The following is a 50,131-nucleotide window of genomic DNA, read 5'->3' as shown; positions in this document are numbered from 1 at the left end:
ACCGGCAGTACACCTTGAGGTCGTCCCAGGTCTCGTACGTCTCCCCGCGCACGTCCATCAGGACGCCGTCGATGAGCTCGTCGCCCGGCGAAGACCGGGCCACCACAAGGGGAGATGAGGATCAGCAGCACACCCTGCAGCGGTCGTAGTGCTTGGACAGGGCCCGCGCCATGTTCAGCTGCACGCCCTTGGCGATTCGACTGCTCGCCTTCGCGGGATTCGTGCCCGCATGTCGGTCAGCGTGGCCGTTCAGGACGGCGAGGTCGGTCTCGTACGCGTTCTTCATCCGCTCGAAGCGGTCACAGGTCTTCATCGAACAGCTCCTTCAGAGGAAGAGGGGGCGGTGGCGGCACGCACGCGAGCCAGGACCGGGCCCAGGTGCTCGTTGCCGAGGGTGATTCCCCGGCGACGCATGATCGTCCTGAGCTGCGCGCGGGTGATCTGCTTGTTGTTGTCTTCACGCAGCACTTCGGGGACATGAGGAAGGACCAGCTCGACGACCTCGTCTTCGGACAGACGGCGCGGTCCAGGTTGGGGCCGCCGACCAGCCTGGACCTTGGCCCGGACCGTCCGTGGACGTGCCGGTCCGGGACGCCCTCGCCGCGGTCCGCTTCGCTCCGGACCGCTGGGGGCGCTGGTCCGGGAAGGGGATCCGCTCGGTCCGGGTTCGGGGGTGGCGTGGTCCGGGTCCGGTCCGGGTTCGGGGGTGGCGTGGTCCGGGTCCGGTCCGGGTTCCGGGGCGGCGTGGTCCGGGTCCGGTCCGGGTTCCGGGGCGGCGTGGTCGGCGTCAGCCGAGCCAGCGGCACTCCGGACCGCCGGTTCCGGTGTGCCCTCACGGTCGGCTTCGTCCGTGTCAGGGAGCGGCCGGGCGACCCGCTGGTGAATCTGCCGCATTAGCACGCCGAAGGCCAGCATCGCCCCGGTGGGTGGGACGGCGGCGACCACGTAGTCCAGGAGTGGGACCGGACCGGGGGCTGTGCCGCTGACTCCGAAGACGTTCAGGGCGATTGAGCCGACGGATCCGGTGACGGTCACGCCGACGGCCCACCAGTCCGTCACCCGGCGCAGACCGGCTCGCAGCATGAGAAGCTCCCCGGCGACGATGAACGCGTCCAACGTCGCCGGCCACGCCCACTGCCGGCTCGGCGAGTTGGCCAGCCCGTGCCGCCCTGCGACCTCGGCAAGGTGGGCGTAGGAGAGCCAGAAGCCCGCCACGGTGAGGACGGTGATCACGGTGCCGGCCGCGACCAACGCGTAGCGGTCCGCGGTCTGCTCGGTGGTCTCCTCGGTCAACAGCTCCCTTTCGGCGCGGGGTCATGGTGAGGTTGGTGGGGAGGCGGCGGGAGGTCATGCCGCCTTCTTCAGTGCCTCGATCAGGCCGTGGGTCTGGGCTTGGCTCGGCACTTGGCAGAACGTTTCCTCTGTGGCGGTGGCCGCGTCGCTGTCGCCCTCGGTGGGGGGTGTCCAGTACCGGTCGCGGTCCGCGATGGCGTGGCCGGCGTCTCGCAGCAGGTCGCGTGCGTGGTCCAGGTCGATGCCGAATGCGTATGCCAGGCGCTCCGGGGCCCATCCGCGGACGTAGGCGTGACGGGTGACGGCGTCGCGCTCGGCGGCGGTGAGGTGGACGTCCCGGCCCATGATCGCGGCGCGCACCCGCGTGTAGTCGAGGCGCTTGGCGACCTTGGCGTGCCAGGGCCGGCGCTCGGCCTCGGTCAGCCCGCCCCACATGCCCCAGCGGATGTCGTTGTCCAGTGCGTGGGTGAAGCAGTCCTGGCGTACGGGGCAGGTACCGCAGATCGTCTTGGCCTCGGCGATATCGGCGTGGGCGCGCGGGGCCGAGAAGAACAGGCGGTCGGCCTCGTCGGCCTCCAGTTCGCGGCAGGCTCCGCGGGCATGCCAGGAGATGTCGGCGATGCCGCGCAGGCTCGTGGTGGGCGTGCTGTTGGTGGTGATGTGGCGCATGGGTGGTTCTCCAGGGGGCCGCCGGGCAGGCGGGAGCGGCGCGGACGCGCCGGCTGGTGTCGGCGGGCCGGCTCGGTGCCGGGCGGCGGGAAGCGGGTGAAGCGCGGGGGCCGTCAGGCGGCGGCGCGGAAGCGGCGGTCGGGACCGTCGAGGTGGACCGGGGTGCACATGCCGGACAGGCGGGAGAGCACGCGGTCGCCGACCTTGTCACGCAGAACCGGCTGGCGGGGGTCCATCCGCGTGGTGCGGACGGGGGCCAGGTTGGTCGTGATGATCGTTGGCAGGCGGTGCTCGCTGCGCCAGTTGAGCAGGCGGAAGGTGATCTCCTCGTTCCACTCGCTGCTCTTGGCCGCGCCGAGGTCGTCCAGGAGGAGCAGTGGCGTCCGTACGATCCGCCGCAGCAGGTACTCCGGATCGAGCCCGCCCCGTGCGCGCATCGCGCCGTAGAGGTCGGCGGCGGTCGTGGCCTGCCAGCGCACTCCGCACCCGGCTGCGGTCAGGGCCCGGATCGCTCCGTACGCCTGGTGGGTCTTACCGGCACCCGTGGGCCCCCACAGCAGGAGGCTGCGGCCGTGCGTGATCTCTCGCTGGCCGGCGGAGCCGAAGTGCGGGACGAGGGGACTGGCGGCGTGACCGACGGCGCTCTCGGCGATGGCGCGCACCCACTGGGCGACGGCGGGGTGCTCGGTGTGGGCGTCCCGGTATTCGTACGGGATGCGCTCCTGGGCGGCTTCCAGCGCGGGGATCGGCTCGGGGGTGTCAGCGAGGGGCGTGGCGCTGTCGAGGGCGATGCCGCGTTCGGCGAGCTTGCGCTGCATCCAGGCCACCGTCGGGTTCTCGGCGGCCGTCTGAGGGTCGTCGAGGCGTGGGCGGGTCACAGGGCGACTCCGAAGGTACCGGTGGGCTCGGTGGGGTTCAGGTACGGCATGTACGCGGGGGAGGCGGCGGCCCAGGGGCCCGCGCCGGCGGCGGAGGACGGGCCGGCCGGGGAGGCGGGTGCCGAGTTGACCACCTCGTTCACGACGCTCGGCAGGACGCTCGGATGTAGGCCCTTGGTCCGCAGGCGGTCGAGTGCGGGACGCAGTGCGTCGGGTTCGAAGCCCTCGTCCAGCAGCTGGCGGATCTCCTTGCCAAGGTGGCCGAGGAAGGTCTTCGGCGGGCGGCGGCTGCACCCGCGGAGGTACTCCGCCATCAACCGCTTCGCCGACCACTCGCCCGCCTCGGCCGACTCCAGCAGCTGGTCCGAGGAGGATCCGGGCGCGGGCGCCTCGCGCCCCCTACGGGAAGATCCAGGATCCAAGATCCTAGATCCAGTGCGTGAGCCCTCCGTGAACGTGGCGGCGGTCACTCCCTCGCTCCGCTCACGACCGCTTTCACCTGCGGTTTTCTCGCCGCCGCCGGTGAAATGCGGCAGCGCGGGCGGAGTGGCTTCCATCACTTCGGTGGATCGGACCGCATCGCCGGGGGAATCCGGCGCAGCCGAGCGGATGAGGACTCCATGAGTGTTCATGGAGCCGTCCTCGGGCGAGGGGCCTGCCGGTGGCTCGGCGGACACCTGGGCCGCCGCGCGAACGTTGTCCGAGAGGGTCGGCGACGGGCACTGCGTTCGCCCGCACTCGCCGCACGCCTTCGCCGCGTCGTGCACGGGACAGCGGGGGAGACGGGAAGCCGAGGGGCGGTTGATCTTCTGGTGCCGGTCCCACGTCACGATGTGCAACCACGTCTTGCCGTCGCAGCCGGTGTACCGGCAGATCAAGCCGCGCTCGGCGAGCTGCTCCAGGTCATGGGCGACGTGAGCCGGAGTGTGGTCAGGCCGCAGTGCCCACAGCCGCCCGGCGACGATGGCCGGCAGGTCGCGATGTCGTCCTGCATCGTCGGCGTGGGTCAGCAGCCCGATGAAGGTCAACACCGCCGTCACGTCCACGGACGCCAAGTCCTCCGATTCGAACGCTTCCGGCTTGATGGTGCGGATACGAGCCATCAGACCTCAGCTCCGTTCCGGCGCGCAGAACGAAGGTGGGCGATGGCCGTCGCGCGGTCCGCGGTGCCAATCCCGAAGGACGGGCTTTCGCGCAGGGCCGTGCTCATGCAAAACTCTCCTTGTAGTACAGCCGCAGCCGGTGTTGCCCGTAGGAAGGGCCGGCGCGGCGATGACGGGTCGGTCTCTCCACCGTTGCCTCGGTGGAGATAGGACTCTTCGCGGTTCGGCGCCTGGGAGTTGCCTCTCCCGGGCGCCGCAGCGTTTTCAGGCTCTCTCTGTGCGGTGCTTCACGTATCCCTTCCGTCGATCGCCGGGTTGCCTCCCGGGGACGACGAACATACGTAGACCGCCCGCACAAGTCCATGCTTGGCACTAGAGGCCGTTAAAGGCCGCCTCGTTCGGAGGTAACCGGTGAATGGCTGGGCCTTCTCCCAGCGCGCACCCTTGCCGCGTCACCACCGATGCCCTCTCTCTGCCTCGCCCGGCGGGACCGTCACGCCGGGCTGACCTGCTGATGACCAGGATTTAAACCTTCCGGAAGAACCAACGTCAATGTCGGTTTCCAGCGGAGTTACGCGCGTAGAGACGCCTTGGTCTAGTCCTGTCGTGGCGCCCCAGTGAGGGGCAACTTCCCTGGCCGGTAAAGGAAATGCATCGAGGTGGGAACATCCCGTTCCGGTTGCGAGAGGCATGTGTAGGCCAGTGTGTCGGTGTGGAAGAAAAAACCGGCAATAAGTTGCCGGTTTCAGAACCGGAAATCGCCTGCCGGTTTTATGTCCGTTTCGGGGCTGAACGCCGCGATATTGCTAGTCGATCGCAACCTACGCAACCGTAGGAATGTGCCCTGGGTCACCGCGCCTCGACGGGTCGATTCCAAGCTCTCAAAATGATCTCGTATTCTGGATTGGAGGCAGGGGAGGGCCGACGCGCAGAGCGTGGTCCCTCCCTTTTGTGTTGCCTCAACTCGGGGAACGGCAAGCCCTCTACACGAGGGAAGCGACACCAGAGGAGCGAGGAGAAGCGGATGGGCGCCAGAGAGCCCCTCCCGGACCACGGGGGCACCGGGGACGAGACCGGCGAGGTCGCGCGAAGCAGCCAGGAGGCTGCATCTGCTGGCCGGGTTCCCAAGGAGGATGCGCAGGCGCCGTGGGCCGGCCAGCTCATGGGTTTCGCCGGACAGCTGAAGTCCTGGCGCAAGGTCGCCGGCCATCGGCGCGGGCGGCGTGTCACGCAGGAAGAATGTGCCACTGCAGTCGACAGGTCGGAACGCTGGTGGCGCGACCTGGAGCGCGGTGATGGCAGGAACCGCCTTGACCGTGACCAGTGCGACAAGCTGGCCGAGCTGCTGCAGCTCGACCGCGATGAGTATCACGCGCTCCTGCTCTACAACAACCTCGGGCACACGGCCACCTCGGCGGACGCCAACGGAACCGTCGACCCGCGAGTCCGCAGCGGCCTTCGACTGCTCATCGACAAGCAGATGCCGAGCCCGACCTACCTGTGCGACGCCAACTGGAACATCGTCGGTTACAACGCGGCGATGGCGGAGTGGTGGCCCTGGGTGCTCGAACCAGGCGCCAACCTCATGCGCTGGGCCCTGACGACCCAGGAGGCCCGTGCCCAGTACCACGACTGGAACCGGCACGCCACCGAGTACGTCAAGATGTTGAAGTTCGCTCTTGCCGGTAGGGGTGACTCGGCCGAGCTCATGGAGCTCATCGGTGACGTGTGCAAGGACCCTAAGGTCAGGCACATCTGGGAGACCTGCACCGACCTGACCGAGAACCGGGACGGACACATCTTCCGGATGAGCATCCCGGCCATGGGGTGGGAGCCCATCGACGTCGTCAGCCACGTCCTCTACCCGGCGGCGTTCCCTGAGTACCGCTTCGTCGTCATCACGTGGTGGGCAAAGGAGGACGGCGAGGAAGAAGCCCGCGACGTGGACACCGCCCTCGGCGCCTCGGATGCGAAGCCGCAGGTTCAGGAGCCACCGGCCCCGCCGACGGCTGCTGCCCGCCGCCGCGTCGCTCACGCCATCACCGGGCGGATCACGGTCCCCACCGCCGAAGCCGCTGCCGCGTTGGCCGGCGAGGACGCCGTGCCTCTTCCGGTTCTTAGTCGGCTCATGGGCGAGAAGTGCCAGTTGACGCTGTCGCCCTCTGCTCAGTCGGTCATCTGGGCCGTCCAGGAGGAAGACGGTGAGTGGAGCGTCTCCGAGGTCGCGGTGTACACCGCGATCGTCAAGCTCCCGCATGCCGCCACCGATCCCGAGGCGTTCCAGGAAATGAAGCTCCTGGTGCGCGCGAACCTGCCGGCGGCCCCGAAGGAGGCGTCGGACCGAATCCAAGAGCTCCTGCCGCAGTTGAAGAACAGGATCCACTTCCTGGAGCAGATCGCTCGGGACCTGCACGAACAGGACCCGAGTCTCCCGTACGTCTGGGATCCGACCGACGAGATCTGAGCGAGGCCCGTGGTGCCGCCGACGACCAGCCCCATTCAGCTGGAGCTGGCCGTCCGGCGTTCCGTGTCATGGGGCGGGGAACCGGGTCCTGGCTGAGGGGTTACAGGGAGGGCGCCTCGGCCGTGCCGATGCGGAAGACGGCGGGCCCCACGCCGTACGGACCGCCACCGCCCGCCCCGACCGCTGGCGAGTGGCACCGCCGGCTGCTCGATCGCAGGCGATCTCCGTCTTTGCCCAGACGGCTACTGGTCGTAGGTCCATGCTCGACCGGTTTGGCGGTACTCCGCGACAGGGATGGGGGCGACGCCGGCCTTCATGCGCGCGGTGTACAGCAGGCCGTCCAGGTGGTCGATCTCGTGGTGGATCAGCCGGGCGAGCCCGCGCTCGTAGACCGTGGTCACCGTCTGGCCTTCGAGGGTAGTGGTCTCCACGGTGATCCGCAGCGGCCGGGGCACGAGGCCGCGTACGTCGAAGTAGCTGAGACAGCCCTCGTACTGCTCGTCCTCGTCGAGGGAACGGTCGGTGATGCGGGGGTTCAGCAGGACGATCGGCGGAGCGGCGGGCTCGGGAGGATGGACGACGGCGGCGGCCCGGCCGATCGCGATCTGCGGCGCCGCGAGCCCCATGCCCTTGGCGAACGGGTGGACCCGGCCGATCCGGTCCATGGCGGAGAACAACTGCTCGACGGTCTGCTCGGCTGCCTGGCGTTCGGCCCGGCAGGTTGAAGGCGAGGGCCGGCTCGGTGAGGACGGGGGCTCCGCGCTGTACGACTCCGAGGTCGCGCATCTGCTCGCTGGGCCGCACCTGGCTCACCTGAACTTTCCTTGATTCATGTCACGTTCGGGCCGGGCCCGGAACCTCCATTCGAGACGGTACCGGGCGTGGAGGGCGGGTGTGGAGGTGCTCCAAGAGAAGATCCGTTTCCCGTTTTCCTCGTGCTGGACCGGTGCTGTCCTCTGCCGGAGGCGGGCAAGCCCTGACATGATCCGCGAATGATCGTCACACCGATACCCGGCGCCAGGCTGGACCTCGTGCACCAGCTTCTACGGGAAGCCCACACCCAGGCCACGAACCTGAGCAACTACAACAGCGCCGAGGAACACCTCCTGAAGTACCTGACCTGGGTGAACGAGCAGTCTCGGCTGCTCGGCTCCCAGGTGCGGGCGAAGGACATCGAGGCGCTGTTCTTCACCCCGATCTACTGGGCCCTGCTGAACGGAGCGGGCCATCTGGGCGGCCAGCTGGCGCCGAAGGTGACGAACCCGCTGATCGACCAGGAGGTACGGCAGCGGATCGCCGACCTGGAGCGGGCCGTCGAGTCCACCCGGGACACCATCCTCCAGTGGCCGGAGAAGGTGTCGACTCTGGTGCTCGACACGAGCTTCTTCATTGAGCACGAGGAGAAGCTGGAGGACGTCGACTTCTCGGAGCTCGCCGGCCAGCACGGCGGGGTTCGGATCGCCGTGCCGATGATGGTGGTCGACGAGCTGGACCAGTTGAAGGAGAGCAAGGTATCGCCGCAGGCTCGGTGGCGCGCTCGGTACGGTCTTGCCGTCCTGGACCGACTGCTGACCGACGAGACGATGCTGGGGTTCGTGGAGGTCAAGGTCCTGTCGGACCCTCCTGGGCACGTACGGCTGCCTGACGAGGACGATGAGATCGTCGACCGGGCGCTCGCGCTGAGCGTGCTGGCGGCCGGTCCGGTGAAGCTGGTGACGTACGACACCGGGATGGCGCTGCGGGCGAAGATCGCCGGCGTGCCGTACGAGAAGCTCCGCAAGGAACTCGGCACGGAGCCGGAGCAAAAGTAGCTCGGACGCAGCTGCGCCTGCCCCGCGTGCTGGCCGGGGCAGGCGCTGTCGTGTGAGCTGGTGGTCAGCCGGTGTGCCAGGTGTCGTGACGGGCGTTGTGGTTGTAGGGCTGGAAGTCGGCGGGCGTGTGGTCGAGAGGGAGGTCCTGCCTCCAGGCCGTCAGGCACTGGCTGCTGGGCTCGAAGAGAGGCTGGGGCAGTGCGTCGAGGCTCCAGAACCGCCACGAGCCGATGGTCTTCTCCAGCTCCCGGGGTGTGCCGGACCAACGGGTGACCAGCGCGGGCACCGTGAGCCGGAGAACGCCGCCCACATGGGCGAGAAGCGTGCCGAGCACCTGCACGTCGTCGGGCCTGGCGATCAGCCCGGTTTCCTCGGCGAGCTCCCGGATCACGGCCTTGACGAAGGTCTCGCCGGGCTCCACCGATCCACCGGGCACTTCCCACGTTCCGAGGCGGTGGCGTCCCAGCAGGACACCGTCAGGGCCGTGCACGACGATGCCGACCCCCAGCGCCGCGTGCGGTGCGGGCGGCGCCACTGTCCGGGGCCGGCTGCGGATTCGTTCCGGGCGGTGGGCCGCGTACAGCCGGTACGAGAGGGGCTGGTCGGCCTGTGGGGGGTTGATTGTGGTCACCGTGTCGACGACGAGGCCGTGGTCGACGAGGAGGTCTTCCCACAGGCGTGGTTCGAGGACCCACATGTGCACCCGATGCTCCGTGTCCGTGCCGGGCAGCCGCAGGATCTCGGGCCGTGCGGTGACCGACTCGGACGGCCCGCGACCGTGCGAGTTGGTGTGCAGCGCGCTGAACACCAGCCGCCCGCCGGGCTTGAGGCCGTTGGCCAGGGCGGGCAGAAGGCGGTGCGGATCCAGGAAGGGGACGCCGCTGACGGAGTAGATCAGGTCGTAGGGGTCGGCTTCCTGTAGGTGATCGACGGCGGCGTCGGCGCACACCAGGCGCAGGCGCGGGGTGTCGGGGTAGCGGGCGAGGGCCCGCTGGTGCTGGGTGGGGGAGGCGTCGACGGCGGTGACGTCGGCGCCGAGGGCGGCCAGGTGTGCGGCGTGCCGGCCGACTCCGGCTCCCAGGTCCAGGACGCGCAGGCCGGCGACCTCGCCGAGCACCTCGATGCCGGGCCCGGCCCGCGGGATGTCCCAGGCCCAGTCGCCCAGCTCAGGCAGGTCGAACGAGCGGCCGAGCTGATGACGGCCGTAGAGGGTCCAGATCTCGCCGATTTCCTTCTCGACGTCCAGCACGAAGTACTTCCTTCCGTTCAGGTGGATGATCAGGGGCGCAGGGCGAAGCAGCGCAGGACGTCGAGGTCGGCGGTGCGTACGACGGACCAGCCGGCCGCGAGCAGCTCGGCGTCCGTGGGCGAGATGCCAAGGCCGAGGAGAGCCGGGTCAGTGGTCGTGCGGCGGCCGGCGATCTCGGTGACGACCCAGAAGGTCCCGCCGGGCGCGAGCAGGCGGCGGACTCGGCCGAGGAAGCCGGCCTTGTCGTCCATCCACCGGTAGACCAGGCGGCAGGTGATGAGGGCGTAGGCCGGATCCCGCAGGGTGTCGAGGTCGCCGGTGGCGAAGTCCAGGCAGTGCCACGTCGGTGCCGGATCGGCGGTGCTGTCGTGGGAGGCGGCGAGCGCGACCGCGTTGGGCGAGCAGTCGACGCCGGTCGTGCGGTAGCCGAGCTCGTGATGGAGGTGGCGGGCGAGACAGCCGTCGCCGCTGCCGATGTCGAGGGCGGGGCGGCCTCCGCCGGGGCCGAGGTGCTCGGCCATCAGCTGCTTCTCGGTCTCGCACAGCTGTCGGTAGCGGCGGCCGTCGGCCCAGAGCGGCTCCCAGTAGTCGGGGCTCGCGGTGGATACGGCGGAGGGGGTGGGCATCAGGCTCCTTCGCTGGCGGACGGCACGGTCGCGCGGGCGGCCCGTCGCGCCCGGTTGGGGGACGGGTGAGTGGCGGGCCCAGCCCTGAAGCCCACCGTCCCGAGGGCCGGTTGGGCGGCCACGGCGTCACGGAGGAAGCTCAGCTTGGAGTGGAAGGTGTGCTCGGCCGCCCAGCCACGGGTGGCGACGTAGTTCCGGAGCCAGCCGTTGACGCGCTCCATCTCGTGGAGGACTTCGTCCTGGTCCTGGTCGAGGACGCCCCGGGTGCGCAGGTATTCCAGCTCGCACTGTGAGAGGACCACCGTGGGGTCCGCGAGCAGGGTGCAGCGGTCGAGGAAGATGCCGTAGACGTGACCGGTGCGCATCGATTCGCACTGGATGTCGTAGCGGACGCGCTGGAAGGGCGGCATGGCTCGTACCTGGAGGCCCAGTTCGCCACGAAGGTACGCCTCGAAGCCGTCTGGGGTGACGTCGATGCCGTACACCAGCTCCTCCCGGCGGGCGAAGGCGTCCTCGGCGAACCACTTCCGCTTGAGCACGTGCCCGGCCGTGACCGTGGGGACGAATGAGGCGTAGCCGACCTCAGAGGCGGGGCCCGTGACCTCGAAGAGGTGGTTCTCGGTGTGGTGGGCCTGGAACTCCTCCCGGTATTCCGGTCGCCAGCCTTCCAGTTCGCCGTCGCGCAGGGCTTTGAGCAGTTCCATGGCCGCGGCCCAGATGTCGGGCGCCGGGTCGAGGGTGTACTTGTACTCCAGCTCGGTGCCTTCGAAGTGCTTGCGGAAGCAGCGACGGTGGTTGTTGAGGGCCGTGCTCGATGCGTGGTGCGCGGCCAGGACCGGGTCGAGCCAGCGAAGGGCCTCGACCGGGCCGCGGCCGACCGGCTCGCTGGTGGTGCGCACGAAGCAGGCGTCCTCGGGGTGGAACCTGATCTGCGCGTAGGCGTGATAGCCACCGGGGTGTTCGGCCAGGTAGCACAGCGGCACCAGGCCCGGGGCGGCTTCGGCGCCGATCAGCTCGCGCAGGGCGGCACCGGCGATGGCGTCGGGGAACAGGTCCTTGCCGTCGATCCGGACCGAGCCGATCCGGGTGCCGTCGGCTCTGAGCGCTTCGGCGGAACAGGTCCCGAGGGTGTTCCAGCCGATGACCACGGTGGTGCTCGGCCGGCTCACCTCCTGCGGGGCGACCCGGACGAAGACGAGGGGCTCGTCGGCCCGGCGCGGGGCGGTGCGGTTGAGGAGGTGGACGCCGCCGAGGACCACCCACGCTCCTGCCGCCGCCGTACTGAGGGTCATGACCGGATTTCCTTTCGTGAAGCGGGCACCACGGTCGGCCGGTCTGCTTCCAGGCCGTCGGCACGCCTTCGCCGGATGCGGTCGGGCGTGCGACGGGCCGGTCCTGCGCCGCACGGGCGGGGTGTCGGCCTAGGGTGGTGCGGGTGAGTCTTGGTGATGCTGTTCAGGTGGTTGTGGACGAGGCTGTCGCGGATGCCAGCCGTGCCGCGCTGGAGTTCGACGGGGCCCGGGCCTGGCTGGAGGAGGCACGCCGGCGCCCGATGGAACCGCTGGCGGCCGAGGTGTGGGTGACCGATCCCGCCTTCGAGCACGTGCTGCTGGTCAAGCACCGGGTGCGTGGATGGGTGCCGCCCGGCGGCAAGGCAGAGCCGGGTGAGACGCCGCGTGCGGCAGCGGCCCGCGAGCTGCTGGAGGAGACCGGTCTGCGGGCCGAGCTGCTGGCCGAGCCCGCCGCCGTGGCGGTGCGCTCCTACCGGTCCGACTGGTCTCCGACGCTGGGCCTGTCCTACGCCGCGATCGTCGATCCCCAGGTGCCGCTCGCGGCGGAGCCGGGGCAGCCGGCGGCGTGGTTCGGCCTGGACGAGGAGTGGCAGAGCGTGTTTCCCGAGGATCGCGACCGCATCCGCGCGCACGCCCGGCGCCTGGCCACCGCCTCCGTGGTCCGCTGAACCGTGACTCTGGCAGCCGTTCACAGGACGGTGTCGATCCGGTCGAGGGCGGACGGGGGCAGGGCGATCAGCTGGAGGGCGTGCAGGAAGTGGCACCACACCGGTTCCAGGCCGGGCCGGTGTTCGAACTCCGTCCTGGTCAGGTGGCCTGTGGCGTAGTCGACGGTGCGCAGCGCGGCGTGTTGGAGCTGGTCGGGGTGCACCCACTGCGGGGCGCGGACTTCCTCGGCTGAGGGGCGGAGGTCCCCGCAGACCTCGGCCTGGAAGATCCACCACTGGTGTCCGACGGTGCTGGTGGGCGTGCGCCGGCAGCGGTTGGGGCGCCACTGGGTCAGCAGCGGGTGCAGGTGGGTGACGGTGAGGCCGACCTCTTCGGCCACTTCGTTGCGGGCGGCCTGTTGAGGGCTGCCGTGCTGGTCGATGTGGCCGGCGACCGGTGCGAGACCGGCCGGTGGTGTCGCCCGCTCGAACAGCAGCAGTCCCTGCGGGCCGGAGACGAGCACTCCGACGCTGGTGTGGTCGCAGTAGCTCACGCCGGCGGGGGAGTTGGCGGGCGTGGTCACGGCGTGCCCGTGGGCCGCTGGGCGACGACGACGAGCCAGCTCGTCACGGTCACGGCATCGGGCGTGGTCAGGGCGTAGGCCGCGTCCAGGATCTTCATCCGCTGGGCGTGGGTGAGACCGCCGTCGGCCGGGCGGGCGAAGACGGGGATGGAGAGCCACGCCTTCTTCTCCGCCATGGTGCCGTGCTGGGCGGTGACCTCGGTTCCGACGAGGGCCAGGCCGGCGGCGGTCAGCTCGGTGGTGACCGTCTCCAGCGGCAGCTTCGGCGCCGCGTCCGTGCTCTTGGACGGAGGGGTGTAGTCGTGGTCGCGGGCGGCGATCTGGAGGATGAGGGCGTTCAGCGACGGGCCGGTCCGGACGGTGTGCTCGTCGGGGTGGCGCACGCCGGCGAAGCCGCCGCCGATATTGAAGACGAACCGGCCGCCCGGGCGCAGGACACGGGCGACGGCGGAGAAGACCGCCGGGGTGTCGGTCTTCCAGATCGCCGAGTTGCACACCACCGCGTCCACGCCGCCGGGCGGGACGTGTTCGGCGAGTTGCTCGGCCGGGGCGGTGATCCAGGACAGCCGGGGGTCGGAGAGGGTGCGGCGGCCGACGCGCTGCATCGCGCCGGCGTTGTCCACGGAGACGACCCGGGCCCGGTCCGGGACCATGCCGAGGATCGCGCGGGCGGTCGCACCCGCTCCGCCGCACAGGTCCACCACCAGCTCGGCGTCGGCCAGTTCGGCCCGGGTGGCGAGGTCGACGCTGGTGGTGTTGTACATCGGGTGGATACGGGTGAAGGCTTCGTACGCCTCGGCGGTGGCGTTCTCGTCCCAGCCGGTCAGGGCGTCCTGGGGTGCCATGGCGGAGAGGTCCTCGCTTCACGGATCGGGGCCGCGGCCGGGGGCCGGACCAGAGGCTTGAAGGGTCAGAAGAGAGCGGACTGCACCACGGCGGCGGGGGAGGAGAACTGCGGCCCGAGGGTGATGCGGTGACCCTTGAGGACGCCGAGGTCGAGCAGGTAGGGCAGGGAGTCGCCGTCGAGCGTGGCCAGGACCTGGGAACCGGCGCAGGCGAGCACCGTCAGGCCGTGCTCGCCCTCGCGCGGGTCGTGCGGGTACAGGGCGCGCTCGGTGCCGGGGGCACGGAGCAGGTCGCCTTCGGCGGGCGGTGTCCACGGCTCCAGCAGGGCCGGGATGTTCATCTCGGACAGGGCTTCGGCCGCCCGGTCGAGGTGCTGCTGGTGGGCGGCGCGGACAGGGGCGAGGTCGCGCAGAGCCGCCAGAGCCTTCAGTTTGGCCGCGGCCCGAACGGTCTGCGTCAGGTCCAGGCGCCGGGAGAGGGCGTCCTCGACGAACCGGACCGTGCGCCCGTCGGGGCTCTTGGCGAGGTAGGTGGCAGCCAGGGCGCCCTGCTCGTCGAGGCGGGAGCGCTTTCGGGGTTCGGCCGCGGTGCCGACCTTGGTGGTGCCGTCGGCGAACGTGGCCAGGTAGAGCCAGTGCGGCTGGGTCATGTAGGCGGCCAGGGCGTCGGGGACGTGGCCGCCGGAGTGGAACTGGTGGGCGAAGCGGAATTCATCCCGCGCGGTGCAGGCGGCGCACTGGCCGCCGGTCTCGGCCGGGGCCTGGTCGGGGCAGGCGACGGCTTCGACGCGGACGCGGTCGGTGAACTGGTACCGGCCGGTGCACCACCGGCCGGCACCGTTCACCTGGTAGGCCAGACGCCGGCCCATGACCTGGGCGTGAAGCAGGGGTTCGCCGGGCGGTGGGGCGAGCAGGAGACGGGGAGCTCCGTTCGCCCAGGTGATGCCGTGGCATACGTACGTCCCGCTGGTGGGCAGGCTCTGGTCCATGGTGGTTCCTCGCCGATCAGTGCGTGGGGTGGGTCAGACGGTCAGGTTCAGGCGGTCGGCCAGGTGGTCGGCGGCCGACTTGAAGACCTCGTCCCGGTCCAGGCCCGCGACGTCGAGCCACAGCCAGTCGCTGCAGGAAGCCTGTTCGCGCATCTGGTTCAGGACGGCTTCCTGGTAGCGGATGAAGTCCTCGTCTCCGTCGCCGGAGTGGCCGGTCTCCAGAGAGGTGAACGAGCCCTTGCGGGTTAGGGCTTCGCGGGCGCCGATGTCCAGGAAGAACACCAGGTCGGGTTCCGTCAGGTGGGCGAAGACCTGTTCCGTGAGTCGGACGGGGACCTCGGGGCTGACCGCGTAGCGGGCGAGGATCTTGTGGTGGGCGTTGTCGAGGACCACGTGGGTGCCAGCGGCGAGCGCGGGCCGGATCACGAGCCGGTCCTGCAGGGTGTACCAGGAGGCCAGGGCCAGCAGCCAGTAGTGGTCGCCGCACGCTCGGGCGACGCCGGCGTCGCGCCGGTAGACCAGGTGGTTGAGGCGGTCGAGGTAGGCGGACAGGTCCGGGTCCGCCGGGATGCCGGTGGTGTGCTTGCCGACGAGGATCGCCTCGTGGCCGGCGTCGGTCAGGGCCTGGTGCAGGCGGGTGGCGAGGGTGGACTTGCCGGCTCCGTCGCCGCCAACGAAAGTGATCAGCCGCCCGGGCTCCGGGGCGGACGTCGTGCTGGTCGTCATCGGGTTCCTTCCCCGGAGCGGGCCGGGGCGCCGGCCAGGCGGTGGGTGATGATGGTGCGGATCCGGTCGATGAGGACGGCTCGCCGGCGCAGCACGTCGTCGTGCCGCTCGTTGGACAGGTCGGCGGGGTAGTGCGCGGTGAGGTTGTTGGAGATGACGTGCAGGTATCCGAACCGGATCCCCGCCGCGTGGGCGGCTGCCCCCATCGGGCCGATCTCCGGGTCGACGAAGGCGTACGAGGGCATGTGCCGGGCCAGCCAGTCGGTGTCCTCCAGCAGGATCGAGGGCGAGGAGACGTGCAGGCCGCTCTGCACACCGCCCTGGGCGGCGGCGAAGTCGCCGAAGAAGTCGTCCCAGCTCACCAGCGACCCCCGCAGCAGGCTGGTGTTGCCGGTCGCCAGCCAGGTGTTCGGCTCGATCCCGGGGGCCAGCGAGCCGACCTTGCCGATGTAGACGACGTCGCTGGCGCCCAGCTCGGCCAGCCGTGCGACGACCCGTCCGGCGACGTCGCCCCAGATGCTGTGGAGGAACCCGAGGTAGACCACGCGCCGTCCGGCTATCTCCGCACGCTGCCAGGCGTAGCCGGGCCCCCGCATCCACACCCCGTTCGTGGGGGCGAGGTGCTGAAGGCCCCAGCCGACGATCACCAGATCGCCGTCCAGGTCCAGATCGAGCGTGTCGAGAGCGGAACGGCACTGCTCCTGCACGGGCGGCTGGTAGGTGACGATGTCCGCCGGCCGCCCCGTCAGGGCCAGATAAGTGGCGATGATCAGCCCGTAGTGCTGGACGTAGTCGGCGCCGGGAAACGCCTGGAGGATCAGGTCGCTGCCCTGGACGGTCGCGGTGGGCCGCTCGATGTTGAACAGCTTCCCGGTCTTCTCGTACCGGGAGATCACCGCGGTGCGGTCGTAGCCGCCCACCACGCGGATGCTGTCCCAGTCCTTTTCCTGGATGAGGTGGTGGACCTTGATCTCCAGGTAGCGCAGCAGACGGCTGGGGCTCATGGTGTGCCCGTGGAAGTCGATCGGGCTCGCGTGCAGCAGCCCGGGAGCGGCGATCAGGGAGGTCATCGGTTCTCCTCCGCGATCGTGACGCTGCTGCCGGCCGCGGTACGGACGACGGCGATGTTCCGCCGGATCAGGTCGAAGCGGTCCGGGGGGATCGGGCCGAGGTTCTCGATGCGAGGCGTGGAGGGCTTCTCGTAGGGGCCTTCGAGGCGCAGGGCGATGCCCATCGCGCCGAGGATGACCGGCGCCGCGCCGTCCACGGAGGAGATCCACTCGTGCTCGCGCTGCTCGACGAGTTCCAGGTGCCCGGTCCGGCCCAGGCCCAGCAGCCGGTAGACGATCAGGTCGTCGACCAGACCGTGCTCTTCCAGATAGGCGGTCGCCAGCCAGCGGGTGCGGCACAGCTGCCCGTCCGGATCCGGACGGCGCGAGGCCGGCAGGGCGATGGCCCCGGCCCAGCCGCTGTTCACGACCGCGTCGTAGGTCCGCCGCCACTCCTCGTCGTCGGCGGCGTGCAGGACCGCGCACAGCCGGAAGGTGTCACCGGACAGCTCCCGGATCTCACGCGCGGCCTGCTCGCTGGCCTTCAAGGTGGCGGCCCCGTCCCGCATCACGTCCGGCAGGATGATCTCCCGCGCGGACACCGCGAGCGCGGCCTGAACGAGGTCGGCGGCGGGCAGGGCGTAGCCGAGGTCGAAGAGCCCGTTGTCGACGATGATCTCGGCGCCGCGTACAGCCTCCCCGGCGAAAAAGTCCCGGTAGGAGGGGTCCGCCAGGACCCGCTGGGCGGCGACGTGGTGCACCCGGGCGGGCTCCTGGGCGAGGAAGACACGGAGGTAGGCGGGCGGGGCGATCACGGAGAAGTCGATGCTCTTGGCCATCACCGCCCTCCCCACTGCCCGGCGGCGACGGTGAGGAACTCCTGGGAGAGAACCGGGTCGGTGCGGAAACGACCGCCCCTGTGCACCGTCGTGGTGCGGGCGTCCTCCATCCGCACGCCGCGCATGCTCATGCACAGGTGCACGCCGCGCACGGTGACCGCGACGTCCTCGCGGCCGAGGACGCCAGCGAGGTGCTCGGCGACCTGGCGGGTGAAGCGCTCCTGGACCTGCAGCCGTCCGGCGGCGAACTGGGCGAGGCGGCCGAACTTCGACAGGCCCACCACTTCGCCGTTCGCCACGTAACCGGCCGCCACCTGCAGGTTCATGGGGAGCATGTGATGCTCGCAGAGGGACCACACGCTCATGCCGCCCACCACGACCAGCTGGCCGTCCAGACGGGACTCGGTGAAGCACGTGAGCGTGGGGGCGTCGGCCGGGGAGAGGAAGTCCCTCCACCAGGCCGCGACCCGCTCAGGGGTGCCGTTCAGCCCTTCGCGGGCGGGGTCCTCGCCCAGCTCGACCAGAAGGTCGCCGATCAGGGCAGCGATCCGGCCGGTGTCCACGTACGGCACGGGCCGGGCGGGTTCGGTGGCGTTGGAGACCACAGTGGTGGCGCTCGTCATGGGTGTCGTCTCGCTTCCGGGAACGGTGGAGAAGTCAGATGAGTGGGGTGCATGGTCAGCGGCCTCGGGCGTCGGCGAAGGCGAGCACGTGCAGGCGCGTGGTGAAGTACCAGTGACGCGCGGCAACCGCGTCCGCGAGCTCCCGGGCCGACGCGGTGATCGACTCCGCGGTGGTGCCCTCGGGCATCACCCACACCGGGGCGAGCCCATGCCGGTCCGCCAGCGCGGCGATCCGGTCGACGTCGGAGACGGAAGAGGCGACGAACTTGAACGCGGCCTGTCCGGATTCGGCGAGCGCCCGCAGGACGGACGGCACGATGCTCTTGGCCTCGTCCACCCCGAAGCTCGCCAGCTTCGGCGACACGTTGAACCGGACGCCGGCGACCAGCAGAGCGGGGTCGGGCATGACCGTGCCGTTGGTCTCGAACTCGACCCGTCGGCCGTCCTCCAGCAGTCGCTGGACCAGGGGGGGCAGGTTCCGCTGCTGGAGCAGCGGCTCGCCACCCGTGATGACCACCAGCTCGACCGGCGACGACTTCACCCACGACGCCAGGTCCTGAACGGACTGCCTCGTCGAGACCTCCCGCGGGTCGAACCGGCTCCAGTCCCACGTCTCCTTCGTGTCGCACGCCGTACAGCTGAGGTTGCAGCGGGACAAGCGGATGAAGATCGCCGGGTGGCCACAGCTCGGGCCCTCGCCCTGGAAGGTGGGCACTTCGACCCCGAAGCGTTCGGCGACGATCAGATGCAGTCCCGATGCATCGTGCGCCTCCGTCGGAGGGGCGGTCACGAGCTGGCCACCTCGAAGCGGGCCCAGCTCCGCCGGGTCTCGCGGACACGGACGGAGACCAGCTGCCTGCCGATTTCCGGCGGCATGTTCGCGATGAACCAGGCCGCCAAGTGCTGCGCCAGCAGCTCGGACGTCGGCTCGAAGTCGAAGACCTCGTGCAGGTTTTGGTGGTCGAGCTCGCTGTCGAGGTACCGCTTGAACGGGCTGAGGTCTCCGAAGTCCGTCACGAATCCCGGCCCCTGGAGGGAGGCTGCGGAGAGTACGACCTCGACCTCGTAGGTGTGGCCGTGCTGCCGGGAGCACTTGTGCTCAGGAGGGAGGCTGGCGAGGCGGTGGCCGGCCTCGAAGTCGAACGTCTTGCCGATGGTGAACCTGCCGGGCGGCAGGGGAATGGGTGCGGTCTCCACGGGAGTCCCTTCTCGTGATGGAGGGGATGAGGGCTGTAGCTCTCTCTGACGCGGTGCTCGTGAAGTGCCTTTCTGGACGGATTCCAGCGGCGCCGGTGGGCCCCGCGCGGCCGGCGGACGCGTCCCTCCGAGCGCGGCAAGCCCGGTCCACCTGCGGCCGTGGGCTGGTTCGGCGAAGTGATGTCGCACAGGGCGGTTGGAGCGCTGGTTCCTACGATGCGACCTCTGCTGAGGAAGCGTCATTGACCGTGCTCCGTAGAAACATTGACTGCTTCGGTCAATGCGTGTCCGTGCCCGAAGGGCCGAGGATGTGGCGGAGCGACGGAGGGACGGACGGTGGGGAAGGTAACGCGAGCGCGTCGAGCGGAGATCCAGCGTGAAGCGACCCGGCTGCGGGCTCAGTGCCAGCGTGACGGCGACAGCCAGGAGCGGACCGTCACTGTGCTCCGGGCGGCGCTGCCCGAGCTCACGGCGCTGGAAGCGTGGCGGCTGGCTCTGGGATGGTCCCGGGCACAGGCGATTCGGGAAGTCTCCCGGGTCTACCTGGAGGACGACCTGCTGCCACCAGCCCTGTCGCAGGCGCTGTTGTGCCGGTACGAGCACGGGCAGGCGCAGCCCGGCGACGAGTACCGGATCATGATCTCCCGGGCGTACGGAGCGCGCCCGGACCAGCTTGGGCTCGCCACGAACCACCTCTGGTGCAGTACGTGCGCGGCCCCACTGCCGCTCGACTACGGTCGGCGGCAGCGTGAGGAACAAGGCATCGACCGAAAGGCATCCATGACGACCGCGAGCGGGCTGCCCGCCATTCGTGAATCCGTACAGTGGGCTGTTCTGGACGCGCCCGAGGGCTCGCCGTCGCTCGTTGCCCTCGCCGAGGCCGCGGTCGAGCACTACGCCCTCAACTACAGCAAACACCCGCCGTCCACCCTGCACGACGAGGTCCGCGCGACCCGCAACCTGCTCTCCACCGTGGTGGGCAACGCGGATAGGGACACCGCTCGCGACCTGCGCCGGCAGGTCGGCTGGCTCTCCGCGCTCCTCGGAAACCTCGCCTACCACCTGGACGACCGAGCCGGAGCCCGCGCACACCTGACCCTGGCGGGAGCCATCGGCGAGTCCACCGGAGAGGCGGCTCTCACCGCCTGGTCCAGTGGAGCCCTGGCCATGGTCGCCACCGCCCGCCAAGACTGGGACCACGCCCGCGGACACGCCGAATTCGGTCTCCAGCACGCCCCCGCCGGACTGCGGCGCGCCCAGCTCCTGGGATGGGCCCTGCTGCCGACGCTCGCTGCCCTGGGGCACCGGTCCCGGGCGGACGAGGTCGTCAGCGAGAGCGACGAGATCATGCAGTCCGCCGTCGAGCTGCCCGGGCGTTTCGGCTACGACCGTGCCGAGCACCGTCTCCACGTCGCCGAGGCCCATCTGACTCTGGAGCGCTACGACCGGGCTGCCGAAGTCGCCCGCACGTCCATTGCGGCAGCCCCCGAGCACACTCCGGGATGGGTGGCGGCCACCCTCGTGCTCGCCCTCGCCGAAGTCCGCGACACCCCCGAACAGGCGGCCGGGCGTGCGCTGGACGTCCTCGACCTCATCCCCCCTGCACGGCTCCGTGCCACGGCGCGCACCCGTCTCGCCCGCCTCGCTCGGCTCCTCGACCCAGCGGCGAGCGGCGCCGGCGCCGAGCTCGTGGAACGACTGCGCGTTCTGCCCGCACCGATCCGCACCGACGGCACCGCCGCGTAGCCACCTGGCACGAGTCGCCGCTCGTTCGCGCGGCGAGAGCCTCCAACGGTCGTTCACTGAGCGCCTCCGTCCAAGGCGGTCAAGCGGCGAACGGGGGAGCGCCACAGCATCCACGTGGACACGAAGAGGACGATCACACCGGCGGTCATGACGGTGCGGACGCTGGTGACGGTGGCGAGGGCCCCGGCGGCATGGGCGGCCAGCGGCTGCGTGCCGGTGGTCAACCAGAGAGAGGTCTGCTGGACGCGAGCGCGGAGCCGGGGAGGGGTGGTCCGCTGTTGTACGGAGCGCTGGGTGGTGCCCACGCACGTGGCCGCTGCCCACTGGCCGTATCCGCTGACGACGAGGATGGCGAGCCAGGCGGTGCCAGGGCGGGCGGCCAGCGGGGGTATCTGCATCAGCGCGTACACGGTCCACGCGCAGGCGATCACGCGGCCGGTCCCGTAGCGGCGGACGAGACGGGGGGCCGTGAGAGCTCCGCTGAGGCCACCGAGGCTGCCGGCGGCCATGATCACGCCGAGGCCGGTCGCCCCGACCTGCACGGCGGTCAGCAGGTGGTACGAGAGGAGGGTGGCGGTCAGTCCGGTGCCGATCCCGGTGACGGTCAGCGCCTGAAACAGGGGGCGGAGTATCGGGTGGGACGCGGAGTGGGCGACGCCCTCGCGGATCTCCCGGATCGCCGACCGCCGCGCGGTCTGCGCGTGGTCGGGAGAGGGCAAGGCACGAATGCGGGCCGCGCACCAGGCCGATACGAGGTACGACAAGGCGTCGGCGGCGAATGCGCGAGTCGCCCCGATCGTCGTGACGAGGACGGTGCCCAGGGCGGTTCCGGTGGTGCCGGCGATGGTGATCACCGCGGTGAAGCGCGCGTTGGCTCGGTGGAGGTGCTTCGGCTCTACCAAGAGAGGGACGGCGGCCATCGACCCGGCCGTGTGCAGGGTGGACAGGACGCCCAGGGCCAGGGCGACGGTGTACAGGAGCGGCATCGACAGTCGGTCGAGGACGGCGGCTGCGGGGATGACGCCCACCAGGGCAGCCGCCGCCAGGTCGGTGGAGAACAGGACGGTCCGCAGCGGATACCGGTCCACGACCACGCCCGCGGGCAGAGCCACCACCAGCGCCGGAATCTCCGCGGCGAACGCGAGCAGGGCGATCTGTCCCGGGTTGGCCTCCAGGGAGAGGACGGCGAGGGCCGGCAGGGCGACAGCGTGGACGGCTGAACCGGCGTAGCCGATGCCCTCGCCGGTCAGCAGGAGGGCGAGGGAGCGACTGACTGCCCGGCCGCCTACGAGCCCGTGCGGGCTGGCGTGGATCTGGGGTGCCGCTGTCATAGAAGGTGCTCCGGGAGACAGAGAGGGCGGTCGATGGCAGAGAGGCCGACGGCCTCCGGAGACGAGCCTGGCGGGCCGGCTGCAAGGTGACGGGCGTCCGGCTGGCCGCTCGTCACTGGGGAAGAGGCCGTTCCTTCACGCCGCGCGGCTGCCGTTCAGGAGCACGGTCGGCGGGTCGGGCAGGAGGTGGCGCCGCTCCAGGGCGGCGCGCCGGTCCTGGTGGGGCGGCAGTCCGGCGCGGGCCCGGAGCGTCTCGAGAGCCTCCGGATCGTCCACGGGGCACATCTCGATCTGCCCGTCGTGCAGGCGGTACTGCGTGCCGTACTGCTGGGGCCGACCGCTTCTTACCAGGCACCGGTCGTAGAGGCGGGCCCACTGTGCGGTGGTGGCATCGCCATGGCGCATGGCGGCGTGGAGCGAGCGGAGCAGGGTGATCTGGAAGTTGAGGTCGTGGTCGCTGTTGAGGGCGATCACCACCGCGGCCTCGCAGCCGGCGTCGCCGACCAGTGACCGCCCGGGCCAGCGGCCCAGCCGTTCGATGATCCGGCGCAGCGCCTGCGCGTCCTGCGCGGCGGGCGCGGCGTCCTCCACGGCGCCACGCTGATGTGCGGGGGCTCTCCAGGTCTTTACGGCGTCGGCCACTCGGCTGACCAGGTCCTGGGCGATGTCGGGATGGGCCAGAGGTTGGGCCGCGCCCGACGTGCTGGCGGCGGTCGGCGGCGGCGTGGGACGTGCGAAGAGAGTTCTCACGGGGCGTCCTTGGGGTGACGAGGGGCGTGGGAGACAGGGCGGCGGCCGTACGCGACCGGTGCGTGCCGAAACCGTTGGTCTGGGCGGCTGGTGTGCGGGACGGGACCTGTTGGGGCCGTGGCGTTGGCTGTCGAGATCGACGGCTGCTCTTCGGCGGACAGCTGATCAGCGGACGACCGCGTCGCCGCGGCGGAGGCGGCTTCCGTCTCAGGGGGAAGACCTGAACGGGCTGCGGTTCACCGCCCGAGCCGTGCTCGCTGCCCCGGCTGCGGCGTACGGGTGGTGAGGGTTCTTCCGGTGGGCTGGGCGGGCGCTGTGTTCCGGCGCACCGGGCGGGGCGAGCTGGCCGAGGCCGGCCTCAACTTGCTCTCGCCCTGCGGCGCTAGGAGGCCCCAGGCGTGGCCGAGACCGATCAGGTGCACCGTGTCGGTGGCGCCGACCGTGGACAGGAGCGCCTCCGTCCTGGCACGCAGGTCGGCGGGGGCGATTCCTGCGGCGAGGGCGATGTCGGCCTGCCGGGACTTTGTGGCGATGGCCTGAAAGAGAAGCTCCTGGTCCGAGGTGAGCACCGGTGCCGACCGTCCGGGATCCGGCGCCGTCGCCTCGCCGCGGCCCAGAAGGGCGTTGGCGACGACGGCCCGGCTCGCTCGGGGAGGGAGGTCGAGATGCTGGCGGATGTCCTTCAGGTACGTGTGGACCGTTGAGGCTGACAGCCCTTCGGCGGTGGCGATCTCTGCGGCGGTGGCATTGTGCACGAGGTGCTCGGCGACGCGGCGGAGTGAGGGGGTCAGTTTCTCAGTCATATGGATTCCAGGTGCTGGTCGGCGGGGTCTGCGTTCTTCCGGCGGCGGTTCGGGAAGCCGCGCGGGCGGAAGTCGGTGCCCGCCTCGCTCAGGAGGGCGTGGACAAGGCCGTAGGAGCGGCGAGCGGTCTTGGCGAGGGTCGGGATGGAGGCGCCGGCCTGGTACTGCTCGGCCAGCCACGGGCCGGCGGCCTCGCGATCGGCGCCGTCGGTAAGGCGCCGTCCGGAGGTCAGGCACTCGGGCGGTGGACTCGTGAAGGCCCATCCGCCCTTGGGCTTCAGGCGGGCGAGCAGCTCGGGGTGCGATTCCAGAAGGGCCAGGGCCGCCAGACCGAGCCAAGCGATGTGCCAGGGCCGGGCCCAGGCGGGGAACGGACCAGGAACAACGGCGAGGAACCGGGCCCGAGCGAGGGCCAGGCTCGGATGCTGCGAGGTCTCACCCGAAAGCTCCCCGCACAAGGTCCGCAGGATGGAGCGCAGTTGGTCCTGCTGTGCGACGAACGCGCGGGGCGTGCGGGCCTCGTGCCGGCGCCAGACCACCAGCGCGTCCGCCGCGGCGGCCACGACCTGCTCGCGGACGAGGGCTTCCCCGTGCGGGACAGCCACGGGCGCGCCGCCCTCGCGCAGGGGCGCGAGGGCGCTCGCGGCGACCTGTCGGTCGGGAGAGATGTGGCCTTGGGCGGCGAGCTGCCGGACGGCCGCGTCGGCGAGCGGATAGTCGATCTCGAAGAGGCGCGCCACCACCCCGGTCTCGGGCAGGCCCCCCTCCGCTCCGTAGACCCCGATGCGTACTTCGTCCGCCAGCCAGCGCACGAGTACCTCGACCTGCCAATCGGCCGGCACGAGCGGATCGCGGCGGGCCCGGCGGATGGGCGGGCCCGCCGCGTGCCGGCGCACGGCGGAGTGGCCCGGGCGGTGGTTCTGGCTGAGGTGCGTCATACCGTGGCCGCCTTGGCGGTGATCCGGCCGTTGCTCGCTCTGCGTGCTGCGGTGACGGCCAGAACGGCGACGACGATTCCGACGTGGGAGAACCCCTGCGGGGAGTTGCCGAGCTGTCGGCCGGCGTAGGGATCCCACTCCTCGGCGAGGAGACCGAGGTCGCTGCGGATGCCCAGTGGGACGCCCAGGTGGATCTCGGCCTCGTCCACCCGGCCGATCGCGGCAAGCGCGGCGATCAGCCAGGCCAGGCAGATGACGAAAGTGCCCTCGTCGCCCGTGAGCCCGTCGACGACGACCTTGCCGTCGGGGAGCAGCTCGCCGGTGTCCTCGAAGAGCAGCACCCCGTTGCACAGCAGGCTCCATCCCTGCTCGGGGTGGTGGACGGTGAGGCGAGCGGCCTCACGGTCGGGAGACACAGCGCTCGGGCACGTCGGCCGGTGTTTGCACATGAAGAAGTCCTTGGAGAAGACGGCGAAGCGGAAATGATCGCGGTGATGGGGACAGGAGCAGGCGAGTGCCAGGACGATGGTCATGAAGCCGTCCGCGGGGCAGGGACTGGGCCCGCGCGTCGGCCATGCGACGCCGCCTGTCGGGATCGTGTAGCCGGTGTACCCGGCGGAGGGGCTTGAGGCGGAAGCACCGACCGGTCGTGAGGCGATCGGCGGCTAGTCCTCGCACACCTCATCGAGCACGGCGAGCAGGGCCAAGGCGAACAGCCGTAGATACTGGAGCAGTTCCATGTCCTTCAGCTGCGCTTCGTGCAGGGCACGCAGACGAGCGATGTCGGCGGCGAGGGCCGGACGCAGCGAGGCCAGGGCGAACACGTGAGGGGTGGCGCGCTGCAGCTGGACAAGGAGCCGAGCTGCGTCCTCCCGGCAGATCCGCACCGGCTCGGCGTCGCGCGGAGGCCGCCGCGGCCGGAGCAGTCGGCGGCCGAGACGAACGGCGCGATCGCCCGACGACGACGGCAGCGTGCCGTCCAGAATCTCGTTGAGGACGGAGATCAGTTCGTCATCGATGCCCTCTCGTGCCACGGACCTTGCGAGAGAACCCCGCAGCCTGATCAAGGTGGCCGAGTCACGGCGGGCGATCAGCACGTCGGCCCCTGCGGCTCGGTCGAGACGCGGGCCCACGTGGTGTGGTTGGTGTTGCTGGTACCCCACGCGGCGGCCAGCTTCTCCACCAGGTGAAGACCTCTGCCGTTCGTCGCCGTTTCCCCCGCTACCTTGCGTCTGGCCGGCTCCGAGCTGTTGTCGGTCACCTCGACCAGCACCTGGCCATCGCGGTGCTCCATGCGCAGGCCCACGGCCTGAGGGTTGTCGGCTCCGCCCCCGTGCTGGACGGCGTTCGTCATCAGTTCCGACACGATGAGGACCGTGTCGGCCGCCACCTCCGGGGGGATGCCACCCCAACGTTCCATGGCGCCGGCCGCGATCCGACGCGACATTCCGACGTACGGCGGCGCGCTGGGCAGAAAGACCTCGACGGTGTCGTGTGACGGCGAAGGCCCAGGGGTCTGGGGGAGGTGCTCATGTGCCATAGGGGGCTCCTCAGGCGTACGAGGCGACGGCAGGCGTCGTCGTGAGCAGGGTGGGGACGGCTCAGTCCTCGGGCGAGGACTTACGACCGGCGGACGGCGCTATTCGGTTCGCCGTGTAGCGAGTACGGGTGCCTGCTTGGCGTGACTGACGGTCTCGGCAGCTGGAAAAGGCGGTGCGTACGAGGCGCGCTCGGTTCCAGAGGCAAGGACGAGGTTGTGAAGAAGCTCCGCCATGCAGTCGGCCATGGGCTGACGTGTATCCACCACGATCTTCGGATCCAGGACCCCCGTTCTGGGAGTCCTCGAATGAGTTGTGACCGGCTCTGGTGGCTGAGCGCACACATTCGATGACGTGTAGAGGGTGGCCTATGCCGGCGGCGAGATGTCGCAGCGCTCGCACATCCCGGGCGTGCGTGAGTGGGTGAGCGTCGAGGACCACCGGGGCTGCGGGGCGCTGGTGGAGATTCCACACGGCAGCCTGCAGCAGCCACTCGTAAAGTCGGGCAGCCTGTTCGCGCGAGGCGGTGAGGGCCGTCGGGAACAGTACGTTGCGAAGTTGGGCGAGATCGAGCAGGACGCCGTCGAGAGCAAGCGCGAGATGCTTTGCCAGTTTCGACTTCCCCATCTGCGAGCGACCCGCGATGGCGACGATCACCACACCTCCATGGGGGTGCGGTGGTGGAGGGCCGGGGGCTCACGGTTCGACTCGCCGGGCCAGACGAAGAAGGCCCAGACGCCCTTGCCGACGACCTCACCGTTGTGAGTGGCCGGGGCGGCGGTCCAGTGGTCTGCCATCGCGGAGACGAGCCGGAGACCTTGTCCGTCTTCTACAGCGGCGGGCCGGATGATCTGTACGGGCGGATCCGGCGAGTTGTCGGTCACGAGGATGCCGAGGACCTCTCCAGGCTTTACGGAGAGCGCGAGCCCGATCATCTCTGGCTCGTGCATCGCCCGTGTTCGGCCATGGAGTACGGAGTTGGTGACGAGTTCGCTGGCCACGAGGAGGACGCGGTCGGTCAGCTCATCTTCAGGGGTGAACCCACGAGCGCTGAGCTGAGCCCGGAGGAAGCGCCGCGACTGGGGCACGGCCTGTTCCGAGTTCGTGAACCGGATCGCAGTCCGCTCCACCTCGACGCCGTGGACCAGGGCGGCGAGGAACTGCGTGGTTCTCCGAGTCGTCGTCATTGAGTGCACCCCCCAATCCTGGATGGCGGGCGCCGCCGGCGCTCTGCGGAGCGCGGTGGCGGCACCCGCGAGCTCACGGGCCAGGACCGTCAGGTGTCGTGGCCGGCGAGCGGCGTGTGTTCTCGGTGAGCCCGAGGAGGGCAAGAGTTGCCCCCGTGGACCAAGGGCGGCAACCGTGACGGTTCGCGTAAACGTGACGGGCTTGCATGACGCTTCACGTATTTCCGCTGCCGCGCTCGACGGAGCCACGTTTTCTTGACACGGAGCGCTCGACATGTCACTACGCTGGGGGGCGAGTTCGAAGGGAACGACTTCATGCGACGTGGTCCTGCAGCTCACGGTCCGTCCTGTGCGAAGCGGTTACGCGAGAGCGGGGCCGAACGCGGGCACTCCACCGACGAGATCGCACGCACGATTCAGGCGCACTGCTCCGTCTCCCCCTTGCGCGCCCGCCGTCTGGCCAGGGGCCTCACCCTTGCAGAGGCAGCAGACCAGATCCGCGAGCTCGTCTCTGACTGGGACAGGGCCCCGCGGGTCACCGTGGAACAGCTGCGGCTCTGGGAGACGGGAGGACATCAACCGCTCCGCACGACCGTGCTGGTACTCGCCGCCTTCTACGGTTGCTCGCCCGGTGATCTAGGTCTCGACGAGAGCGAGACCGTCGCCGAAGTAGTCCTTATGGCAGAGCACCGGCATGGGCAGAGCGCAGAGGTCATCCCCACGTCCGCAGTCGGTGAGCGGATCCCGACCGCTGCCGAACACCTCTCACACAGGGTCGACGCCGCGCGGCGTGCAGTAGACCGAACCCTCGCCTCCGCGACGGTCAACTCCAGCCAGCTGGACCACATCGACGAGATGGTCCTCTGGGCGAGCCAGGAATACATCTCCACCCCGCCAGCCCTGATGCTCGCCCGCCTTATCGACCTCCTTACGGAGGTCGAGGGGCTGGCCGCATGTCGGCAGCCGGCCGCCGTCCAGGTCCGGCTCTCCGAGCTGACGGCGATGCTCTCCACCCTGACCGCCGACGCGCTCATGAAGCTCGGCGACCTCACCCGGTCGCGATCTTGGTACGCCACAGCGCGTACCGCGGCGGACGACAGCGGAAACTCGGAGCTTCGAGCTCGCGTCCGGGCCCAGGCCGCGATGCTGCCTTTCTACTACGGTCCGATCGCCAACGCGGTGAATCTGTGCCGCGAGGCCAGGGTCATCAGCAGCCGAGCGCCGACCAGTGCCACGCACGCCTTCGCGGCTGCAGCAGAGGCACGGGCCTTGGCCAAGCTGGGCGCCGACGCCGAGGCCAGAACGACATTGCGCTACGCGACGAATGTCTTCGAACAGTTCGGCGGGAGCTCGGCAGATGACGCCTTCGCCTTTCCGGAGCGCCGCTACCTGCTCTACAAGAGCGGGACGCTCACGGCTCTCGGGCACACGCGCGAAGCACGCCAGGTGCAGGAGGCGGCGCTCGTCCTCTACCAGGACAAGACAGGAATCGACCCCGCGCTCCTCCGGCTTGAAGCGGCCATCTGCTACGCGCGGGACCGCAGCCCCGACGAAGCATGCCAGCTGGCCGGCGCCACCTTCCTGCGGATGGATCCTGCCCACCGCACACCCATCGTGGAAGAAAGAGCCCGTGAGGTCGTAGAGGTCCTTCCGCCGGCGATACGGACCAGCCGAGTGGCACGCGAGCTACTTGAGATCATCGAGCTTCCGCCAAGCCGGATGTGACAGGACGGGCCCTTGTCGGTAAGCCTGTGCGACATGACAATCACGCCGGCCCCCGGTGGGTTCGACGAGTTCGAGATGTACCAGGTGCTGGAGCGGGCCTGTACGAAGGCTGGCCTCGACAGCCGTGATGCGCGTCTCCTGCGCGGCCACACCAACGCCGTTCTCCTGCTGGAGAAGGAACAGGTGGTGGCCAAGATCGCGCGGAAGGGGACGGACGCCGAGAGTGTTGCGCGCACGGTTGCCTTCGTACGCTGGCTCATCGAAGCAGGCTTCCCCACCGTCCCCCTTCACCCTGGCGATCAGCCGCTGATCGTCGATGGGCACGCTGTCACCTTCTGGACCTACCTGCCGCAGCCAGAGCACCCGGTGGCGGCCGGGCAGCTGGCCGGCCCTCTGAAGGCGCTCCACTCGTTACCCTCACCCCCGATCGCGCTCGCTGAGCACGACAACATCCGCGCAATCCGCCGCTCTCTGACCGCGGTCACGTGTCTCCCAGCCGCCGCTCTCCGTTACCTGGAGCAGGAGGCGGACCGGCTCGAAGCGGAACTGAGGCAGGTCCGGTTCACGCTTGCCCCTGGGCTGATACAGGGCGACCCGCAGCACCGAAACGCGCTGCACACCACCGACGGATCTGCGGTCCTATGTGACTGGGACACGGTGGCCCGCGGTCAGCCGGAATGGGACCTCGTCACGGTCGAAGTCCACTGCCGACGGTTCGGTTACGGCCCGGCGCACTACCAAGCGTTCGCGGACGCTTACGGCTGGGACATCACGAAAAGCGCATACTATCCCGTTCTGCGTGATATCCGAGAGCTGCGGATGATCACCACTAACGCCCGGAAAGTTAGACATGCTCCCGAATCTTTGAGTGAGATCCAGCGGCGAGTCGACGGACTAAGAAGGCGGGACGGACACCTCGCCTGGAACATCCTCTAACGACTATCCGCCTTCTATTCGGACCGACTCGGCTCCTCCCGAGCGCTCTGTCGAAGCGATTCAACTATCGAGGCCACGTAGGTTCTGTCCGGCCGATCTTGGGATGTGGGAGGATGCCGTCCATGACATGCATCCGAAGGGGCCGTGCCTCGTAGAACACCAGCTTCACTTCGGCTGCGGGAACGCGGCTGGGGTATGCCCTGGGCGCGGTATCGCGATGTCCCAGGTCTGTCGGGAGCGGCGAATGCCGCTGTCCGTGTGCTCGAACGGGAGCGATTGTCTCCGGGCATCGTGGCGGTGGCGCTGAGCGTGTGGTCCGTGCGCGCCCACGGCACGAGGCGCCGGTGGAGGCAATGGGAAGCGGAGTTCACCTGCCCCTGCTGCGGCGAGGGTTGGGCCCGGGACAAGCTGCAAGAGGCTCTGTTCATGCTTCCGCCAAGGGCCGCCGGCGAACTCCGGGTGCAGGTCGAGCGCCTGGACGCGGTACTCCTCGGGCGAACGCATCACGAGCCGACGGAACACCCGGAGTTGGCGTGGTGGCATCGCAGGTGCTGACCGTACCCATGTCACCCACTGGTTCGTTGCTTCTTGCGTGACTGGTCGGGGGGATCTGACAGAGGCGGAGTGGCGACGCCTGGAGCCGCTGCTACCCACGGGCAACAACCGCTGCGTGCGGTGGCGCGATCATCGCCAGGTGGTCAACGGCATCCTGCACCGGGAGCGAACCGGGGTGCAGTGGCGTGACCTGCCTGAACGCTACGGGCCATGGAAGACCGTCTACGAGCGCCACCGGCGCTGGTCAGCCGACGGAACCTGGGAACGGCTCCTCCAACAGGTGCAAGCCCAGGCCGATGCCGCCGGTGGGATCGACTGGGACGTCTCGGTCGACTCCACCTCGATCCGTGCCCACCAGCATGCGGCCGGCGCGCAGAAGGCTCCGCCGCCCGCCGCATCAAAAGGGGCGGCCGCGCTGGCACACCAGAGCGGAAGACCGCGCGCGAGACTGTGAGCCCGCCTGGCGGAGGTGGTGCAGGAGGTGAGGCGCTCGGTCGCTCCCGAGGAGGCTTCACCACCAAGATCCACCGGAGCGCGGACGGGCGTTGCCGCGTGCTTTCACTGTTGCTGACGGCAGGCCAGCGGGCGGACTGCTTGCAGTTCGAGCCAGTCACGGAACGCATTCGGGTGCCCCGCCTCGGGCCGGGTCGCCCGCGCACCACACCGGACAGCGTGAGTGCGGATAAGGCGTACAGCAATCTTCCGCTCTTTCTGATCGGTCTCGTCCCGCTCATGTGATCGCAGGTGCCGGTGTACGGCTTCAGGTCATCGTCACGCGGCACAAGATCGCTCATGGCAGACAGGAAAAGCGCGGCAAGGACTGGAACACCCCGCAAAGGGATGTCAACGTACAACATCTCGATCAGCAGCCGCTTCCCGTGAGGAGGCTCGCATGTTGATTACGACACCCCCTGCGGAGGATGCTCTGTCCAAACCCATGCTTCGATCAGTTCGCGTTACGTCGCCTCTACTCTTTGTCCTCGGTGCGATGAATGCCGCGTCACGGCGCAAATTGAGGGGAACCGGGGAGCCCTCGCCACCGCACTTTGCCTGTGCGTGTGCGCCGCCGGCCTTTTCATGGAGGATCTGCTCCAGCAGGACCTGCGTCGCGATCCTCGCGTCCTGGCCTACGTGGCCGCTCACCCCAAGGTCAGTCTCGCCCGTGCTGCGGGAGACCTCGACCTTCTCCCGCAGAAGGTCGAGGCGAGCGTCGCACGGCTTGTCGCCGCGGGTCTCCTGATGCACACCGGCGAGGAAGAGCCGGTTCGCACCTACACCTGCGCCTGAGGCGCCTTCGCTGGCCGATATATAGCCGACGATGCCCGGTTTCCGAAACCGGGCATTGTGCGGAACATCAGTGGTGCGTACCGGCTACTTGGCGGTGGTCCGGAGCGCAGCCTTTTCGCTTGGTGGTCGATGGAGAGCAACCCGCCGTCCCGTGGGGAAGTTGGCGTCCCCGCCACCGATAACGAAGGGTCCGTGACCACTGCTGTGCTGCTCCGCACGCGGAATGTTGGGTTCGCCGACCGCAGCTCTGTGTCGTGGAGGAGTGTGCACCTGGTTCTGGGGCCCAGCCTGTAAGGAGATCTCATGAAGGCGCATTTTATGGACGCACGGGAAACGGCGGAGTTTCTGAATATGTCGGTTGCCTGGGTCTATCGTGATGCCGCGAAGTGCGGGTTGAGGGGATACAAATTTGGTGGCGGAAGAAATGCGAAGCTGCAGTTTGATGTCGACGAGGTGAAGAGGTGGGCTAAGCAGAGGCGGCTCACCTAGCTTCCGGCCCTCAGTTACGCGAAGAAGATCAAGATTCACGATGGAGGCGGTGCCTGTTGGCTAGGACGTTGGTGCGCGGGATGGGGACCCTCTTCAAGGGGTGCGCTCACCCAGAGTCGAGATGGTCTAGGTGTCCGCACCCGTACAAGATTCGCTATCGAAACGTTGCTGGTAAGCAGACGGTCGAGTCTGGCTTTGCGACGCAGCAAAAGGCGATCGATCGTCTGACGGAAATCTATAACGCGAAAAAGGATCGTTCCCGCAGCCACAGTAAGGCTGAGCGGATCCAGCGGTATGGAGGTATGCGTTTCGAGGATTACGTTGCAGAGTGGAAGCATGGACAGCGTGACCTGGCGGCAGCTTCCTTGCGGCACCTGGACTCACTGCTTCGGCATCATCTGCTGCCGGTGTTGGGAAGTCGCCGCATGGACTCATTCGATCACAAGGTGGTTGAGGGCTTCATTCGCACCATGGAACGGAATGGAGCAGGGCTTGCGACCCAGTCCAACGCTTTCGATAAGCTGAAGGCGATCCTTCTCGACGCCCATAAGCTCGGATTGTACGACGACAGCCCGCTCGATGGGGTCAAGCCTCCTCAGTACGATCCGGCTCGTGCGGTCATTCCGTCCCCTGCACAGCTGCGGGATATCCGCATAGCGGGCGACGATTCCTTTACCTTGATCGCAGACCTCATGAGTGGGTGTGGTCTGAGGAACGGAGAGGCGGCGGCCGTGAATGTGAAGAATATTGTCGCCGATGATGTGTACAGAATTCAGGAGCAAGTGAACCAGACGACCGGGCAGTACTCTCGCCTGAAGCACCGCAGGCTAGGTGAATATAGGGACGTTCCCCTCCCCGCTCGGGTCAAGTTCACCATTGAGGCCTATGTGGAGAAGTACGGGACCGTTGACGGCTACTTGCTAAGGCACCCGAAAGACCCATCCAAGCCGTTTCCTTATTACTACCTCGGGAACCAATGGCAGCGGATCAAGAACTCGGGTGATGTGGAGATTCCCGAAGGGATGGTTCTGTATGGATTTCGCCACTTCTTTGCCTCGAATTGCCTCGCCAACGGCCTGCCCATCACCGACGTAGCCGAGTGGATGGGGCACAAGAGCATCGAGGTCACGTTCAAGACCTACCGGCACCTGATGCCCGGATCCATTGGCAGTGCGGCTCAGGTCCTCGACCTGGGGCTCGCTGCATGATGCCTGGTACCCCGTAGGCCGGGAACGGCTCTGGGGCCTCAAGGGGCTGGTGGTGCCCTTCTGCGGAGCCTCCGCCGGTTATGTGAGCTGACGGCAGGTAGGAGAGTCAGCCTGTCGTCACGCGACAACGACGGGCGGGCGCGAGAGCGTTCCGGGGATGATACTGACCTTTTGCTGACCCCAAGGTCACTTGCGGGCCGTTCACCTGCGTAAATGCGATCACTGTGCGAGTTGTGGTGGAACTTCGTGGGCCGGTCCCACGAGGAGATCGAACGGGCGCGCGAGGACTGGATGAGTACCACCCGTTTCGGTGAGGTGAAGGGTTACGCCGGGGGCCGGCTGCCCGCGCCCGCGCTTCCGCCGGTGGCGCTCAAGCCGCGGGGGAGGGTGCGCTGAGTTCGAAGACGCCGTCCCGGCCCTGCAGAGCAGACCTCATGCGTGAGCGCCGCTCCTGCCCGGGTTGATTGATCAGCCAGGCGGCTCATACAGCATGATGTGGGCATGGGCACGCCATCGGGGAACCAGCCGTACCAGCCGTACCAGCAGCACCCGTTCCCGTCACCGATCCCGCAGCAGCCGGGGTACGCACAGCCGCCCTACGGCCAGGCATACGCTCCCCAGGCACCCGCTTCACCGTACGACCCGCAGCTTCCGTACGGGCAGCAGCCCTTGCCTTACGGGCGCGTGCCGCGGCCCGCCTCGGAGGGGCGGCGGTGGCTCGCCGTGACACTGGACCTCGTCGTCGCGGTGGGCGTCCCGTATGCGCTGGCGAGAGGTGAAGAGGGCCGCCCGCTGATCGCTCTGGCCACGCTGCTCGGCATCTCCTTCGTCAACCAGGTGTTGCTGACGGTTCTTTGCGGGGCCAGCCTCGGCAAGTTGATCAGCGGCATACGCGTGATCCGTGCCGCTGACGGCGGGCGCCCCACGTTCTGGCGCACCGTGTACCGCTGGCTGTGCGGGCTGTGCTGGCTGCCCCTCCAGCCGTACTACTGGTTGCGGGCGTTCTTCCGCGGAATGGGCGGCGGCGGGGCAGCCCGCGGAACCGTCACGGACAACGACGACGGCGAGCTCTACCACGCGGACCTGGCCGGCCTGCGGTACGCCCGCCGCAAGGACCTCGCCGGCTGACCGGTCCTCCGGACCGCAAGCGACATCTGCCGGCGATCACCCGGCGATCACCCGTAGAGGGAGCGGGCTCCCGGGCTGTTGCCCTGGAAGCGCCGGCCCGCCGCAATCTCCTCGCCGACCACCGACCAGACCGTCTCGTCGTCCTGGAAGGGCAGCGGGTCCACGCCGCTCGTCTCCTGACGGATCCGCTCGACCTCGCGCTCCAGGCGCTCGAAGTCGGCTTCCTCGTCGTCGCTGTCGTCGCCGCTGAAGGCGAACTCCTCGAGCAGGCGCTGGAACCGGAGGGTGACCTGGATGAGGGAGGAGACATCCGTGTGGAGCTCCCGCACGGTCTCCTCGTCGGTGTCGAAGGCGTGCACCTTGCCGGAACCGGGGTCGAAGGCGAGGTGGGTGTTGAGCAGCCAGCCGATGACGGGCCATCGGCCCGCGTTCTCCGGGGCGTCCTCGAAGTCCTCGGCGTCGACGACGTCGTGGACGAGGAGCAGTCGGCCGGTGTCCTCGTCGGGCTCACGCAGCCGGAGCGTCCGGGTGGGGACACCAACGGTCTGCAGGAGGCGGGCGCCCTCGGTGTCGGCGGCGGAGGGTGGGAAGGCGGTGGCGGGCAGGGTCGCGATCCGGTCCTCGCCGAAGAGGTCGGCGAGTTCGCTGCGGGTCACGTCGAAAAGCACTGCGGGAACTCCGAACTCGGTGGCGGCACGGCCACCGTGGAACTCTCAGGGCACGGAAGCGGTCACACGGTAGAGGTACTGCGTCGATCCGACGTGGAATCGCCAAGGTCCGGATCGAAGACGCTCGCTGCGGTGAGTTTCTCGACGAACGTCCCGAAGTCACTGGCCAGCGCGAGCTCGGTGCCGAGTTCGGTGTCGAACCAGGTGACCGATGGTTCGCCGTCCCGGCCGCGACCGCGGTAGTCGAGACCGATCCAGCAGTGCCCGTCGCCGGAAAGCAGCACGATCGGCGATGGCAGGCCCCACTCTTCGACCAAGTAAGGCGTGTCAAGGAGCGACATCGTGTGCTCGAGCCCCCCGATGCCCATCAGGGCATCGAAAGGAACATGGTCTTCGCTCCACGAGGTCGGCTGACTGGTGGGGAACGCATCGTGATCAGCAGCCACGATGCCGCCGTTCTGGAGCCGCAGAAGGTCAAGCAGGGCCGGGGGCAGCGTCACCCCGAGCGCACCCTCGGCTTCGCGCACCGCCTCGTCCGTCAGCGGCGGCTGGACGCCGTAGTCACCCTCAGCCCAGAACGTGGCCAGGACCTCTGCGAATCTCGTCATGACAGGCAGCCTACGGCTCGGCCGTCACTGCTTCACGGGCGCCACCGTGCCGCTCCGTGCGTGCCGTGCCAGGGGCCTTGGCGGGGGCCCAAGGGGGACGGGCTCCACGCGGTCGACGAACGCGTCGATCGCGATCAGGGCGAGCATGGCGGAGATCAATGGGGAGTCGGAGTATTCGACACCCGGAAGCCGGATCTCCAGGGCGCCCAAGGTGGCGAGGACCAGCACGATGACCGGAGGAATGATGCGCTGCGATGTGCGGAACAACAGCGCATCGCGGAGCGGCTCCGGGTCGGTCCCTCACGCCGGCCGGAATGCCCGGCGATACGACGAGGGCGAGACCCCGATGGCGGCGGCGAGGTGCTGGCGGAGCGAAGCGGCGGTGCCGAAGCCCGCGTGGGCGGCGACCTGATCGACCGGCAGGTCGGAGGTCTCCAGCAGTCGCCGCGCGTGCTCGACGCGCTGCCGGGTGAGCCACTTGCCGGGCGGCATGCCCGTCTCCTCGCGGAACCGTCGGCAGAAGGTCCGGACACTCATGCCGGCGTGTTCCGCCAGTTCGGCCAGGGTGAGCGGTCGGTGCAGCTGCCGCAGGGCGAAGTCGCGGGTGGCGGCCGTAGTGGCGTCCGAGGGCTCCGGAACGGGGCGGTCGATGTACTGCCCCTGGCCGCCCTCCCGCCACGGGGGCACCACGCACAGCCGGGCCACCCGGTTGGCGATCTCGCTCCCGTGGTCGCGGCGGACCAGGTGCAGGCAGAGATCGATGCCGGAGGCCACGCCGGCGGCGGTGAGGACCCGGCCGTCGTCGACGAAGAGGACGTTGGGGTCCACCCGGACGTGCGGGAAGGAGCGCTGGAAGTGGTCGGCCTCGTTCCAGTGGGTGGTGGCGGGCCGGCCGTCGAGCAGGCCCGCGGCGGCGAGAACGTACGAGGCCGTGCAGATCGACACGATACGGGCGTGCTCCGGGACCAGCGTCAGGGCCCGGCGCAACGCGTCGGGCAGCCAGTCCCGTTCGGCGGTAGGGCGCCCGTCGGAGCCCCCGTGGGGGCCACAGGTGAACGGCGGGATGACGACCGTGTCCGCCGTACGCAGCGCCTCGCTCCCGTGCGCCACGGCGATGGTGAAGTCGGCGCTCGTGGTGACCGGCCCGCCGTCCAGCCCGCACGTGGCCACCTCGTACAGCGGCTCGCCGTCGCGTCCGGTCGCGGTGCCGAAGATCCGTACCGGGATGCTGAGCTCGAAGGGATAGACACCGTCGAGGGCGAGGACGCGATGCATGGCAAGATCCTTTCAGGTGTTGGCAAGCTTGCCACTCGTTCCTCTCCGCCGCGCACGAAAAGCTTGATCACGACGGGCCGTTGGGGCCCGCTGACGACGGGGAACGGGAGTCGGCGATGCGTGCGATCGGTCAGGACGGATTCGGTGGGCCCGAGGTTCTGAAGATCATGGAGGTGGAGCGCCCGGAGCCCGGCCCGGCCGAGGTGCTGGTACGGGTCCACGCGGCCGGGGTGAACCCGACGGACTCCTGGCACCGCGCCTCCGGCGGCCTGGCCGGTGCGGTGGTACGGCTGGGCTGGGACGTCTCCGGCGTGGTCGAGGCGGTCGGCCCCGGGGTGACCACACTCGCTCCCGGCGACGAGGTGTTCGGACTGCCGCGCCACCCGCTCCCGGCGGGCACGTACGCCGAGTACGTGACCTCCCCGGCCCGGCACCTGGTCCGCAAGCCCGAGGCGCTGACGCACATACAGGCCGCGGCGCTGCCGCTGGCCGCGCTCACCGCCTCGCAGGCCCTGGTCGACGTGGCCCGAGTACGGCCGGGCCGGCGGGTGTTGATCCACGCGGCGGCGGGAGGAGTCGGACACCTCGCCGTCCAGATCGCCAAGGCCCGCGGAGCCCATGTGACCGGAACGGCCCGCGCGGCCAAGCACGAGTTCCTGCGCCGCCTCGGTGCGGACGAGCTCGTCGACTACACCGAAGCCGACTTCGAGACGGCCGTCGCGCCGGTCGACGTCGTCGTCGACACGATCGGCGGCGCCTACGGGCCGCGCTCACTGCGCACCCTGCGCCCCGGCGGCGTCCTGGTCTCCCTCGCCTCCCCGGCCGAGGCCTACCTGGCCGACGAGGCCGCCGCCCTCGGCCGGCGCGCCGCCTTCATGATCGTGGAAGCCGACCAGGCGGGCATGCGGGAGATCGCCGCCCTGGTGGAGAGCGGCCTGCTGCGCCCCGAGATCGCCACGGTGCTCCCGCTCGACCAGGCGGCCAAGGCGCACGAGCTCGGCGACCGCCGCCGCACGTCCGGCAAGATCGTGCTCAGCGTCAGGAACTGACCCTCCCCGAGGAGCGCCGGGGCAAGGGAGCCGGCGCGGTGCGCCTGCGCCGCCCGGGACGCAGCCGGTCGGCCAGGGCATGCACTCCCCGGCAAGCGCCGGAGCGCACCGCAACGCATCGGTCCGCAGGCAGGGCGCGTACGGCACCCGTGTCGGCGGACTGCGCCGGCGACGCGCCGCGTGGGCGCGCGAGGACGTCGACACGGGCCGCTCAGCGGTCGGCCGCCCCGCCGGGTCTCAGGTCGGGGTGGACCTCGACCAATCGGACCGGGGCCGCCTGCGTCCAAGAGTCGACGAGGATGTCCCGGAGTTCGTTCAGGTCCTCCAGCGCGGCGAGCCGCACGCGCACCCATGCGGAACTCGCCTCGTGCGGCGGGACCCAGAACTTCTCCGGCTCGGCGGCGATCAGTTCGGCGCGCTCGTGCCTGGGGCAGCGCACGGCGAACGACGTCTGGTCGTCGGGGATGGTGACGTACATCTTCCCGGCCACGCGGAAGGTGGGCATGCTCCACGCCTCCTTCTCCACCGTCTCCGGGAAGGACAGGGCGATACGGCGGACGTCCTCGGCATCGATCATGACCCTCACGGTAGCGAGCGCCACTGACAGCCCACCTTCCGCAGCCGGTCAGGCCGTTGCCGGTGCCCCCGCCCCTTCCTCCGCCGCCGCGCACAGGCGGACACCGAGGGCCTCATTGCCCTGCGGGCCGTACCCGGCGAACGTCACCGTGTCACCTGCGGCGGCCTCGCGGCAGGGCGCGACGGTGCCGTCGCGGTACTCCACCGTCACCCGGTGGGGCGTGCCGCAGTGATTGCTCACGAGCGTGTACCGCCACCCGCCGGCCAGCTCCAGGCACGCCGGAGCGGGTGCGAAGGAGTCGGCCGCCGCCGCGGCGGGGACGGGGCCGAGTGCGCAGAGGGCCACCATCACGGCTGCGCTAAAAGTTGAACGGACAACCCGCTTCACTGGGACTCCTGTCTTCATGAGTTGAACACTTGGTCCAGTGTGCGACGCCGCCGGCGCTGGTGGATCCGGTTTGCGCCGCCTCGCTCGAAGACCGCGTGTCCCACAGGTTTCCGCCGGATGACGCCCTCGGAACGGCGCCATCGCCCACCTGCGGCATCGCCCTCACCGCCACGTCGCCCGGCGCGCCACGGCGCGGGGCGAGCCCCGTCGTACGCGGCGGCCCCAGGCCGCCCACCTGCACCGCCGCCCCGAGCGCGCCGAAGTCGGCCGCGCGACCGCACACTTCGGCCGGAAATCGCGCATCCCGGCGGGGTGGTGTGGTGTGGTGCGGTGCGGTACGGGTGCGGAGCGCCCGGTCGTACGACGCAGGCGCTCCGCGACCGGTCTTACGGCGCCATCTCGTAGGCCCCGGACAGCGCCTCCACACGCTCCCAGACGCGCGCCGACCGGCTGTCGTCGACGACGGGGCGCCGGACCGCGTCCAGGGCCCAGCGCTGCTGCTCGGGCGTGGCGGAGTCCTTGCCGTACAGCTCGACGGCGTACGCGGAGAAGTCGCGTACGAGGACCGCGAACAGCTCGTCCAGGACGTCCTCGTCCAGGCCGGTCGGACGGGCCTGCTCCAGGATCAGCTGGCCGTGCACGACCAGGGCGAAGAGCTGGCCGACGGCGAGGAGGAGGTCCAGGTCTCGGCTCTGCTCCTCGTCCGGGGCGGCGGTGGTGACGAACGTGCACAGGGCGTCCGCCTGCTCCCGGAAGCGGGTCACGTTCGGCAGGTGGGCGTAGGCGTCGAAGGCGGGGCGCCAGTCGTGGAAGCGGACCGAGCCCAGACCGCGGGCCGGGCCCTGCCGGAAGAGGAACGCGTCGTCGGCGGCGTCCAGGCGCGCCGGCACGGTGGGGTAGTCGGCCGGGTCCAGCAGGTGGTTGCGCATGAACTTCAGGATCAGCGCCAGGTTGACGTGGACCGTGCCCTCCAGCTTCGGCAGGCTCCGGATCTCCACCGCCGCCTGCGCGAAGTACGTGTCCTTCTCGAACCCCTTGGCGGCGATGACGTCCCACATGAGGTCGATGACCTTCTCGCCCTCGGTGGTCACCTTCATCTTGGTCATCGGGTTGAACAGCAGGTACCGCCGGTCGTCCGGGCCCGCCGAGCGGAAGTAGTCGACGGCGCGGTCGCTGAACAGCTTCATGCCGACGAGACGGACGTACGCGTCGGTCAGCTCCCGGCGCACGTGCGGGAAGGCGGTGACGGGCCGGCCGTACAGGATCCGGTTGTGGGCGTGCGTGACAGCCTCGTACATCGCGTGCTCGCAGATGCCGATGGAGGCCGTGCAGAGGTTGAACTTGCCGACATTGACGGTGTTCAGCGCGGCGTCGAACGCGGCGCGCCCGGTGTGCAGGACGTCCTCGGGCCGGACCGGGTAGCCGTCGAGCCGGAACTCGCTGACGTACTTCGACGAGTCGACGACGTTCTTCACCACGTGGTACGCCGGGTGGCGGCTGTCCGCGGCGAAGAAGACGTACCCGTCGGGGCCCTCGACATCGGTGCGGCGGCCGAAGACGGAGACGAGCCCGGCGGCGTTGCCGTTGCCGATGTAGTACTTCGAGCCGCTCGCCCGGAAGCCGCCGTCGCCGTCGGGCTCCAGCAGCATGTCGGTGGAGTAGATGTCGGCGCCGTGGGTCTTCTCGGACAGGCCGAACGCGAACACCTCACCCTGAGTGAGCAGTTCGGCCGCGCGGGCGCGGGCGGCGGCGTTGTCGCTCTGCCAGACGGGCCCGAGGCCGAGGATGGTGACCTGCCACGCGTACCAGTAGTCGAGCCCGTAGAAGCCGAGGATCTCGTTGAGTGCGGCGATCCGCGCGGTGTCCCACCGCTTGTCCGGCTGCCCGCCGGCTGCGGAGGCGGGCGTGAGGAACGTTTCGAACAGCCGCTCCTTCGCCGAGAACGCGAGGAAGTCCGCCAGCCAGGCGCGGGACCGGTAGTCCTCGATGAGCGTGCGCTTGCCGCGCTCCTCGAACCAGTCGACGGTGGCGCGCAGCAGCCTGCGGGTCTCGGCGTCGAAGTGGGAGGGGTCGTAGGTGCGTGGGTTGAACAGCAGCGTGTCGGCCATGGATGTGCTCGCCTTTCCGGCTTGGGGACAGGACAGGACAGGACAGGACGGGGGAGGGGAGGGGCGGCGGGGCAGCGGAGTTCAGCGGCCGGGACCGAGCCGGTGGAGGGTGGCGAGTACGTCGTCGAGCCAGGCGATCATCATCCGCTCGTACGCGATCCCGCCCCGCAGCACCGCGTGCTGCAGCTCCCGCCCGGCGTCGAGCGGCGCGTCGGAGGCCCGGTCCGCGCCGAAGTCCCGCTGCTCTCCCGCCAGATAGTGCGCGAGACGGTCCCGGTGCAGTCCTTGGTGCCGCTCGACCTCCTCGATCAGCGCGGCCGGGTCGTCGAAGGCGGCGCCCCGGATCTTCACGGCCAGGTCGTGCCGGACGCTCTCGGGCTCGATCGGATCGTGCAGCCACCGGGAGAGGGCCGCCCGGCCCGGCCCGGCGACCGAGTACTCCTTCTTGTCCGGCCGGGTCTGCTGCGGCACCTCGCGCACCTCGACCCAGCCGTCGGCCTCCATGCGCTTGAGGACGCGGTAGATCTGCTGGTGGGTGGCGGTCCAGAAGTAGCCGATGGACCGCTCGAAGCGCCGGGCCAGCTCATAGCCGGAACCGGGCTTCTCCAGCAGGGAGACGAGGATCGCGTGCTCGAGCGCCATGCCGTGATCCTGCTATGCAACTTGTTGCATAGACAAGTCGTGGCGGCACGGTGAGACCCGGGTCACGCGGCGGCCGGCTGTTTCCCCCGGGCGTGAGCGGCTACCCGCTCCGCATGAAACCAACGGGCAAGCGTGAGAGCAGGACAGGCACCCGGACCGGGGCGGCGGCCGGGGCGGCGGCGACCACGGCGGCGGCCGTGCGGCGGCTGCTGCCGTCGGCCGACGGGCCCGGCCGCGTCCTCCGGGGCGTGGACGGGCTGGAGCGGTGGTCCGGAGCCGACTGGTTGATCGACGCGGTGCGGAAAGCGGTCCAGGCGGCCCCGCTGGGCGCCGGACGGGATGCGCTGCACGGCCGATGGCTCGGGCACCCCCTGCATCCGCTGATGGTGCAGGTGCCCATCGGGACGTGGCTGTCGGCGGCGGTGCTCGACCTCCTGCCCGGCAACCGCCGGGCCTCCCGGACCTTGATCGGCGTGGGGCTCGCGACGGCCGGGCCCGCCGCGGTGGCCGGCTGGACCGACTGGGCCGATCTGCCCAAGCAGCAGCAGCGCGTCGGGCTCGTCCACGCGGCCGGCAACATCACGGCCGTCGCCCTGTACGCGGCCTCGTACGCGGCCAGGCGCCGCGGCCGCGTGTGGCGGGGCAAGGCGCTGGGGCTGGCCGGGCTGTCGGCGGTCATGGTGGGCGGCGCGCTGGGCGGCCACCTCGCGTACCGCCAGGCGTCCGGCGCGAACCACGCCGAGCAGGTGCCGAACATGATGGAGCCCGGCTGGCACACGGTCGGCGACCTCGCCGACTTCCCGGTGGGGAGGGCGGTACGGAGCCACGTCGGCGAGGTGGCGGTCATGGTCTTCCGCGAGCCGGGCGGATCCATCCATGTGCTGGCCGACCGGTGCAGCCACATGGCCGGACCGCTGTCGGAGGGCGAGATCGACGACGGCTGCGTGCGCTGTCCCTGGCACGGCAGCGTCTTCCGGCTCGCCGACGGCTGGAACGTCCGGGGACCCGCGACAGCGCCGCAGCCGTCGTTCGACACCCGGGTCGCCGACGGGCGGCTGGAGGTGCGGCTGCGGCACCTGGCGGACGTCACGGCAGGCGCGGCGGACACGGCGCGCGCGGGCTGACACCGGTGACTTAAGTGGCCAGAGTGGCCTGAGCGGCCTCAGAGGCAGATGTGGTACGCCTTGCGCAGAGTCTCGTGCACGGTCCAGGTCGTACGGTCCCCTGCGCGCAGGACGCACGCGTCACCCGGCCCCAGCTCCAGGGTGTCCCCGCCCTCGACGGCCACGGTGGCGCGCCCGCTGACGACGACGAACAGCTCGTCCGCCTCCGTGTCCGTCACCACCCCCGGCGTGATCTGCCAGATGCCGCGCACCTGCTTGCCGTCGGCGGACTCCCACAGGACCTTCCCGGTCACCACCGGATCGCCGGAGACGATCTGCTCGGGGTCCAGGGGCTCGGGCTCCAGCTCGGCGTCGGGGACGTGCACCACGAAGGAGGATCGGTTCGTCATGGGCCCTGACTGTACGCACTCAAGGTCGGGGCCCGTGACGGGGGCGGGAAGTCCCACCCGTCGAGCACCTCCGCGACGAAGCCGGTTCTTGCCGGCCATCCCTACGATGATCGAATGCGCCTTCTCGACCGACTGACCGGCACCCGATACCCCTCCGGCGGCGTCGCCCCCCGCTCCAGCGCCGAGGTCCGTGCCGCGCTGCTCGCCCTCGGCGACCTGGCGGAGATGCGGGACCCCCTCCGCACGGCGGTCCTCGACGCGGGATGGACCTGGCGCGGAGCGCTGCTCAAGCTGTGACGGGCTGACGGGCAGCCCGCGGCCGCCTCCCCTCGGGCGGCAGCCACGCCGGGCTCAAGGCGTGCCCCCTTCCGGTACGAGCCGGAGCCGGTCGGACTCCCGGGCGTACGCGACCGGGTCGCCCGGCTCCTGGAAGTGCAGGGCGAGCCGGGCGCCGGAGCCGTACGCGTCCAGGCCCGCGCGGCAGTAGGCGACCATCGGCGAGGGCAGCGCGTCGAGCGGGAACCAGTCCATCCCGTCGCACACCGCGGGCTCCCGGATCTCGGGGGCGCCCCGCCAGCGGTGGACCGCGAAGAAGAACCCGACCCGAGCGCCACCCCTGGGGCTGCGGTGATGGACCGTGACGGCGGCACGGACATCGGCCCGCTCGATGACCACCCCGGTCTCCTCGCGTGCCTCGCGCACCAGCGCGTCGACGACGTCCTCGTGCGGGCCGTCCAGGTGCCCGGACGGCAGGTGCCACATCCCGGCGGCGTAGACCGCGCCGGCCCGGCGCGACAGCAGCACCTCCGGGCCCGCCGCGCCGTTCCGGCGGAGGAGGAGGTGGACGTCGACCGGCTCCGCGTGCCGCCGAACCGGGGTCATGCCGTGGGTACCCGGGCCCGGGGCGGCCGAGGCGGTCACGACCAGCCCAGCTCGGAGTAGGCGCGGCCGGCGCGGATGCCGTCGATGGCCGTGCGGGTGTAGGGCACCATCGGCTCCGGCAGGCCGTCGAGCGGCCACCACTCCCACCGGACGCACCGGTCCGGTTCGCGCACCGCGGGTTCACCGGACCACGCGGTGGCGTGGAAGAAGAGCTGCAGGCGCGGCTCGGCGGCGGCGTGGGGGAGCACATGGACGGTGTGCACCAGGCGCAGGTCCTCGGGCCGGACGAGGAGACCCGCCTCCTCGGCGGCCTCCCTCACCAGAGCGGACCGGACGGACTCGTACTCGACGTGTCCGGCGAGCGCGTGCCAGTGCTCGCCCGCGTACGCGGCCTCCGGGTGGCGCAGTCCGAGGAGCGTACGGCCGTCGCGCTCCAGGTAGAGGTGCGCGCCGATCACGTTCCGTACGGCGTCGGGACGCTGCTGCGGCACCGCCAAGGGCCCAGGCGCGGACGCCGGTGCGGGAACGCCGTGCTGCCCGTGGTGGGCGAGGATCGCTTCGTACGCCCACGGGCACATGGTCAGCTGTGCCATGGTCGCCACGTCGAACCAGCGGAACATGATGCCCTCGCCGACCGGCAGCCGGTCGGCGTCGCCGTCCCACCGGCCCGTGTACACCTGAATGCGGCCCTCCGTCACATGGGGGCCTTCGGCGCGCACGGTCGTGAACGGCGTGAGCCCGGGGAGGGCGAGCCCGGCCTCCTCGTGGAGCTCACGGGCGATCGCCTCGTCGAGTGTCTCCCCTCCCTCGGACGCGCCGCCGATCAGCGACCAGGTGCCCGGATCGCAGATGGCCTTGTGGGCGTCGCGCAGATGCAGCAGGTACTGGCCGCGCGAGTTGGTGAGGATCACGGCGGCACTCGTGGCCGTGCCGGGGTCGGCGCGCATGGGTCCACCCTCCTGAAGGATCGGCGGGCCTGCCCGCCCACCGTTCACGTCACCGTATCGATGCGTGAGAGCGGACAGGCGGCACACGGGCGGCGCCGGTGAGGGACGTGCATAGCCGAAGGGACCGCGCGGAAGGATGCTCCTGCGCGCGCGGGTGCGTGATGGGCGCCGAACACTCCGACCGGGAGGACCGTTGGACGCAGGGCAGCCGATGTCCGAAGCCGAGGGGCTCTCCCGCCGCGGCTTCCTCGCGGGAGCCGGGGCGGCGGCCGGCACCGTGCTCGTACCGTCGGTCGGGGCCGCGGAGGCCGCCGCGAAGGTCCCGCCGCCGACCGCCGGCCTGAGCCTGGGCTTCACCGCCGCCACCAACGGCTCCGCGGACCTCCTGCCCGCGGGCGACCGGCTCATCGCCGAGGTGCAGCACGTCCTGTGGTCGGTGCCCCGCGCCGGCGGCAGGGCCGTCGCGCTCACCCCGCCCGACCTGGAGCCGAACCGGCCGGCCGTCTCGCCCGACGGCACGCTTGTCGCCTTCTGCGCGTACCGGGACGGCGGGTTCCACGTGTGGACCGTGCGCCCCGACGGATCGGACCTCCGCAGGCGCACCGAAGGGCCCTGGGACGACCGGGGCCCGGCCTGGTCTCCCGACGGCACGCGGATCGCCTTCGCGTCCGAGCGCGGCGGCGACCCCGTCACCGGCGCGCCGTACCGGATCTGGGTGCTCGACCTGCGCGGCGGCGCGCTGACACGGGTGAGCGGACTGCCCGGCCAGGACGGCCCCTTGCAGGACGGCGCCTGGGAGGACTTCGACCCCACCTGGTCCCCGGACGGCGAACGGATCCTGTTCGTACGGGCCCGGGCCCTGACCACACCCACCGGCACGGTGACCCTGGAGGCCCGGACGGTGGCGGCCGTGGCCGCCGACGGGAGCGGCGCGGTCGACGTCGTACACACCGAGCGCGCCGCCGCGCAGGTCATGGTCCCGGCCGTCGCACCGGACGGGAAGCGGCTGGCGTATCTCCGGATCACGCCCGCGCCCCACGGCTCGTGCACCCTCGTGGTCGACGGCGCACCGGTGGCGGTCGACGGGGACGTGGCGCCCGTGCCGCCGCGCTGGACGGCCGCCGGGGAGCTGCTGCTCACCGTCGACGGCCGCTTCACGCTCGTACGCCCCGAGACGCCGCACGCACCCGAGCCGATCCCGTTCCGGGCGGCCGTGCCCGTGGAGCGGCCGCGCTACCGCGCCAAGCAGCACGACTTCGACGGCGACCGGCTGCGCCCGGTCCGCGGCATCCACCTGCCGGCGCTGTCACCGGACGGCCGGCGTGTCGCCTTCGCCGCGCTCAACTCCCTCTGGGTGACCGGTACGACGGGCGGCCGGCCGCCCCGCCGGCTGCTGCGCGCCGACGCCACCCGCTATGTGCTCGGGCCCGTCTGGGCACCGGACGGCCGGTCCCTGGTGTACTGCGACGACAGCGACGGCCTGCTGGGCGTGTACCGCCTCGACCTCGGCTCCGGTACGCGGACGGCGCTGGCGACCGGCGGCCGGGTCCTCCCGGCCCTGTCGCCCGACGGCACCCGGCTGGCCTGCCTCGACGTGGCGGGGAACGTCATCGTCCGCGACCTGTCCACGGGCGCCGAACGGGTAGTCGCCGCGCCCCTCGGCGGCGGAGGGCTGCCGGGCCGGCCGAGCTGGTCCCCGGACGGCCGCCACCTCGCATGGTGCGACCGCAACCGGGTGAACCGGCGCTTCCGCGAGGGCTACAACCTCATCCGGGTGGCGGACACCGAGACGGGCGCCACCCGCCTGCACGCCGTCCGGCCGCACACCTCGATCTCCGACCGCTACGACTCCGGCCCGGTCTGGTCGCCCGACGGGCGCTGGATGGCGCTGATCGTGGAGTCGGCGCTGTGCCTGCTGCCGGTGACGCCGGACGGCACCCCGCGGGGCCGCCTGCGCCGACTGGTCGACGAACCCGCCGACCACCCCTCCTGGTCGGGCGACTCCCGGACACTGCTGTACCTCTCCGGGACCCGGCTGCGGCTGCTGCGGCTCACCGGGGGAGGGGCTGCCGTCGGCGGCCCGGCCCGCACCGTACGCGTCCCGCTGGACCACCGGCGCCCGGCCCCGGCCGACACGGTCGTGCACGCGGGCCGGCTGTGGGACGGCACGGGCGGCGACACCTCGGTACGGGAGGACGTCGACATCGTCGTACGCCGCGGACGCGTCGCGGCGATCGAGCCGCACCGGCCGTCCCGAGCCCGGCCCGCGCTGCGGCGCGTCGACGCCGCGCACGGCACGGTGCTGCCCGGACTGTGGGACACGCACACCCACCCCTGGCAGAGCACCTACGGCGGCCGCCAGACGGCCTCCCAACTGGCGTACGGCATCACCACGGCCGTCTCGCTCGGCGGATTCGCCTACGAGCAGGCACGCCTCCGCGAGGCGGTCACCGCCGGGCAGTTGGCCGGCCCGCGCCTGCTGACCTGCGGCGAACTGCTCGACGGCGCCCGCGTGGCGTACAGCATGGGCAGGGCGCACCTCACCCGTGACGGCCTGCGGCGGTCGCTGGAACGCGGAGCCGCGCTCGACTGGGACGTCGTCAAGACGTATGTACGCGCCCCGGCGTGGGTGATGGAGGAGGCGGCCCGCTTCGCCCACGAGCGGCTCGGCGTCCGCGCGGGCAGCCACTTCTGCTCGCCGGGCGTGCAGACCGGGCAGGACTTGACGAGTCATCTCCAGGCCACCCAGCGCGCCGAGTTCGGGCACGCGACGACGGCGACCGGGCGGTCCTACCAGGACGTCGAGGAGATCTACACCGCGCGGGGCGTGGACTTCACGCTGATCGCCACGCCGTTCTCGGCGATGAACCTGGTGGGAGCCGACCCCCGGCTCGCCGGCGACCCCCGCGTCACGGCCGTCATGGCGCCGTGGGACACCGCCGCCGTACGCGAGCTCGCCGCGCGCCCGCCGAGCGACGCGCACCTGGCCGCGCTGCGCACCGAGACGGGGCTCTACCGGCGGGTGCTCGCCGCGGGCGGGCTGGTCGTCCTCGGCACCGACGCGCCGATTGTGCCCGTGGGCCTGTCGCTGCACATGAACCTGCGGGCGCTGCACCGCCTCGGCGGCCTGTCCCCGGCGCAGGCCCTGCGCACGGCGACCCTGCTGCCCGCGCGTGCCTTCGGTGCCGAACGGGACCTGGGCAGCCTGGAGGTGGGCAAGGTGGCGGACGTGACGGTGGTGGACGGGGATCCGTTCGCGGACTTCGACACGCTGGTGCGTACGGCCTCGGTGCTGCGGGGCGGGGTGCTGTACGAACAGGCCGCGCTCGTCGCCGCGTTCGCCGACACCACCACCGGCACCGGCACGGGGACCGGCCGCTCGCAGGAGCCTTCCGGCGTGGACTGGTCGGCCGTCGGGCGGCAGCTGCGGCGGGACGGCTGCTGTGGCGCGGACGGCGGCCTCGGCTGAGCTTCTCGGGACGCCTCTTGAAGCGCTTCTGGGGCGCTTCTCGGGCGGTTCTTGAGACGCTCCCGTTTACACCCTCTTTACGTCTGGGTACCGTAGCGGTGGGAGCGCTCCCAAGTGGCGGGGCCAAGCATTGTCATGTGCAGATCATCATTGCCACTCGAAAGGCTCGAAAGGTGAGGCCTTGTGTCACGACGTAAGACGTACTCCCTGGCAACCGCCTTCGCCACGCTCCTGTCCGCGATCGGGCTGCTGCTCCTAGGCCAGAACACGGCGCAGGCGCATGGCGTCGCCATGATGCCCGGCTCGCGCACCTACCTGTGCCAGCTGGACGCCATCACGGGCACCGGCGCGCTGGACCCCACCAACCCGGCGTGCAAGGCCGCGCTCGCGCAGAGCGGCGGCAGCGCCCTGTACAACTGGTTCGCCGTGCTCGACTCCAACGCCGGTGGGCGGGGCGCCGGTTACGTCCCGGACGGCAAGCTGTGCAGTGCCGGCGACCGGTCCCCTTACAACTTCTCCGCCTACAACGCGGCCCGCGCCGACTGGCCCAAGACGCACCTGACGTCCGGGGCGACGATGCGGGTGAAGTACAGCAACTGGGCGGCGCACCCCGGTGACTTCCGGGTCTACCTCACCAAGCCCGGCTGGTCGTCCACGACCCCGCTGGCCTGGGGCGACCTCGACCTGATCCAGACGGTGACCAACCCGCCCCAGCAGGGCTCCGTGGGCTCCAGCAGTGGCCACTACTACTGGGACCTGAAGCTGCCCGCGGGCCGCTCCGGTGACGCGATGATCTTCATCCAGTGGGTGCGCTCGGACAGCCAGGAGAACTTCTTCTCCTGCTCCGACGTGGTCTTCGACGGCGGCAACGGCGAAGTCACCGGCATCCGCGGCTCGAACCCGACGCCGACCCCGACTCCCACCCCCACGCCGACTCCCACCCCCACGCCGACACCCACCCCCACGCCGACTCCCACCCCCACGCCGACACCCACCCCCACCCCGACCCCGACGCCCACTCCCACGCCGACCGACCCCCACACCGGCTCCTGCATGGCCGTCTACAACGTGGTCAACTCCTGGAACGGCGGCTTCCAGGCCTCCGTGGAGGTCATGAACCACAGCACCACGCCGACCAACGGCTGGGGCGTCACCTGGAAGCCGGGCGTCGGAACGAAGATCAGCAGCATCTGGGGCGGAGCCCTGACGAACGGCGCGGACGGCACGGTCACCGTGCGGAACGTGGACTACAACCGGACGATCGGCGCCGACAGCAGCGTCACCTTCGGCTTCACCGCCACCTCGACGGGCAACGACTACCCGGTCGGCATGATCGGCTGCGTCAGCCCATAGGTTCCACAAGTCCGTAAGCCCCTCACTCACCCCGTCCCCCGCCGGGCCGGCGCCCGGGCGGGGGCCGGGGGGCGGAGCGGTGGGGGGCCAGGGCCACCCCCGCCGCGCCCCGCGCCGCACTACAAACCCGGGTGGCCGCGCCCCCGGC

General features: G+C 70.4%; 53 protein-coding genes and 3 pseudogenes. 17 read left to right on the top strand and 39 right to left on the bottom strand.

Features of this window, described 5'->3' with window-relative positions; genetic code table 11:
- Positions 1–121: 121 nt before the first annotated feature.
- The 5 genes from ABZX67_RS29120 to ABZX67_RS29100 form a co-directional block, all read right to left on the bottom strand.
- On the bottom strand, positions 122–313 hold the full coding sequence (locus ABZX67_RS29120; RefSeq protein ID WP_355366238.1) for a hypothetical protein: 192 nt from the start codon (positions 311–313) through the stop codon (positions 122–124).
- A complete protein-coding gene (locus tag ABZX67_RS29115; protein WP_355366235.1) occupies positions 310–1,293 on the bottom strand; it encodes a DUF2637 domain-containing protein in 984 nt (327 codons plus the stop codon). Before ABZX67_RS29115 ends, ABZX67_RS29120 begins: the two co-directional genes overlap by 4 nt.
- A 54-nt stretch (positions 1,294–1,347) precedes the next feature.
- Entirely contained in the window at positions 1,348–1,962 is a 615-nt protein-coding gene (locus ABZX67_RS29110; RefSeq protein WP_355366232.1) for a WhiB family transcriptional regulator, read from the bottom strand.
- 113 nt (positions 1,963–2,075) lie between these two features.
- The gene (locus ABZX67_RS29105) at positions 2,076–2,840 is read right to left on the bottom strand and encodes an ATP-binding protein (RefSeq protein ID WP_355366229.1); all 765 of its coding nucleotides are present in this window, start codon (positions 2,838–2,840) and stop codon (positions 2,076–2,078) included.
- Entirely contained in the window at positions 2,837–3,943 is a 1,107-nt protein-coding gene (locus ABZX67_RS29100; protein WP_355366226.1) for a hypothetical protein, read from the bottom strand. The genes ABZX67_RS29105 and ABZX67_RS29100 overlap by 4 nt, the downstream gene beginning before the upstream one ends.
- 1,024 nt (positions 3,944–4,967) lie before the next feature.
- Here ABZX67_RS29100 and ABZX67_RS29095 point away from each other — a divergent pair.
- Positions 4,968–6,407, top strand: a complete 1,440-nt coding sequence (locus tag ABZX67_RS29095; RefSeq protein ID WP_355366223.1) for a helix-turn-helix transcriptional regulator — start codon at positions 4,968–4,970, stop codon at positions 6,405–6,407.
- A gap of 242 nt (positions 6,408–6,649) precedes the next feature.
- Here ABZX67_RS29095 and ABZX67_RS29090 read toward each other — a convergent pair whose 3' ends face one another.
- On the bottom strand, positions 6,650–7,084 hold the full coding sequence (locus ABZX67_RS29090; protein WP_355366220.1) for a peptide deformylase: 435 nt from the start codon (positions 7,082–7,084) through the stop codon (positions 6,650–6,652).
- Positions 7,085–7,399: 315 nt separating this feature from the next.
- Between ABZX67_RS29090 and ABZX67_RS29085 the strand changes: the two genes are divergently transcribed.
- Positions 7,400–8,218, top strand: a complete 819-nt coding sequence (locus ABZX67_RS29085) for a PIN domain-containing protein (protein WP_355366217.1) — start codon at positions 7,400–7,402, stop codon at positions 8,216–8,218.
- 64 nt (positions 8,219–8,282) lie between these two features.
- On the opposite strand, the gene ABZX67_RS29080 is transcribed toward ABZX67_RS29085, so the two are convergent.
- The 3 genes from ABZX67_RS29080 to ABZX67_RS29070 are packed head-to-tail and all read right to left on the bottom strand — an operon-like array spanning position 8,283 to position 11,385.
- Positions 8,283–9,467, bottom strand: a complete 1,185-nt coding sequence (locus ABZX67_RS29080) for an NUDIX domain-containing protein (protein WP_355366214.1) — start codon at positions 9,465–9,467, stop codon at positions 8,283–8,285.
- Between the two features lie 29 nt (positions 9,468–9,496).
- The gene (locus ABZX67_RS29075) at positions 9,497–10,093 is read right to left on the bottom strand and encodes a class I SAM-dependent methyltransferase (protein WP_355366211.1); all 597 of its coding nucleotides are present in this window, start codon (positions 10,091–10,093) and stop codon (positions 9,497–9,499) included.
- Positions 10,093–11,385 (bottom strand): hypothetical protein, encoded by a 1,293-nt coding sequence (locus ABZX67_RS29070; protein WP_355366208.1) that lies wholly within the window; start codon positions 11,383–11,385, stop codon positions 10,093–10,095. The genes ABZX67_RS29075 and ABZX67_RS29070 overlap by 1 nt, the downstream gene beginning before the upstream one ends.
- Positions 11,386–11,558: 173 nt before the next feature.
- Here ABZX67_RS29070 and ABZX67_RS29065 point away from each other — a divergent pair, with 173 nt between their 5' ends.
- On the top strand, positions 11,559–12,053 hold the full coding sequence (locus ABZX67_RS29065) for an NUDIX domain-containing protein (protein WP_355366205.1): 495 nt from the start codon (positions 11,559–11,561) through the stop codon (positions 12,051–12,053).
- A 20-nt stretch (positions 12,054–12,073) separates the two neighbouring features.
- Here the strand turns inward: ABZX67_RS29065 and ABZX67_RS29060 are convergent, their stop codons facing one another.
- The 9 genes from ABZX67_RS29060 to ABZX67_RS29020 all read right to left on the bottom strand — a co-directional run bounded on the left by ABZX67_RS29060 (position 12,074) and on the right by ABZX67_RS29020 (position 18,884).
- Positions 12,074–12,616 carry an NUDIX hydrolase gene (locus ABZX67_RS29060; RefSeq protein WP_355366202.1) on the bottom strand — a complete coding sequence of 181 codons (543 nt, stop codon included), beginning with the start codon at positions 12,614–12,616 and terminating at the stop codon, positions 12,074–12,076.
- Positions 12,613–13,461: a class I SAM-dependent methyltransferase gene (locus ABZX67_RS29055; RefSeq protein ID WP_355366199.1), complete on the bottom strand. Its 849-nt coding sequence runs from the start codon at positions 13,459–13,461 to the stop codon at positions 12,613–12,615. Before ABZX67_RS29055 ends, ABZX67_RS29060 begins: the two co-directional genes overlap by 4 nt.
- Positions 13,462–13,526: 65 nt before the next feature.
- Positions 13,527–14,450, bottom strand: coding sequence for a DUF2797 domain-containing protein (locus tag ABZX67_RS29050; protein WP_355366196.1), 924 nt, complete (start codon positions 14,448–14,450; stop codon positions 13,527–13,529).
- Positions 14,451–14,483: 33 nt separating this feature from the next.
- Positions 14,484–15,176 carry a thymidylate kinase gene (locus ABZX67_RS29045; protein WP_355366193.1) on the bottom strand — a complete coding sequence of 231 codons (693 nt, stop codon included), beginning with the start codon at positions 15,174–15,176 and terminating at the stop codon, positions 14,484–14,486.
- Complete coding sequence (locus ABZX67_RS29040) at positions 15,173–16,246, bottom strand: hypothetical protein (protein ID WP_355366190.1); 1,074 nt, start codon at positions 16,244–16,246, stop codon at positions 15,173–15,175. The genes ABZX67_RS29045 and ABZX67_RS29040 overlap by 4 nt, the downstream gene beginning before the upstream one ends.
- The gene (locus tag ABZX67_RS29035) at positions 16,243–17,064 is read right to left on the bottom strand and encodes a hypothetical protein (protein ID WP_355366187.1); all 822 of its coding nucleotides are present in this window, start codon (positions 17,062–17,064) and stop codon (positions 16,243–16,245) included. The genes ABZX67_RS29040 and ABZX67_RS29035 overlap by 4 nt, the downstream gene beginning before the upstream one ends.
- On the bottom strand, positions 17,064–17,687 hold the full coding sequence (folE, locus tag ABZX67_RS29030) for a GTP cyclohydrolase I FolE (protein WP_355366184.1): 624 nt from the start codon (positions 17,685–17,687) through the stop codon (positions 17,064–17,066). Before folE ends, ABZX67_RS29035 begins: the two co-directional genes overlap by 1 nt.
- A gap of 55 nt (positions 17,688–17,742) precedes the next feature.
- The gene (locus ABZX67_RS29025) at positions 17,743–18,477 is read right to left on the bottom strand and encodes a 7-carboxy-7-deazaguanine synthase QueE (protein WP_355366181.1); all 735 of its coding nucleotides are present in this window, start codon (positions 18,475–18,477) and stop codon (positions 17,743–17,745) included.
- Positions 18,474–18,884: a 6-carboxytetrahydropterin synthase gene (locus tag ABZX67_RS29020; RefSeq protein WP_355366178.1), complete on the bottom strand. Its 411-nt coding sequence runs from the start codon at positions 18,882–18,884 to the stop codon at positions 18,474–18,476. Before ABZX67_RS29020 ends, ABZX67_RS29025 begins: the two co-directional genes overlap by 4 nt.
- Positions 18,885–19,325: 441 nt before the next feature.
- Between ABZX67_RS29020 and ABZX67_RS29015 the strand changes: the two genes are divergently transcribed.
- The gene (locus ABZX67_RS29015) at positions 19,326–20,630 is read left to right on the top strand and encodes a Twin-arginine translocation pathway signal (RefSeq protein WP_355366175.1); all 1,305 of its coding nucleotides are present in this window, start codon (positions 19,326–19,328) and stop codon (positions 20,628–20,630) included.
- Between the two features lie 53 nt (positions 20,631–20,683).
- Here ABZX67_RS29015 and ABZX67_RS29010 read toward each other — a convergent pair whose 3' ends face one another.
- From ABZX67_RS29010 to ABZX67_RS28965, 10 genes and pseudogenes are all read right to left on the bottom strand, one after another.
- Entirely contained in the window at positions 20,684–21,961 is a 1,278-nt protein-coding gene (locus tag ABZX67_RS29010; RefSeq protein ID WP_355366172.1) for an MFS transporter, read from the bottom strand.
- Positions 21,962–22,096: 135 nt separating this feature from the next.
- Positions 22,097–22,711 (bottom strand): DUF6624 domain-containing protein, encoded by a 615-nt coding sequence (locus ABZX67_RS29005; protein ID WP_355366169.1) that lies wholly within the window; start codon positions 22,709–22,711, stop codon positions 22,097–22,099.
- Positions 22,712–22,947: 236 nt separating this feature from the next.
- Entirely contained in the window at positions 22,948–23,514 is a 567-nt protein-coding gene (locus ABZX67_RS29000; protein WP_355366166.1) for a DNA-binding protein, read from the bottom strand.
- A complete protein-coding gene (locus ABZX67_RS28995) occupies positions 23,511–24,452 on the bottom strand; it encodes a helix-turn-helix domain-containing protein (protein WP_355366163.1) in 942 nt (313 codons plus the stop codon). Before ABZX67_RS28995 ends, ABZX67_RS29000 begins: the two co-directional genes overlap by 4 nt.
- Positions 24,449–24,661: a glycoside hydrolase family 15 protein gene (locus ABZX67_RS28990; protein ID WP_355366241.1), complete on the bottom strand. Its 213-nt coding sequence runs from the start codon at positions 24,659–24,661 to the stop codon at positions 24,449–24,451. Before ABZX67_RS28990 ends, ABZX67_RS28995 begins: the two co-directional genes overlap by 4 nt.
- Positions 24,662–24,742: 81 nt before the next feature.
- Positions 24,743–24,901 (bottom strand): annotated as a pseudogene (locus ABZX67_RS28985) (DUF5999 family protein); the annotation flags it as partial.
- Positions 24,902–25,117: 216 nt separating this feature from the next.
- Positions 25,118–25,549 carry a hypothetical protein gene (locus ABZX67_RS28980; RefSeq protein WP_355366160.1) on the bottom strand — a complete coding sequence of 144 codons (432 nt, stop codon included), beginning with the start codon at positions 25,547–25,549 and terminating at the stop codon, positions 25,118–25,120.
- Positions 25,543–25,992 (bottom strand): ATP-binding protein, encoded by a 450-nt coding sequence (locus ABZX67_RS28975; RefSeq protein ID WP_355366157.1) that lies wholly within the window; start codon positions 25,990–25,992, stop codon positions 25,543–25,545. Before ABZX67_RS28975 ends, ABZX67_RS28980 begins: the two co-directional genes overlap by 7 nt.
- 61 nt (positions 25,993–26,053) lie before the next feature.
- Complete coding sequence (locus ABZX67_RS28970) at positions 26,054–26,647, bottom strand: AAA family ATPase (protein WP_355366154.1); 594 nt, start codon at positions 26,645–26,647, stop codon at positions 26,054–26,056.
- The gene (locus ABZX67_RS28965) at positions 26,644–27,177 is read right to left on the bottom strand and encodes an ATP-binding protein (protein WP_355366151.1); all 534 of its coding nucleotides are present in this window, start codon (positions 27,175–27,177) and stop codon (positions 26,644–26,646) included. Before ABZX67_RS28965 ends, ABZX67_RS28970 begins: the two co-directional genes overlap by 4 nt.
- 441 nt (positions 27,178–27,618) lie before the next feature.
- On the opposite strand from ABZX67_RS28965, the gene ABZX67_RS28960 reads away from it, so the two are divergent.
- The 8 genes and pseudogenes from ABZX67_RS28960 (at position 27,619) to ABZX67_RS28925 (ending at position 34,505) form a co-directional block, all read left to right on the top strand.
- Positions 27,619–28,902 carry a helix-turn-helix transcriptional regulator gene (locus ABZX67_RS28960; protein ID WP_355366148.1) on the top strand — a complete coding sequence of 428 codons (1,284 nt, stop codon included), beginning with the start codon at positions 27,619–27,621 and terminating at the stop codon, positions 28,900–28,902.
- Between the two features lie 33 nt (positions 28,903–28,935).
- A complete protein-coding gene (locus ABZX67_RS28955) occupies positions 28,936–29,838 on the top strand; it encodes an aminoglycoside phosphotransferase family protein (protein WP_355366145.1) in 903 nt (300 codons plus the stop codon).
- Between the two features lie 592 nt (positions 29,839–30,430).
- A pseudogene (locus ABZX67_RS28950) lies at positions 30,431–31,086 on the top strand (IS5 family transposase); the annotation flags it as partial.
- 384 nt (positions 31,087–31,470) lie between these two features.
- On the top strand, positions 31,471–31,680 hold the full coding sequence (locus ABZX67_RS28945) for a hypothetical protein (RefSeq protein WP_355366142.1): 210 nt from the start codon (positions 31,471–31,473) through the stop codon (positions 31,678–31,680).
- Between the two features lie 303 nt (positions 31,681–31,983).
- A complete protein-coding gene (locus ABZX67_RS28940) occupies positions 31,984–32,169 on the top strand; it encodes a hypothetical protein (RefSeq protein WP_355366139.1) in 186 nt (61 codons plus the stop codon).
- Between the two features lie 302 nt (positions 32,170–32,471).
- Positions 32,472–33,377: a tyrosine-type recombinase/integrase gene (locus tag ABZX67_RS28935; RefSeq protein ID WP_355366136.1), complete on the top strand. Its 906-nt coding sequence runs from the start codon at positions 32,472–32,474 to the stop codon at positions 33,375–33,377.
- A gap of 231 nt (positions 33,378–33,608) precedes the next feature.
- Positions 33,609–33,773 (top strand): annotated as a pseudogene (locus ABZX67_RS28930) (pirin family protein); the annotation flags it as partial.
- Between the two features lie 105 nt (positions 33,774–33,878).
- Positions 33,879–34,505, top strand: coding sequence for an RDD family protein (locus tag ABZX67_RS28925; RefSeq protein ID WP_355366133.1), 627 nt, complete (start codon positions 33,879–33,881; stop codon positions 34,503–34,505).
- Between the two features lie 47 nt (positions 34,506–34,552).
- Here the strand turns inward: ABZX67_RS28925 and ABZX67_RS28920 are convergent, their stop codons facing one another.
- The 4 genes from ABZX67_RS28920 to ABZX67_RS28905 all read right to left on the bottom strand — a co-directional run bounded on the left by ABZX67_RS28920 (position 34,553) and on the right by ABZX67_RS28905 (position 37,056).
- Entirely contained in the window at positions 34,553–35,173 is a 621-nt protein-coding gene (locus ABZX67_RS28920; protein ID WP_355366130.1) for an SUKH-4 family immunity protein, read from the bottom strand.
- A gap of 62 nt (positions 35,174–35,235) precedes the next feature.
- Positions 35,236–35,781 carry an SMI1/KNR4 family protein gene (locus ABZX67_RS28915; RefSeq protein WP_355366127.1) on the bottom strand — a complete coding sequence of 182 codons (546 nt, stop codon included), beginning with the start codon at positions 35,779–35,781 and terminating at the stop codon, positions 35,236–35,238.
- Between the two features lie 24 nt (positions 35,782–35,805).
- A complete protein-coding gene (locus ABZX67_RS28910; RefSeq protein ID WP_355366124.1) occupies positions 35,806–36,048 on the bottom strand; it encodes a hypothetical protein in 243 nt (80 codons plus the stop codon).
- Between the two features lie 33 nt (positions 36,049–36,081).
- Positions 36,082–37,056 carry a helix-turn-helix domain-containing protein gene (locus ABZX67_RS28905; RefSeq protein ID WP_355366121.1) on the bottom strand — a complete coding sequence of 325 codons (975 nt, stop codon included), beginning with the start codon at positions 37,054–37,056 and terminating at the stop codon, positions 36,082–36,084.
- A 116-nt stretch (positions 37,057–37,172) separates the two neighbouring features.
- On the opposite strand from ABZX67_RS28905, the gene ABZX67_RS28900 reads away from it, so the two are divergent.
- The gene (locus ABZX67_RS28900; protein ID WP_355366118.1) at positions 37,173–38,105 is read left to right on the top strand and encodes an NADP-dependent oxidoreductase; all 933 of its coding nucleotides are present in this window, start codon (positions 37,173–37,175) and stop codon (positions 38,103–38,105) included.
- A 211-nt stretch (positions 38,106–38,316) separates the two neighbouring features.
- Here ABZX67_RS28900 and ABZX67_RS28895 read toward each other — a convergent pair whose 3' ends face one another.
- The 4 genes from ABZX67_RS28895 to ABZX67_RS28880 form a co-directional block, all read right to left on the bottom strand.
- Positions 38,317–38,682 (bottom strand): MmcQ/YjbR family DNA-binding protein, encoded by a 366-nt coding sequence (locus ABZX67_RS28895; protein WP_355366115.1) that lies wholly within the window; start codon positions 38,680–38,682, stop codon positions 38,317–38,319.
- 48 nt (positions 38,683–38,730) lie between these two features.
- Positions 38,731–39,030, bottom strand: coding sequence for an alpha-amylase (locus ABZX67_RS28890; RefSeq protein ID WP_355366112.1), 300 nt, complete (start codon positions 39,028–39,030; stop codon positions 38,731–38,733).
- Between the two features lie 425 nt (positions 39,031–39,455).
- Positions 39,456–41,177 (bottom strand): acyl-CoA dehydrogenase family protein, encoded by a 1,722-nt coding sequence (locus ABZX67_RS28885; protein WP_355366110.1) that lies wholly within the window; start codon positions 41,175–41,177, stop codon positions 39,456–39,458.
- An 81-nt stretch (positions 41,178–41,258) separates the two neighbouring features.
- Positions 41,259–41,819 (bottom strand): PadR family transcriptional regulator, encoded by a 561-nt coding sequence (locus tag ABZX67_RS28880; protein ID WP_355366107.1) that lies wholly within the window; start codon positions 41,817–41,819, stop codon positions 41,259–41,261.
- A gap of 113 nt (positions 41,820–41,932) precedes the next feature.
- Here ABZX67_RS28880 and ABZX67_RS28875 point away from each other — a divergent pair, with 113 nt between their 5' ends.
- A complete protein-coding gene (locus ABZX67_RS28875) occupies positions 41,933–42,943 on the top strand; it encodes a Rieske 2Fe-2S domain-containing protein (RefSeq protein WP_355366104.1) in 1,011 nt (336 codons plus the stop codon).
- 38 nt (positions 42,944–42,981) lie between these two features.
- Here ABZX67_RS28875 and ABZX67_RS28870 read toward each other — a convergent pair whose 3' ends face one another.
- On the bottom strand, positions 42,982–43,332 hold the full coding sequence (locus ABZX67_RS28870; RefSeq protein ID WP_355366101.1) for a cupin domain-containing protein: 351 nt from the start codon (positions 43,330–43,332) through the stop codon (positions 42,982–42,984).
- A 114-nt stretch (positions 43,333–43,446) separates the two neighbouring features.
- On the opposite strand from ABZX67_RS28870, the gene ABZX67_RS28865 reads away from it, so the two are divergent.
- The gene (locus tag ABZX67_RS28865; protein ID WP_355366098.1) at positions 43,447–43,629 is read left to right on the top strand and encodes a hypothetical protein; all 183 of its coding nucleotides are present in this window, start codon (positions 43,447–43,449) and stop codon (positions 43,627–43,629) included.
- Positions 43,630–43,683: 54 nt separating this feature from the next.
- Here ABZX67_RS28865 and ABZX67_RS28860 read toward each other — a convergent pair whose 3' ends face one another.
- Entirely contained in the window at positions 43,684–44,214 is a 531-nt protein-coding gene (locus ABZX67_RS28860) for an NUDIX domain-containing protein (RefSeq protein WP_355366095.1), read from the bottom strand.
- Positions 44,215–44,249: 35 nt separating this feature from the next.
- Entirely contained in the window at positions 44,250–45,161 is a 912-nt protein-coding gene (locus ABZX67_RS28855; protein ID WP_355366092.1) for an NUDIX domain-containing protein, read from the bottom strand.
- A gap of 211 nt (positions 45,162–45,372) precedes the next feature.
- Here ABZX67_RS28855 and ABZX67_RS28850 point away from each other — a divergent pair, with 211 nt between their 5' ends.
- Positions 45,373–48,630 carry an amidohydrolase family protein gene (locus ABZX67_RS28850; protein ID WP_355366089.1) on the top strand — a complete coding sequence of 1,086 codons (3,258 nt, stop codon included), beginning with the start codon at positions 45,373–45,375 and terminating at the stop codon, positions 48,628–48,630.
- Positions 48,631–48,813: 183 nt separating this feature from the next.
- Positions 48,814–49,983, top strand: coding sequence for a lytic polysaccharide monooxygenase (locus ABZX67_RS28845; protein ID WP_355366086.1), 1,170 nt, complete (start codon positions 48,814–48,816; stop codon positions 49,981–49,983).
- Positions 49,984–50,131: the final 148 nt, after the last annotated feature.

The organism is Streptomyces sp. NPDC003036, from assembly GCF_040611175.1.
GTDB lineage: Bacteria > Actinomycetota > Actinomycetes > Streptomycetales > Streptomycetaceae > Streptomyces.
Note: the sequence above shows the minus strand (reverse complement) of the source record. Positions and strands in the feature narration are given on the sequence as shown.

Bases quoted from the DNA above. Each gene is read 5' to 3' on its own strand.
- ABZX67_RS28975 (WP_355366157.1), bottom strand. From the start codon at position 25,992: ATGGCACATGAGCACCTCCCCCAGACCCCTGGGCCTTCGCCGTCACAC.
- ABZX67_RS29075 (WP_355366211.1), bottom strand. From the start codon at position 10,093: ATGCCCACCCCCTCCGCCGTATCCACCGCGAGCCCCGACTACTGGGAG.
- ABZX67_RS28865 (WP_355366098.1), top strand. From the start codon at position 43,447: ATGCGCCTTCTCGACCGACTGACCGGCACCCGATACCCCTCCGGCGGC.
- ABZX67_RS28945 (WP_355366142.1), top strand. From the start codon at position 31,471: ATGGAGGATCTGCTCCAGCAGGACCTGCGTCGCGATCCTCGCGTCCTG.
- ABZX67_RS28870 (WP_355366101.1), bottom strand. From the start codon at position 43,332: ATGACGAACCGATCCTCCTTCGTGGTGCACGTCCCCGACGCCGAGCTG.
- ABZX67_RS28850 (WP_355366089.1), top strand. From the start codon at position 45,373: ATGTCCGAAGCCGAGGGGCTCTCCCGCCGCGGCTTCCTCGCGGGAGCC.
- ABZX67_RS29100 (WP_355366226.1), bottom strand. From the start codon at position 3,943: ATGGCTCGTATCCGCACCATCAAGCCGGAAGCGTTCGAATCGGAGGAC.
- ABZX67_RS28915 (WP_355366127.1), bottom strand. From the start codon at position 35,781: ATGACGAGATTCGCAGAGGTCCTGGCCACGTTCTGGGCTGAGGGTGAC.
- ABZX67_RS28925 (WP_355366133.1), top strand. From the start codon at position 33,879: ATGGGCACGCCATCGGGGAACCAGCCGTACCAGCCGTACCAGCAGCAC.
- ABZX67_RS28890 (WP_355366112.1), bottom strand. From the start codon at position 39,030: ATGGTGGCCCTCTGCGCACTCGGCCCCGTCCCCGCCGCGGCGGCGGCC.
- ABZX67_RS28895 (WP_355366115.1), bottom strand. From the start codon at position 38,682: ATGATCGATGCCGAGGACGTCCGCCGTATCGCCCTGTCCTTCCCGGAG.
- ABZX67_RS29110 (WP_355366232.1), bottom strand. From the start codon at position 1,962: ATGCGCCACATCACCACCAACAGCACGCCCACCACGAGCCTGCGCGGC.
- ABZX67_RS29040 (WP_355366190.1), bottom strand. From the start codon at position 16,246: ATGACCTCCCTGATCGCCGCTCCCGGGCTGCTGCACGCGAGCCCGATC.
- ABZX67_RS28885 (WP_355366110.1), bottom strand. From the start codon at position 41,177: ATGGCCGACACGCTGCTGTTCAACCCACGCACCTACGACCCCTCCCAC.
- ABZX67_RS29050 (WP_355366196.1), bottom strand. From the start codon at position 14,450: ATGGACCAGAGCCTGCCCACCAGCGGGACGTACGTATGCCACGGCATC.
- folE (WP_355366184.1), bottom strand. From the start codon at position 17,687: ATGACGAGCGCCACCACTGTGGTCTCCAACGCCACCGAACCCGCCCGG.
- ABZX67_RS28955 (WP_355366145.1), top strand. From the start codon at position 28,936: ATGACAATCACGCCGGCCCCCGGTGGGTTCGACGAGTTCGAGATGTAC.
- ABZX67_RS28935 (WP_355366136.1), top strand. From the start codon at position 32,472: ATGCGTTTCGAGGATTACGTTGCAGAGTGGAAGCATGGACAGCGTGAC.
- ABZX67_RS29010 (WP_355366172.1), bottom strand. From the start codon at position 21,961: ATGACAGCGGCACCCCAGATCCACGCCAGCCCGCACGGGCTCGTAGGC.
- ABZX67_RS28940 (WP_355366139.1), top strand. From the start codon at position 31,984: ATGAAGGCGCATTTTATGGACGCACGGGAAACGGCGGAGTTTCTGAAT.
- ABZX67_RS28995 (WP_355366163.1), bottom strand. From the start codon at position 24,452: ATGACGCACCTCAGCCAGAACCACCGCCCGGGCCACTCCGCCGTGCGC.
- ABZX67_RS28900 (WP_355366118.1), top strand. From the start codon at position 37,173: ATGCGTGCGATCGGTCAGGACGGATTCGGTGGGCCCGAGGTTCTGAAG.
- ABZX67_RS29120 (WP_355366238.1), bottom strand. From the start codon at position 313: ATGAAGACCTGTGACCGCTTCGAGCGGATGAAGAACGCGTACGAGACC.
- ABZX67_RS29035 (WP_355366187.1), bottom strand. From the start codon at position 17,064: ATGGCCAAGAGCATCGACTTCTCCGTGATCGCCCCGCCCGCCTACCTC.
- ABZX67_RS28905 (WP_355366121.1), bottom strand. From the start codon at position 37,056: ATGCATCGCGTCCTCGCCCTCGACGGTGTCTATCCCTTCGAGCTCAGC.
- ABZX67_RS28965 (WP_355366151.1), bottom strand. From the start codon at position 27,177: ATGACGACGACTCGGAGAACCACGCAGTTCCTCGCCGCCCTGGTCCAC.
- ABZX67_RS28875 (WP_355366104.1), top strand. From the start codon at position 41,933: ATGAAACCAACGGGCAAGCGTGAGAGCAGGACAGGCACCCGGACCGGG.
- ABZX67_RS29055 (WP_355366199.1), bottom strand. From the start codon at position 13,461: ATGGCACCCCAGGACGCCCTGACCGGCTGGGACGAGAACGCCACCGCC.
- ABZX67_RS28855 (WP_355366092.1), bottom strand. From the start codon at position 45,161: ATGCGCGCCGACCCCGGCACGGCCACGAGTGCCGCCGTGATCCTCACC.
- ABZX67_RS29000 (WP_355366166.1), bottom strand. From the start codon at position 23,514: ATGACTGAGAAACTGACCCCCTCACTCCGCCGCGTCGCCGAGCACCTC.
- ABZX67_RS29095 (WP_355366223.1), top strand. From the start codon at position 4,968: ATGGGCGCCAGAGAGCCCCTCCCGGACCACGGGGGCACCGGGGACGAG.
- ABZX67_RS29085 (WP_355366217.1), top strand. From the start codon at position 7,400: ATGATCGTCACACCGATACCCGGCGCCAGGCTGGACCTCGTGCACCAG.
- ABZX67_RS28880 (WP_355366107.1), bottom strand. From the start codon at position 41,819: ATGGCGCTCGAGCACGCGATCCTCGTCTCCCTGCTGGAGAAGCCCGGT.
- ABZX67_RS29070 (WP_355366208.1), bottom strand. From the start codon at position 11,385: ATGACCCTCAGTACGGCGGCGGCAGGAGCGTGGGTGGTCCTCGGCGGC.
- ABZX67_RS28860 (WP_355366095.1), bottom strand. From the start codon at position 44,214: ATGACCCCGGTTCGGCGGCACGCGGAGCCGGTCGACGTCCACCTCCTC.
- ABZX67_RS29045 (WP_355366193.1), bottom strand. From the start codon at position 15,176: ATGACGACCAGCACGACGTCCGCCCCGGAGCCCGGGCGGCTGATCACT.